Origin of the sequence: Anaerostipes sp., assembly GCF_018381315.1 — a bacterium.
In the GTDB taxonomy this organism is placed as follows: Bacteria; Bacillota; Clostridia; order Lachnospirales; family Lachnospiraceae; genus Anaerostipes.
On sequence record NZ_JAGZSD010000017.1, the window covers coordinates 1 to 57,671 of the forward strand.

Here is a 57,671-nt window from a genome sequence, read left to right on the forward strand (position 1 = left end):
AAGAGATATTACATAAAAGTCAGGGCATATAAAACAGACTCCGCAGGGAAAAAGGTGTTTGGAAAATACAGCAAAATGATGAACTGGAGAGTTTGGTAAAAAGACGCAGGGGCTGTCGTAAAATAGAAATTTTCTGCAGGATATGATTTTGCAGGAACATCCTATTTCCCGGCAGCCCCTATTCTATGCCCTCTGGGCTGGCGTGCTTGCGCACGATAAGGTATACCCACAGGGCACACCGTATATTATATCCTTCGGATAGACGTGCTTCGCACGATAAGGTATAATAATAAAAAGACTCGGAATTTACAGGAAAGGACAAAAGATATGGATGTGCTGTTGAATATTCTTGTAGCCCTTGAAATGCTGACCGTTAATATGAGTGTGGTTAATCTTTGCTGTGTAAGAAAGTATTCTCTGAGAAAAACACTTCTTTATATTGTTGTATTTTCATTGCTTTTGATTTCTGTATCCTATGCAGGTCTTTCCAGGGCAAAGAATTTTGGAAATGGAAATGGGATGTTTACACTGATCGGAATTCTTTATTTGTTTCCGTTAAAATACCTGTACAATGAATCATGGAAAAGAATCATCAGCATTGCCTGTTCATCGTGGATTTATACCATGCTGATTTTTTCTCTTTCAGTCCACACTGCAAAGATTTTTTCAGCGGGTAATTTTATCGGCACAGTTCTGGCTGTCCAGACAATTCTGTATCTTATTACATTGACATTTTTTGTCTCATGGATCAAAAAGAGACTTGTAAGAGTACTGAAGATAATGAAAGATGAGACAAAAAATATTTTTTTGTTTTTCAGTCTGACCTGGTTTTTCACCACAGTCTTATTTAATGTACATTTCACTTATCCCCAGAATAAACTGTTAAAGATCATGTGCCTGCTTGTGCTGGCACTGAATGCCAGTCTGAACTTTATTATTATCTATTACCTGGTGGTAAATTCTAAGGATATCAGTGATTTAAAAGAAATTGCCTACGTGGACGGCTTAACAGGATTAAAGAACCGCCACAGTCTGTTTCAGGATGCGCAGGAATTGATCCGAAGGGGGCAGAGGTTTCATTTGATTTTCATTGACCTGGATTGTTTTAAACAGGTCAATGATCTGTACGGACATCTGGCCGGGGACGAGTATATCTGCGAATTTGCCAGAAGGACAGAGAGACTTCTGAAGAAACAGAGCAGTTTATACCGCATGTCGGGAGATGAATTTATCTGTATTTTCACGGATGAAGATCCAAAAGAATTTATAAAAAAGCTGTCCCAGCTCAGCTACAGTGTATCGGACTGCTATATTCCATTCAAAGGATGCAGTGCGGGCAGTTCCAGCTTTCCTGAAGACGGCAGTTCTCTGGATAAACTGATTTCTCTGGCAGACGCAAAGATGTACCAAAATAAAAAGATTAAGAAGTGATTCAGCTGATTATTTTCCTCAATTATAGTTATTGACAAAGAACTGCGCCCGTATTATAGTATTCCTATAAAGGAACACGAATGGAGGCGCAGAATGGAAAATGTTGAATGTCTGATGAATTTCGGGCTGACCAGACAGGAAGCAAATCTCTATATTCTTCTGGTTCTGGAAGGGGAGCTGAACGGGTATGAAGCAGCAAAGAAAAGCGGAATTTCCAGGTCCAATACCTATAATGCGCTGGCAGGGCTTGTGGAAAAAGGAGCAGCCTATATGTCTGAGGAAGACACAGTGAAGTATCAGGCAGTTCCGGCAGAAGAATTCTGTGTGAACAGACTGCGGGATCTTACCAGAAGCAAAGAAGAGCTGGTGGCAAAGCTTCCGAGGCGTCGGATGAACAAGGGCGCATATCTGACAATCAAAGGGGAAAAGCAGATTCTTGATAAGTTTACGAACATGCTGCTGGATACAAAGGAGCGGGTCTATGTATCTGCAGCCAATGAAAAGCTGAATATGTTCCGGCCATATTTTACGGATCTGGTGAACCGGGGGATCAAGGTCGTGATCATTACGAATGAACCTTTTGAACTTAAAGGAGCGGTCATTTATCTGACAGAGCATAAAAAGGAACAGATCCGGCTTATCACAGATTCTACCTATGTGCTGACCGGAGATTTGATAGACCGTTACAATGCTGCCTGTCTGTACTCCAGCAACCATAATCTGGCAGAGGTGTTCAAAGATGCTCTGGCCAATGAGATAAAACTATTAGAGATCAAGAAAGGGAATCAATAAAATGGCAAAGAAACCGTTTGTAACAAAAGAACAATTAGACGAAATCGTAAAAGAATATCCTACACCGTTTCACCTGTATGACGAAAAGGGAATCAGGGAAACTGCCAGAAACTTAAATAAGGCATTTTCATGGAATAAAGGGTTTAAAGAGTACTTTGCAGTGAAAGCAACTCCAAATCCAACGATTCTAAAGATTTTAAAGGAAGAGGGATGCGGCACGGATTGTTCTTCTCTGACAGAACTTATGATGTCTGACCGCTGTGGTTTTGACGGAAGTGAGATCATGTTCTCTTCTAATGATACACCGGCAGAAGAGTTTGTGCTTGCCAAAAAGCTCGGAGCTACTATCAATCTGGATGACATCACACACATTGAGTTCTTAAAGGAAGCAGCAGGAATTCCGGAGGTTATTTCCTGCCGGTATAATCCCGGCGGTGTCTTTTCTCTGGGAACGGATATTATGGATAATCCGGGGGATGCCAAGTACGGCATGACCAGACCGCAGATGACAGAAGCTTTCTTAAAACTGAAAGAACTGGGTGTCAAAGAGTTCGGGATCCATTCATTTTTAGCAAGCAATACAGTGACCAACGACTATTATCCAACGCTTGCAAAACAGCTGTTTGAGCTGGCAGTGGAACTGCAGAAAGAAACCGGAGTTCATATCGGATTTATCAATCTTTCCGGAGGTGTGGGTGTGCCGTATCTTCCGGATCAGGAGGGAAATGATATTGCGGTGATCGGAGAAGGCGTACACAGAGCCTTTGATGAAGTACTTGTACCTGCCGGCATGGGAGATGTGAAGATCTTTACGGAACTGGGTCGTTATATGCTGGCTCCGAACGGTCATCTTGTGACGAGAGCGATCCATGAAAAGCACACTCACAAGGAGTATATCGGTGTGGACGCCTGTGCAGTCAACCTGATGCGTCCGGCGATGTACGGTGCTTATCATCATATTACAGTTATGGGAAAAGAAAATGAACCATGCGACCATATGTATGATGTAACCGGTTCTCTCTGCGAGAATAACGATAAGTTTGCAATTGACAGAAAGCTTCCGAAGATTGATAAGGGAGATCTGCTGGTGCTTCATGATACGGGTGCCCATGGCTTTGCAATGGGATACAATTATAACGGAAAGCTGAAATCAGCAGAAATCCTGCTGAAGGAAGACGGCAGTACAGAGTTGATCAGACGGGCAGAGACACCGGAAGATTACTTTGCAACTATAGAAGGATTTAACTTTTAATCAAGTAAATGGAAAAGTCAGGAAAGCAGATTCTGTATCCAGCAGAGTCTGCTTTCTTTTTAAAAATTTGACATACGCTGGAATCAAATTTAAAATGAAAAAAAGATATATGAAAATAAATCCAGAATTTCCAGGAGAACATTAGATGAAAAATGACAGATTTTTAATAAAAGTGGCTGAGCTGTATTACCAGGACGGATTGTCACAGGAAAAGATCGCAAAAAAACTGAATACGTCCAGAACTACAGTGTCCAGAACTCTGATTAAGGCAAGAAAGGAGGGATATGTCCGGATCCATATTAATTATCCGGATCAGAGCAACATGAAACTGGAGAAGCAGCTGGAGAAGCAGTATGATCTTAAGGAAGCTGTGGTAGCAGTCCCGGGATTTAACCAGACAGCAGAACAGGCAGTTTCTTTCCAGGCTGCAGACTATATCATCAGAGTGCTTAAGAAAAACATGACATTTGGATTGACCTGGGGAAGAGCCATGTTTCATTTTGTAGATCAGCTGGAGAAAGATTCCAGGATTAAATCCCTGTCTTTTCAGAATGTTAAGGTTGTACCTTTTCTCGGAACACCCAGCGGGGGCAGCAGTGACCACCAGTCTGCAATGACTTATTCCAATATTCTGGCTACGGAAGTAGGCGGTATATTAAGCTGTATCAGCTACAATCTGTCAGCTCCTATGTCTGTGGAAGATGAAAACGTCAAACAAATGATAGAAGGTATCGGAGAAATATCCAGTGTGTTAAAGATCGCAGAGCAGGCGGATGTGGCCGTCTTCGGCATTGGTTCGCTCGGAAAAGATTCATCTATCCTGAAAGCCGGCATCAGAACAGAAGAGGAATACAGAGAACTTGAGAACAGAGGCGGCGTAGGAGAAATTGTAGGGCGCATATATGACGCCAGGGGAGAAACGGTGGATCAGGATATGAAGAAAAAAATGATCGGAATTTCCCTTGAATGTATGAGACAGATCCCGATCAGGGTGGGAATTGCCTATGGCAAAGATAAGACGGAAGCGATCAAAGGGGCCCTGAGAGGCAAGATTATCAATGTACTTATCACGGATGCGGCCACGGCAGAATCTGTTTTAAATTAATATTACTGATAAGGAGGGAAAGACTGTGACACATATTCCTGTGTATGGAAAAGAACATACATTTCTGGATGAAAAGACAGGACTGCTGTTTAGAAATTCCCGGTTCAAAGAGACAGCGTCTATTCACACACATACCTTTTATGAGTTTTTTATCGTTGCAGAGGGCAGCGCCCTTCATCTTGTAAACAATTCCATACAGACGATCACGCAGGGTGATCTTATTTTCATACGGCCTAAGGATACGCACAGCTATGAATTTTATTATTCCGGGGATTTTCGAATCGTGAATATAGGGTTCAGTGAGCAGATATTCCAGAATGTCCGGCTGTTTTTGGACCATTCGGCGATGCTGCAGAGCCTGGCCGATGCAGAGCTGCCGGTATGTGTTCACATGGGAGATGCGGAGAGAAAAGAAATCATCTGCCGTTTTGAAGAAATCGGTGCTCTTATGGAGACAACGGCAGTACAGAAAACAATTTTTTATGCCAAATGCTGCCTTGCAGATATATTCGCAAGACATTTCTTTTCCTATGAAACAGAAGAATACCCGGCTGTCAGCTGTCCTTCCTGGTTTCAGCCAATGCTGGAAGAAATGCAGAAGATTGATAACCTGAGAATAGGTTTTCCTAAAATGATCGAGCTGTCTGCATGTTCTTCCAATCATCTGTGCCGGGTTTTTAAGTCTGTAATGTCTGTCACTCCAACAGAATATATCAACACCAGACGGCTGGAATATTCTGTTTATCTTCTGACCCAGACCTCAAAAGAGATCATAGAGATCAGCATGCTGTGCGGCTTTTCGTCGCTCAGCCACTTTTACCATCTGTTTAAAAAGAAATATCAATGTCCGCCGTCCAGATTCAGAAAAATGAATGGAAGGCCGCCGTCACAGTGATGCATATCTTGGGCCGGCGGTCTTATTTTATTTCTAAGTCAGATATCATGATTCTTATGGCTCCAATCCAAGAACCACAGGCACTGATTTGTAGCCGACTCCCATTCTGTCAATTCCCATGTCGATCAGCTGTAAAAAATGCTCCCTTGTACGGATGCATCCGCTGCCCTTAATCTTACACTTATCACCCACTTCATCCATCATGAGCTTTATCACATCCGGTGCTGCACCGCGCAGTTCAAAGCCTGTGAGGAAACCTGTGCTGGACTTAACAAAATCAACGCCTGCTTCTATACAGCATCGGCATGTCTCTTTGATCTGCTCCTCTGTCAGCGCATCTGTTTCAAAAATAGCTTTCAGTTCTTTTCCGTATTTGTGGGCCATATCTGCACAGGCCTTCAGATCCTCAGTGACCTTGGCATATTCTCCGGACCTGATCCAGCCAAAATTAGCTACCACATCAATCTCCTTCACGCAGTCATACTGGGCTGCAATTTCAATCTGCGCAGTTTTAGACTTTGTGGAACTTGTACCAAAAGGAAAATCTGTCACAGGGCAGAGTCCTGTTTCGCTGCCTTCTACATATGGAGTGCACAGTTCAATATACCCTGGATTAATACAGATGGTTGCACATCCCAATTTAACCCCGTCTTTTGTCAGTTCAATGATCTGATCTTCTGTAAATTCCGGTTTCAGCACAGAATAATCAATGTAAAGCGCCAGTTCTTTTGTTGACATTTCACTAGCTTTTTTAGAAATCTTTTTCATAATCTACCTCCTGAGATAGTCAGAGTTTGTTACTGTAATTGTAATATATCATCATTTCATCCGTGGTTCTTGTTTTAAAACAGCATTTATTTGTAATATATTGATATTTTAAATCAAATCTTATCGCTGAGAGACACCTTCTGTTTTATGGGTAACCTTCTCAAGCAGACCTTCTGTCCATTTTGTCCCTTATTTGATGTCATTTTGTAGTTCTTCCAAAATCATTATCAGCAATAAAACCATAAAAAACAATTGTCCATGTGAAGGATTGCTGAAAAGGATCTGTGGTTATTGACAGACTGTACGGTCAAACGTACAATGTAGAAAACGGTCAATAAAACAGGAACATGGTCAAATGACCATACCCATCAGAGAAGGGAGGATAGAAAGTGGAAAGTGACAGATTTTTGATCAAAGTAGCAGAATTATATTTCAAAGATGGCCTGTCTCAGGAGAAGATAGCAAAAAAATTAAATGTGTCAAGGACAACGATATCCAGAGCGCTGGGAAAAGCAAAACAGGAAGGGATCGTGCGGATTCATATTACATATCCCGAGTCCAGCAATATGCTGATGGAAAAAGAAATTGAAAAAAGATTTGGACTGGAGGAAGCCCTGGTAGCAGTGCCGAGCGGAGGACAGACTTCTGCACAGGCTGTGGCAGGCCAATCTGTGGATTATGTTATCAGGGTGCTCAAGAAAAATATGATTTTGGGAGTGACCTGGGGCAGGGCTATGTATGAATTTGTCCGGTATCTTAAAGTGGATGAACGTCCCCGGGCGCTGTCCTACCGGAATGTAAAAATTGTCCCTTTTCTGGGCACGCCCAGCGAGGTAGACCGGAATTATAAATACCGTATGACCTATTCAAATACGCTGGCTACCGGAATCGGAGATATATTGGGATGTACCAGCTATAATCTGTCAGCCCCTATGTTTGTGAAGGATGAAGAGTCCAAAAATATGATCGAGAGCATTGAAGGAGTCTCAAAAGTTTTAAAAATTGCAGAACAGTCCGATATTGCCCTGTTTGGTATCGGTACACTGGAAACCGATTCTTCTATCATCAAAGCAGGGATGAGATCAAAGGAAGAGTATGAAGAACTCAGAAGACAGGGAGGCGTAGGGGAGATCGTAGGCAGAATCTATGATTCTTTTGGAAATACACTGGATGAAAAGCTAAACAAAAAGACGGTGGGAATTTCACTGGAGCGTATGAAAAAGATACCAATCCGGGCAGGAGTCGCCTACGGGCCTGAGAAAACAGAAGCGATCACAGGTGCTTTGAAGGGAGGAATCATTAATGTGCTGATCACGGATGCTGCAACTGCAGAAAATATTTTAGGGATTTAGGGAGGTGTATGTATGAAAGTCACAATGGCAATTGTCTTTGGAGGGATCGTGGCTGCATGGCTTCTGCAGGGATTCTTTGCATACAGGCAGGCCAGGAATATCCAAAAAATCTATAAGGAGCTGACAGACCGGTATGCCCGCAGTTACTGCATCGGATTCGGGCAGGCAAAAGGGAGGTTTTTTGGAAAAGGATGCATTCTGCTTGTGGTGGCAGACCGGAACATGATCGTAAAAGATTCAGTGAAATTGACCGGAGTATCTGTGCTGAGCAGGATGAGGCCCAATCAGGATCTCATCGGGAGGGATTTGTCCCTGGAAATCAGGAAGGAGGAATTTTTACAGGAGACAGGCCAGAAGAAGAAAAAGTTTAGAAAGAAAAAAGACCAAAGGAAAACAAGTGAGGAAAAAGCAATCATTTTGGCTGCGAAAAATATTTATGATTATATCAATCAGAAAAATCATGTGAGCCAAGCATAATTGAAGGAGGTAATTATGGACGCTGTTAGTTCTTTTTTTGAAGGTTTTATCAAGATGTTTAATGCGGGAGGAGAAAACCTGATGGGTTTGGTCACATCCATCCTGCCTACACTGGCATGCTTGATGACATTTGTGCTGGCAATTGTAAAATTGATCGGCGAGGAGCGCATTGAAAAATTTGCGCTGAAAGGATCTAAGAACATGATCATGAGATATACGGTTCTTCCGATCATCTCTTACTTTGTGTTTACAAATCCTATGAATTTTGCACTGGGAAGATTTTTGCCGGAAAAGTACAAAGGATCATTCTTTGATGCCTGCTGTACAGTGGTACATCCGATGACCGGACTGTTCCCACACGTAAATTCAGGGGAATTATTTATCTGGCTGGGAATTTCAAGCGGCATCCAGAAGCTTGGATTGGGCACCACGGGACTTGCGGTACGGTTTCTGCTGATCGGTATCGTGCTCGCCTTTATCAGGGGTGTACTGACAGAAAAGATCTGGATGATCTATGCGAAGAAAAACGATGTTCCGTTCAGGGACTCCAATGAACTGACAATTTAATGTTGTATAAGGAGGATATGGATATGAGTTATAAAACAGTAAAAGTTGAAAAAGGCAGAAGCGGATGGGGAACCCCTCTGCTGGTGACACCAAAAGAAGGACAGAAGATCGTCAGTGTCACAGGAGGAAAAATCCATCCGGTGGCAGAGAAGATAGCCCAGCTGACCGGGGCGCCGGTGGTGGACGGATTTAAGAATCCGGTGAAGGATGAAGAGACAGCCTGTGCGGTGATTGACTGCGGCGGAACCTGCCGTCTTGGGATTCTTCCTAAAAAGGGAATTCTTACGATTAATATCAATGGAGGGGGACCATCCGGGCCGCTGAAAGGTTTTATCAAAGAGGGTCTGTATGTATCCGGAGTGAAACCAGAGAACGTTTCTTTAAATGAAGATTAGAGGAGGATGAATGATGGAGGATAAGAAAGGCAATGTAGTTTCTAGGATTATTGATACATTCGGACGGGGAGCCGGTAAATTTACTTCCGTGTTCTTCCAGGCCGGAAGAGAGACAATGGATGTTATCACGGGGACAATCCTTCCCTTTATGTTTTTTGTATCAGCTTTAGTTGGAATCATTACAGCCACCGGAGTAGGGAATATGATTGCCAATGGTTTAAAGCCGCTGGCAGGAAGTCTTATAGGGCTGATTATCATCTCTCTGATCTGCGGCGTACCGCTGCTGTCCCCGCTGCTTGGCCCGGGAGCTGTTATCGCACAGGTTATTGGTGTGCTGATCGGCACAGAGATCGGGAAAGGGACCATCCCTCCGCAGTATGCACTTCCGGCATTGTTTGCCATCAATCCGCAGGTAGGCTGTGATTTTATACCGGTTGCCCTGGGGCTTGAGGATGCACAGCCGGAGACGGTGGAATGTACGGTCCCGGCTGTCCTGATGGTACGGTTTGTGACTGCACCGCTGGGTGTACTGATGGGATTCATTCTGATGACCGGAATGTTTTAACGGAGGTAGCTAAGCCGAATGAGTCAGGTAATATATAAGACACAAGTGATCCGCCTTGGATCGGAAGCAATGGATGCGCTGGACCAGAATCTGCTGATCCTGTTTGGACAGGAAGTGCCGGAGATTCTGGAGGACATGGTATTTATACATAACAATAACAAAGTGACTGCGGAACCGGAAAAGGGAGACTGTCTCCTGGTAGATGATCAGGAATTTGAGATTCTTTGTGTCGGAGAGGTGGTGTACCAAAATCTTTCACAGCTGGGGCACTGTACTCTGACATTCGGGGAAAATCCCGATCAGGAGATCCTTCCGGGGAGCATTTACCTGAAAGCTTTGAAAGCGCCGAAGGCCGGCCCGGGAAGCATTATACAAATCGTCAGGCACAGAAGGAAGGAACGGATAGAATGAAGACAAAAGCAGTGAGAATTTACGGAAAAGAGGATCTGAGGCTGGAAGAATTTGAGTTGCCGGAGTTAAAAGAGGATGAGATCCTGATGGAGATCATATCTGACAGTGTGTGTATGTCCACTTATAAGGAAGCACTGCAGGGGGAAGACCACCAGAGAGTAAATAAAGACATTGGTGAGCGCCCGGTGATCGTAGGGCATGAATGTGCAGGGATTGTAAGAAAAGTGGGCAGAAAATGGAAAGATCAGTATAAGGAAAATGAGACCTACACCATTCAGCCGGCCTTGAATATTGAAGGATCTATGGCTTCTGTGGGATATTCTTTTGAATACTGCGGGGGAGACGCAACTTTTATTATCGTGCCGGACATTGTCATGGAAAAGGGCTGCCTGCTCCCGTTTGACAGCGGCAATGGATTTTTCCAGGCATCTCTTGCGGAGCCCATGAGCTGTATTATCGGAGCTTTTCACTCTATGTATCACGGAGAGCGGGGAGTGTACAGCCATGAGATGGGGATTGTAAAAGGCGGCAAAAGTGCACTTTTGGCCTGCTGCGGGCCTATGGGACTGGGAGCTGTCGGATATATGCTGAATTGTGACAGAAGGCCGGGTCTGCTTGTAGTGACAGATATTGATGAGGAACGGCTGCAAAGAGCACAGACGCTGTTCACAGAAGAATATGCAAAAGAGAGGGGTGTAGAGCTTCATTTTGTAAACACTGCAAAAGAAGAAAATGAGGCGGAAACGTTAAGAGCGCTGACCGGGGGGACTGGATTCGATGACGTCTCTGTGTATGCACCAGTCCGTCAGGTGATTGAGACCGCAGATAAAATTCTGGGCTTTGACGGCTGTCTGAACTTTTTTGCAGGGCCGGTAGATCCGGAATTGTCAGCCATGTTTAATTTCTTTAATGTTCACTATAAAATGACCCATATTGTAGGATCCAGCGGCGGAAATACAGAGGATATGATGGAATGCCTCAAAATGTCCGGTGAAGGGATTCTCAATCCGGCAGTGATGGTGACCCATGTGGGGGGAATGAATGCAGTGATTGATACAACGTTAAATCTTCCGAAGATTAACGGAGGCAAAAAGCTGGTCTATGTAGGGATCGACATGGAACTGACAGCGATTGGCGAATTTGAGGAAAAAGGAAAAGAAGACTTGAGATTTCATAGGCTTGCAGAAATCACGAAAAAAAATAATGGATTGTGGTGTGCAGAGGCAGAGAATTATTTGCTGAATAATTTCTGACAAACGGCGAAATTTGTATTCCGTACACCAAATCCATTCTTAAGACCAGAATATAATAAAGCATCTGTGAAGTCAACGAAAAGGAGCAGCTTATGTTAGTAAACAGCAAAGAGATTTTAAAAACAGCAAAAGAAGGACACTATGCAGTGCCTGCCGTAAATGTATTTAATCTGGAAAGCATTAAAGGAGTACTGGAGGCAGCAGAGGAGACAAATCATCCGCTGATGGTCTGTCTGGCAGAGGTACATACTCCTCAACTGGGGATTGAAGAAGCAGCGCATATCATAAAATATTATGCCGGGAAATGTAAGCAGGACATTGTCCTTCACTATGACCATGGCTTTACCCCGGAGATGGTAAAACAAGCCATAGATGCAGGTTTTACTTCTGTTATGATTGACGGCTCCAGTCTTCCGTTTGAAGAGAATGTGGAGAAAACAAAGGAAATTACAGACTATGCCCATGAACGGAATGTAACGGTGGAGGCAGAAATCGGGCATGTGGGCGGAGGAGAATCCTACCTGGACCCGGATGAGGACGACACGATGCTCACCGAAGCAGATGAGGCAGTGGAATTTGCAGAGCTTACAGGAGTGGATTCTCTGGCTGTATCCATAGGGACAGCACATGGAGAATATAAAGGCACTCCGCATCTGAATTTTGAGCGGCTTGAGCAGATAGCAGACAGTGTAGAGGTACCTCTTGTTCTCCACGGAGGTTCAGGATCCGGTGATGAGAATCTGACAAAGGCCGTACAGCTTGGAATCTGCAAAGTAAATATTTTTACAGACTTGACCATTGCAGCCAGGGAAAAGACAAAGGAAGGCTACGGCCAGAGAAGTTATTATGACAGCACAAAACTGGCTGTCCAGGGAATGAAAGAATGCCTGGAACATTATTATGAGGTGTTCCAAACCAAAGGAGAAAAATAGAAAATATGAGATATTATGATTATATGGCCCCTGCAGTCAACTTTATGGGTCCGGGATGTATTGAAGTCCTGGGAGAACGTATAAGGCTGCTCGGCGTAAAGAAACCGCTGCTGGTGACAGATACATTTTTGAATGAAATGGAGGACGGTCCTGTCATGCAGGCGGCGGCATCTCTGAAACATGCAGGGATTGATTATGCAGTCTTTACAGGGGTTGAGCCAAATCCAAAGGTTCAAAACTGTTTAGAGGGGCTTAAGGTGTATATAGAAGAGGGATGCGATTCCATCATCACAGTGGGAGGAGGTTCCTCCCATGACTGCGGAAAAGGAATCGGCATTGCGGCAACTCATGAAAAACCGCTGACAGAATATGCAGGCATTGAGACACTGACCAGTCCGCTGCCTCCGATTATTGCAGTAAACACTACAGCAGGAACTGCCAGCGAGGTGACGAGACATTGTGTTCTGACCAATCTGGATACCCATTTGAAGTTTGTTATCGTAAGCTGGAGGAATGTACCGCTGGTATCAATTAACGATCCGCTTCTTATGCTGGGAGTGCCCAAAGCCCTTACCGCAGCCACAGGAATGGATGCACTGACTCATGCGGTGGAAGCCTATGTATCTGTGGATGCAAATCCGGTCACGGATGCTGCAGCTATTCAGGCGGTCAAACTGGCAGCAGGAAATTTAAGACAGGCTGTGGCAAACGGACAGAATCAGAAGGCAAGAGAAAACATGGCATATGCTTCTCTTTTGGCGGGCATGGCATTCAACAATGCAAACTTAGGTTATGTCCACGCCATGGCCCATCAGCTTGGAGGACAGTATGACATGCCCCATGGTGTTGCCAATGCGATACTGCTTCCTGTGGTGGAAGAGTACAATCTGAATTCTGCACCGGAAAGATTTGCCGATCTGGCAGGTTTTCTGGGAGAAAACACGGACGGCATGTCTGTGATGGAAGCTGCCCAAAAGGCGGTTGATGCCATGAGAAACCTGGCAGCAGATGTGGGGATACCAAAGACTTTAAAAGAGATGGGGGTTCTCAGACAGGATTTTGAACTGATGGCTGAAAATGCGCTTTTGGACGGAAATGCATTCAGTAATCCCAGAAAAGGAACAAAAGAAGATATCATCGGTTTATTTGAAAAAGCTTATGAATAACAATATGGGACTTCATATGTAATATGACACGGCTATGCTCCGGACTCTGACTGAGTCGGGGCATAGCCGTGTCTTTGTCTCATAAATTGGAACAACATCAGAACTTCTTCATATGTGGAAAGCTTTTGGCATAGCTTTCAGTCTTGCGGATGTGCTACAATTTTAATAAACCCCAGTAGAAGGAGAGAGGACATTGTTGACGGAGAGACAGTTGCAATTAGTAAAATACCTTCAGGAATGTGACGGTTATACGACGGCAGGAAAACTGGCAGAGGTGTTTCATGTCAGCAGCAGATCGATCCGCAACGATCTGGATACAGTCCAATATTATTTGAAAGGGCTGCCGGTGGAGATTGAACGCACACCGAGGCTCGGTGTGCGTCTCATTGTCAAAAAGGGATTTGATATCACAAGCCTTTATTCCAGCAATGAGATCAAAGTCTATTCCAGGGAAGAAAGAGTAGTTATCATCACTGTGCTGCTGATGATTTCAGAAAAAGTGACCATCGAGCAGCTGGCCGGAAAGCTGCAGGTCAGCAAAAATACAGTAGTACAGGATTTGAGGCCGGCAGAAGAGTTTTTGAAAAAACACGAAGTGCGTCTTATTAAAAAGTCCTATTATGGGATGTCCCTGAAAGGCGATGAAGAACAGATACGGAATACACTGTTTAATCTGTACATAAAGACCGCCAGTGAGGGGTCTCTCAACATTCTTCCTATTCTGAAAGAGTACGGGGCAGCGGACCCAGATGAAGGGATTGACATGATCCGGAGAGTGGAGGCCGCCATGGGTATCCGGTTTGCAGATGAATCGATCGGGGAACTGGAAAGCATGATTCTTGCATCGTTATGCCGGATTCGGTGTGGGTTTCATGTCCGGGGGTGCAGTCTGGACGATGCAGACGGCATTTACAGAGAAGCAATCCTGTCAGGGCTCCCCGGTCTACAGGTGACAAAAGGCGATCTGGGTTATTTTGTTATGCTGTTCCAGAGCACGAAACGGATGGACGGGGAGAGCCTTGAAAACTGGGATGAGGACGGCAGGGTGATGCAGGCCACAGACCAGCTGATCCGGAAGTTTTGCAGTGATTTAAAGATCAGCAGTGAGATTGACCCGGAGATTCAAAGACAGATTATGATGCATTTAAAGGTGGCGGTGTTCCGGCTGAAAAATAAAATAAAAATCAAGAATCCTCTGCTGGAGGATATCAAGTACTCCCATTCTTTTATGTATGAGCTGACGGAACGGCTGCTCAAAGGGCAGGAGGAGATGCTGGGCGTGGTATTTCCCGACTCTGAGATCGCCTATACGACCATGTATTTTGAAGTACTGTTTCAGGAAAACTTCAGCCTGAATCTGTCACCGGAAATTGTGCTGGTCTGCGGGGGAGGAACGGCGACAGCAGTGCTGTTAAAACAGCGGCTTTCCGAATATTTTCCGGAACTCAGGGTCAGGAAGATATGCAGGGTCAGTGATGTGGAGGAAGAAACCGAAAGAAGCAGGCCGGACTTTATCATAAGCACAGTTCCGCTGAGCCTTAAAAAGCAGCAGGTCATCCAAGTGAATCCCCTTTTAAATTCTCCGGATATTGACCGGGTAAAAAATGTCATCTCCGTCCTCGCATACAACAGGAAGAACCAGTATCTGGTCCACAGAATACACCAGACGATGCAGAGAGGGATCGGAGATCTTTTAAAAGAAGAATACTGCCGGTTTGATGCAGAAACAGATGACTGGAAGGAGGCCATTGCCATGGCCTGTGAGCCGCTGATCAAAAACGGCCTGGTGAAGCCGGAGTATGTGGAAGAGATGATTCATATTGTACAGAATCTGGGGAATTACATGGTTTTTATCCCGGAGATCGCCTTCGTCCACGGAAGAAAAGACAATGTCCGGGAAAACTGCATCAGCCTCATGAAACTGAAACATCCAATTGATTTTGGAAGCAAGGCAAAGGTAGATGTGAAAGTCATCATTGTTCTTGGAAATGTCACCGAGAACGAGAATCTGGCAGATCTGGTCCGGATTCTGGCGTGGGAGAACAACATGGAAAAAATTAAGCATATCAGTTCTTATGGGGAACTTCTGTCCCTGAGATCTGAAGAGGGAGGCAGCAGCCTATGATCTGTGCCGAAATCATGGAGGAAGTCAGTGAGTATACACAGGCTATCAGAAAAAGCTGTGAGATACTGGAGCGTTATGGCATGGTGACCGGAGAATATTACCGGGGGATCATTGACAATATCGGAGAATACGGAGGATATTTTTATCTGGGGGAAGGAGTGTGCATGCCCCACGCAAAACCGGAGACGGGTGTTTTGTCCACGGGGCTGTGCATTATAAAACTAAACACACCGGTGGATTTTGAAGGGAAAAAAGTCCGCATTTTTTTTACGCTGGCGGCCAGGGATGAGGCGGCCCATTTTGTGCTGATGAAGCAGATCGCGGGCATCTGTTCGCAAAAGCAGAGCCTGAAAAAGATGCTGGAATGCAGAAGCAGTGAGGAAATGCTTATGATAATGGAGGAAGAACAATGAAAAGGATCATGACAGTCTGCGGCACCGGTCTCGGGTCCAGCTTTCTGGTGGAGATGAATATACAAAAGATCCTGAGAGAACTCGGGAGGGAGCAGGAGTTTGAGACATGTCATTCCTCGGTATACGAGATGAGTGCCATGGACGCAGACTATTTTATCGTGGCAAACGACTTAAAGGACAGTATTCCGCCTGTGGAACATTTGATTGTACTGAAATCCCTGATTGACGAAGAGGAATTGAGAGAGAAACTGACAACATTCTTGTCTTAAAGATAAAAGAGGGATATATATATGTTAAAAATGCTGAGAGACCTGGTACTGGAACCGTCCATCGTGGTCGGAGGCATCGTCTTTTTAGGTTTGGTGCTGCAGCGAAAAAGTCTGGAGACCACGGTAAAGGGGACTCTTAAATCGGTCATAGGGTTTATGGTTATCCGGATCGGGGGAAATATCATCACAGAAAGTGTGGAACCTTTCGGCAGAATGTTTCAGTACGGATTTCATGTTTCCGGAGTGATCCTGAGCGTGGAAGGCGCTGCAGGGATTGCGGTGGGCAGGTTCGGGATGGAGATTTCCGTCGTTATGCTGCTGGGGATGACGGTCAACCTGATTCTGGCAAGGATCACCAGATTCCGCTATGTGTTCGTGACCGGACACCAGACGCTGTTCATGGCAGGCATGATTGTCGTATGTATGAAAGGAGCAGGAATAAGCGGATGGATCTTTTATGCCATCGGGGCCCTGGCTCTTGGGATTATGATGGTATTTTCTCCTGCAATCCTGCAGAAATATACGAGGCAGATCTGTAAAAATGACTCGGTGGCTTTGGGACATTTCGGCGGAAGCGCTTATTTTCTGTCCGCATGGCTGGGAGGAATATACGGAGAAAATTCCAAATCCACAGAGGAGATGCACATCCCGAAAAAGCTGGCATTTTTGCGGGATTCTTCGGTTACCGTGTCCATTACGATGATTGTTATGTATGTCGTGGCGGCTCTGGCATGCGGCAGCGAATTTGTAGAACAAAATCTGTCAGAAGGTAAAGATTATCTGGTCTATGCCATTGTCCAGGGCCTGACCTTTGCCGTGGGATTTACTGTGGTCATCACTGGTGTGCGCTGGTTTATCAATGAGATCGTGCCTGCGGTGAAAGGAATTGCGGATAACTGGATTCCCAATGCCAAACCGGCCGTAGACAGCCCTGTCGTCTTTCCGTATGCACCCAATGCCCTGATCGTGGGATTCATTTCGTCATTTTTGGGAGGGCTTATTTCCCTGGGGATCATGATTGCATGCAATCTCACCGTGATCCTTCCGGGGGTCGTTCCTCACTTTTTCTGCGGGGCCACGGCAGGCGTCTATGGAAACTCTACAGGAGGAAGAAGGGGAGCGATTCTGGGCGGTTTTCTGAACGGAGTGCTGATTTCTTTTCTGCCGGTGATTTTTCTGCCGCATTTGGGGGAACTGGCAAATGCTTCTGTCACATTTCCGGATGCGGATATGGGGTTTGCGGGAGCATTTCTGGGAGACTGGCTGAACCGGATCGGAAGCTACGGGACTCTGATCATCCTGATCGGCATTGTGATCATCATGATCCTGATCCCCGAAATGATGGATGACATGGAGGAAAACCAGGAGGAATGGTTTACGTTCGACACGGATGAGATCTTAAAAGAATCGAAAATGACAAATAAGAAATAACAGAGAAAAGCGGGGATCTGCGCCGGGCAGATCTCCGCTTTTCCGCATTTCAGGAAATTAATTGGTATGGCGGCAGCTTTCTTATGCCGGTAGACTATACTTATCAGATAACAGAAAAGGAGGAAAGTATTATGTTAATTTCAGCAATCTTAGTTGCGCTGATCGCCATTGGAAGCCAGTGGTGGTTCAGCCACACAATCACCCGTACCTGGCTGTACCCGATCTGGGCGGGCTTCCTTGTAGCAGTGGCTATGGGGGAACCGGTTCTTGGAATGAAGGCCGCAGCCTATATCCAGCTTACATACCTTGGATGGATCACAGCCGGAGGCACTATGCCGGGCAACCTGATGGTGGCCGGAGTGTTCGGAACGGCCCTGACCATCATTTCCGGGGCATCCCCGAATCTGGCGCCGACCTTTGCGGTGCCGTTCAGCCTGCTGGGAATCCTGATCAACCAGGCCTATATGACCATCAACAGTTTTTGGGTACATAAGGCAGATCAGTATTTGGAGAAGGGCAACATCCGCGGATTGAGGCTTATGAATTATCTGCCGTCCGGGATCACTGCCACAGTCCTCTACGGAATTCCGGCATTTGCCCTCGTGTATTTCGGAGGAGATTTTGCAACCAACGCCTTAAAGGCAATACCGGAGCCGATGATCGCAGCATTGAATGTGGTCGGAGCACTGATGCCGGCACTTGGAATCGCAATGCTTTTAAGCTTTCTCGGCAAAAAGAAGATCGTTGCGTTTTTCTTCATCGGTTATTTCCTGACTATCTACGCAAAAATCGACACCATGGCGGTAACTGTATTTGCGGCGGCAGTGGCAGTCCTGATCTATCTTTTCACAGGAAAATCAGAACAGGCTGAAGAGGCGGAACAAATTGAAACAGTTTCCGCAGAGGAAAACGATGTGCAGACCGGCGGCAAGAAACTTTTGAAAAAGGATCTGGTCAAACATTTTCTTCTCGGATATTCCAGCGAGACCTGTTATAACTACGAGCGTCTCCAGGCACTGGGTACTGCCAATGCCATGGTGCCCATCGTGAGAAGACTCTATGAGACAAAGGAACAGCAGGCAAAAGCGTTAAAGAAATATATGGTATTCTTCAACACGGAGCCTTCATGGATCGGAACCGTCATTCACGGTGTTACTGCATCTATGGAAGAACAGTCTGCCAACGGAGCGGACATTGACGCAGAGGATATCAATGCGGTGCGTACAGGATTAATGGGACCGATGGCGGGAATCGGAGATACAGTTTCTCAGGGAATCGCTTATCCGATCTTAGCCGGAATCGCCTGCAGCCTGGCGCTGGCCGGAAATATAGCCGGACCGATCCTGTTTGAGGTGGCATACAAAGTTCTGATGATCGGTATGGGATATGCCATGTATATGATGGGATATAAGCAGGGAAAAAGCGCCATTGTCAGAATTTTAAGCGCAGGAACCTTAAACAGAATTACGGAAGCGTTCAGCATTGTCGGACTGATGGTTGTGGGGAATATGGCTGCTACCAGAGTCAATATCAAGACTCCGATCGCATTTAAAGTCGGAGAGGTTGGAATCAACCTTCAGAATATCTTAAACTCTCTGCTTCCCGGAATGCTGCCTCTGATCGCAACGCTGCTTGTGTGGAAACTCCTGAGCAAGAAAGTGAAGCCGACCTACATTATCGTGATTATTTTTGTGGTAGGTGTTATCACATCCCTGATCGGCCTGCTGGCCGTGGCATCATAGCAGACGGAGGAATGAGATATGGTTGGAGTTTTATTGATCAGTCACGGACTGCTCTGCCAGGGACTTATGGACAGCGTCTCCATGGTGGCAGGAACCATCGGGCAGTCAGAATGTATTTCTCTGAAGCCGGGGCAGGATCCCGGAGAGTTCAAGGAAAAAGTGAGACAGGCAGTGGAAGAACTGGACACCGGCATGGGCGTCCTTGTGCTGACCGACCTTTTAGGCGGGACCCCTTTTAACAGCATCGCCATGCTGTGCCGGGACTATCCGGCGGCAGTTATCACCGGTGCCAACATGGCAATGGGGATCGCCGCAGCACTTCAGAGGGAGGAGGACACAACTCTCTCAGAACTTGCAGAGATCTGTGAACAGGCGGGACATGACGGCATAAAGAGGCTGGACATTCAGGAGAAAGGAACGGCATAAAAATGAAAGCAGTGAGACTAAATAAAATCGGAGATTTCAGAATGGAAGAAGTGCCCCTTCCAAAGATAAAGGGGGAAGAACTCCTTGTGAAGGTGGAAGCCTGCGGAATCTGCGGCTCCGACCTTCCCAGGGTATTTGAACTGGGAGCCCACGTACACCCTATCACTATAGGACATGAGTTCGCGGGAACGATCGTAAAAGCAGCAAAGGAAGAGGACCAGGAACTGGTAGGGAAGACGGCAGCCGTCTTCCCGCTGATCCCATGCGGAGAGTGCGAATTTTGTAAAACCGGGCACTACGCCCAGTGTACAGATTATAACTATCTGGGGTCCAGATGTGACGGCGGGTTTGCAGAGTACTGCGTGATCCCTTCCCGCTGGAATCTGGTATTTTCTGAAAATCAGGAAGTGACAAAGGAAGAACTGAGTCTGGTGGAACCGGCCACAGTGGCACAGCATGCGGTGAGAAGAGCAGAAATCAGGGCAGGACAGACCATTGCCATCTTCGGGGCAGGACCCATCGGCATCATGGCAGCACGCTGGGCAGAACTTTTCGGCGCCGGGAAAGTGGTATTGTTTGATATAAACGAAGAGAAAATTGAATTTGCCAGAGAGCGGGGGCTGACGATCCTGAACTCTATGGAAGAAGATCCAAAAGATGCACTCGTAAGAGTGACGGGCACGGATCATGTGGATGCGGTCATCGAGGGAACCGGGACTTCTGCGGCTCTTAACCAGGCAGTAGAAATTGTAAGAACTTTTGGCAAGATCGCCATGCTCGGAAATCCCCACAGGGATACTTCTTTAAAGCTTGCAAATCATAGCAGCATCCTGAGAAAAGAAGTCGACATAAAAGGCGTATGGAATTCTTATTACGCACAGATGCCGCTTAATGAGTGGCAGTATACGGCAGAGATGATCGATGCGCGCAGGCTCAAGGTAAATGACCTGATTACTCATACGTCCGGTTTGGAGCATTTAAGCGAGCTGTTTGAGCAGATTTATCATAAAGAAATCACGATCTGCAAGGCAATTTACAGCTCTAAGGCCTGAGAGAAAGGAGACGATTTTGTGAAAGAGAAATTTGCTGTCTCCCTGATGTGCATGGACTTTCTGAACGTCGGGGAACAGATAAACATATTAAATGACTGGGTGGGAATGTACCATGTGGACATCATGGATGGCCACTACTGTAAAAATATTACCCTGTCGCCGGACCTGGTAAAAAGTTTTAAGAAGGTTGCCAAAGTCCCGCTGGACGTACACCTGATGACAACCAACCCGGAGGACTGGATCGGCCCTGTGGCAGAGGCGGGTGCGGATATTATATCGCTGCACGCTGAGACCATCAACGGACAGGCATTCCGCCTGTACAACAAGATTGAGGAAATGGGTTTAAAGACGGGGCTTGTTTTAAACCCGGCGACTCCTCTTTCAGAGGCGGCACATTATCTGAACCGGATCGACCTGCTGACTATTATGACCGTGGATGTAGGCTTTGCGGGACAGCCGTTTATTGAAGAAATGCTCGGCAAAATCCGGGAGGCAAAGCAGCTCAGGGAAGAAAAGGGATATCATTATCAGATACAGATTGATGGTTCCTGTAAGTCTTCTACATTTAAAAAATTGGCCGAGGCAGGGGCAGACATTTTGATTCTTGGAAGCTCAGGGCTGTTCGGACTGGACAAAGACTTAAAGAAAGCCTGTATGAAAATGACAGAAAATTATAAAGCGGCGCTGGGATAACAGGGAGGATACAGTGGAATATAAAGATTTTAAAGAATTGATTCTGGGAGAACTGGACCAGTCACTGGCGGCAGTGGACGGGCAGGAGGTCCGGGCGCTGACAGAGATGGTGCTTAACGCGGAAAAGATATTTGTCACAGGCGTCGGGAGAGTATTTATGATGATGGAGGCTTTTGCCAAGAGGCTGAATCATCTGGGAATCGATGCATTTTGTGTAGGAGATGTGAATGAGCCCGCGATCACGGAGAAAGATGTACTGATCGCCGGCTCCGGCTCAGGGGAGAGCCTGATTCCTCTGGGACTTGCAAAAAAGGCAAAGCAGTTTGGTGCGTCAGTGATCCATATCGGTTCCAATGCGGAAAGCTCCATGGCATCTTATGAGGATCTGTTCGTGAGAATTCCCTGCCGGACGAAGCTTGGCCTGCCGGACGAGATCGGCTCCGCACAGATTATGAGCAGCCTGTTTGAGCAGAGTCTTCTTCTGCTTTTGGATGCGGCGGCACTGATGATCATGCAGGAAAAAGAAATTGATGACGTGGATTCTCTGTGGGAGAAGCACGCAAACCTGGAATAGGAGGAAACAAAGATGGAACAATTATTGCTTGCGAGGGTAGACGACCGGCTGATTCATGGACAGGTGATGACCGCATGGATGAAGCTTCTGCCTGCAAAAGAAATATTGATCGCAGATGACAAAGTAGCAAAAGACCCGTTCATGACACAGGTACTGACTATGGCGGCTCCTGCAGGTGTAAAGGTGAAAGTCTGTTCTGTAGAAGAGGCTGCAAAAACGCTGAAAGACGGTCTGAAAGTCCCGTCCATCATGCTGGCAAAAACACCGCTTACCTATGAAAAAATTGTAGATCTGGGAGCTCATATCCCTGAAATCAACATCGGAGGCATGGGAATCAGCGGCGAAAGGAAGACTTTGTATAAAAATATCGCAGCCGACCCGCAGGAGCGGGATGCCATCAGAAAGTTTCTGGATCAGGGAATCCAGGTGAAGATTCAGGTAATACCTGCCGATAAGGTTGTGGATGTTGCCGGGCTTTTATAGAATGGGGGACACAGTGATGAAAGCAATGAGACTTCATGATATAGGGCAGTTTACACTGGACGAAGTGGAAGTTCCAAAGCCGCAGGGACGGGAGATCCTTGTGAAAGTGGAAGCCTGCGGCATATGCGGCTCCGACATTCCGAGAGTCTATGAGCTGGGGACAAAGGTTTATCCGGTAACCTTAGGACACGAATATGTAGGCACAGTAGTGAGTGTGGGAAGTGATGAGGATCAGGAACTTATAGGCAAAACCGGAGCGGTCTACCCTGTGGTTCCGTGTATGGAATGCCCCAGCTGCCGGATCGGCCAGTACGCCCAGTGTGAGAACTACAAAAATCTGGGTTCCAGAACAGACGGCGGATTTGCCGAGTACTGTCTGCTCCCTTCAAGAAAACACCTTGTATTTCCTGAAAATACAAAGGTCTCTGCTGAACAGCTGGCTCTTGTGGAACCTGCCTGTGTGGCCCTCCATGCGATCCGCAAAGGGGAGATAAAAGGCGGAGATACGGCAGTGATTTTCGGTGCAGGGCCCATCGGCATCCTGACGGCCCGCTGGTGCGGACTGTTCGGCATCCAGGCTGTATTGGTGGAGATCAGCACGGAAAAAACAGAGTTTGCCAGGGAAAAAGGGCTGAAAGTCATAAGTCCTGCGGACGGAGAGATCCCGGAACAGATCCGGGCAATAACCGGAGGACGCATGGCGGATGCGGTCATCGAGGGGACCGGAAGTTCTCCGGCCTGGAATCAGGCGGTGGAATGTTTAAAACCTTTTGGAATGCTGGTGCTCCTTGGAAATCCTCATCAGGACACGGTGCTGAAACTTGACAGCCACAGCCAGATATTAAGGAAAGAATTACGGCTTACCGGCGTTTGGAATAATTACTATAATGACCTTCCGTTCAACGAATGGCAGTACACCGCGGACAGGATCGCCGATGAAAGTCTGAAAGTAGATGACCTGATCACCCACCGTGCCGGCCTTGACCACCTGAAGGAATTGTTTGACCAGATATATAACAGAGAAATAACCATATGCAAGGCTGTCTGCCGGCCTTAAAAAGAAAAGTCTGTATCACTTCTGTAGCTGGAGGATGGTACAGACTTTTTGAGTGCATAGAGAAATTATTTGCCTGTGGCAAATCGCATTTGGCGCGCAAAGTGAACAAGCCTCTCAAAGAGTGAGGGGTTGGGGAGATGAGGAGGCTCGCCCACTTTGTTTTTGCATAGGAAATTTTACTGTCTCCAAAGTCAGATGATTCATAAAAATAGAAAAACGAAACATACTGATGAAAAGTAAAAAACAAACAATGGAGATAAACTCATGAATTTGTACGACATTATGGGACCGGTCATGGTAGGCCCGTCCAGTTCCCACACGGCAGGGGCTGTCAGGATCGGCCTGATTTCCCGGAAACTTTTAGGGGAGAAGGTCCGAAAGGCCGAGATTTTATTTCACGGTTCCTTTTTTGCAACCGGAACCGGACACGGTACAGACCGTGCAGTTATCGCAGGACTTTTAGGAATGGCACAGGACGATCTGAGGATTCCGGACAGCTTTGAGCTTGCCCGGAAACAGGGAATGAAATGGACGTTTGGGAGAGCGTATTTGAAGGATGTTCATCCAAACAGTGTAAAGCTGTGCCTTACAGGGGAAAACGGAAGAAAACTTGAAATCGTGGCGAGCTCTCCCGGCGGCGGAAGAGTGGAAATCTGTCAGATGGATGGCCTTTCCACGTCTTTTTCGGGGGATATGCCTGTACTGATTGTCCACAACGAGGACAACCCCGGACATGTGGCCGCAGCTGCATCTCTGCTTGCAGGCGCAGGAATCAATATTGCGTCTATGAGACTTTCCAGAGACCGGAAAAACGGCAGTGCGGTCATGGTATTGGAATGTGACCAGAAGATACCGGAAAAAACGGTGAGACAGATTGAAAATATGAAAGGAATCCAAAAAGCCGCCTGCCTGGCGGGCATGGATTGAGGTGAAGGAAAATGGGTTTTGGATCAATGGCGGATATGGAAAAGGCGGCGTCAGATGCGGGGATTCCTCTCTGGAAAGCGGTCATGGAGGAAGACATGAAAGAGCGCAGTGTATCAAAGCAGGAGACAATGGAAAAGATGGGGGAGCGTTATCATGCTATGAAGCAGGCAGATGCGGACTATGGGGAAAATTTAAAATCTTTCAGCGGCTTATCCGGCGGTGACGGTGAAAAAATGCATTGTTTTGTCCGGGGAGGAGAAGCCGTTTCCGGCGGCTTTATGGGGATGGTTGTCACAAGAGCATTGAAAATGGGAGAATCCAACGCCTGTATGAAACGGATCGTGGCTGCACCCACGGCAGGAGCCTGCGGCGTGGTGCCGGCAGTCTTTCTGACCTATGAACAATTCCATCAGATACCGGAAAGAACGATGATTGAGGGGCTTTTTATGGCCGCAGGAACCGGTCAGGTCATCGCCCGCAGAGCCAGTATTTCCGGTGCACAGGGCGGCTGTCAGGCGGAGGTGGGAACTGCGTCTGCTATGTGTGCGGCGGCTCTGACTTCCATTCGGGGAGGAAGCACTGAACAGATTCTTTCAGCAGGAGCATTTGCCATGAAAAGCCTGTTGGGACTGGTCTGCGATCCTCTGGGAGGACTGGTGGAAATACCGTGTATCAGAAGAAATGTGGCAGGGGCCGTCAATGCAGTGGCCTGTTCTGATATGGCAATGGCCGGTATATACACAAGAGTGCCTTTTGATGAGGTGATTGATGCTATGGGAGAGATTGGGGAAATGATGCCGGGAGGTCTTAAAGAGACAAGCCAGTCAGGTCTTGCAGCCACGGAAACCGGAAAAAGGGTGGCGCTGGATCTGGCCCAGAGAAATCAGACTCCCCAGTGCTGATGAAATCCGGTGCCCTTGACGCAGGAATTGGATTCGTACTATTATAAAAGAAAGTACTTTGAGGAAGAAATGCGAGGAGGCCTTCTATGGAACGCATCTATATTGTAGAGGATGAGCCGCGGCTGAGAGAGGAACTGAGCGGCGTGCTGGAGAAAAACGGGTATGAATGCATTTCCTGTGATCAGTTTGAACATGTTGCAGAAGATATCTTAAAAGCCGCCCCTGACTTGGTGCTTCTGGATCTCAGCCTGCCGGTCTATGACGGGTTTTATATCTGCAGAAATATCAGAGCTTCTTCAGATATTCCTGTTATTGTGGTGACCAGCTCAAACAGTGATATGGATGAACTGATGAGCCTGAATCTGGGGGCAGATGACTATATTACAAAACCTTATAATATTCATATTCTTCTGGCACATATCTCGGCGGTTCTGATGCGTACCCACGGACATAAAAGCGGCCTTGTGCTGACCCACAAAGGACTTGTTCTTGATGTTGCAAAGAGCAGGGCAGCTTTTCAGGGAAAGAGTACAGAACTTACAAAAAATGAGCTTGGGATTCTGAAATTTCTGATGGATCATCAGGGCTGTATTGTATCCAGAGAGGAACTGATCTGTGAGCTGTGGGAGATGGATGAATTTGTAGAAGACAGTACACTTACGGTCAATATAAACCGGCTCAGAAAGAAGCTCTCTGATATAGGGCTATCGGATTATCTGATAACAAAACGGGGGCAGGGGTACATGATATGAGGTTTGCACGTTACTGCAAAGACAAATGGATTTCTATTTTTATATTTTTGGCGGTGTTTTTGACGGGAGGATTTCTTCTCCTGCTGATTGACACACCGCCTGCGGTTGCCTGTGTTGTGGAGGGATTCTACGCTGCAGGCTTTTTTCTTATTCTCGTACAGGATTATCTGGCAAGGAGAGAATTTTACGGACATCTCTCAGAAATATCCCGGGACCTGGATGAAATCTCTTATTTATCAGAATTCCTTGAGGAACCTTCTTTTCTGGAAGGGCAGATCTTGTACCGGATACTGCAGAGAGATGAAAAATTTATGAATGACCGGATTGCGCAGGGACAGAGGGAACTGCAGGAGTACAGGGAGTATGTGGAGATGTGGGTCCATGAGATTAAGACTCCTATAGCGGTTTCCAGGCTTATGATGGAAAAACACAGGGATGAACTCACCAGAAGCCTTTCAGAGGAAATGGATAAAATGGAGCAGTTTGTGGAGCAGATGCTTTATTACAGTAAAAGCAGCAGTCTCCAGGAGGATTATATGATCCGCAGGGTTCCGTTAAAACCGCTGGTTATGGGAGCTGTCAAGGCGCATTCCAAGTCGATGGTGGCCCAAAAGGCAGTTCCGCGTTTTGGAGATCTGAATTATACAGTGCTTACAGATCCTAAGTGGATGAGTTTTATTTTAGGGCAGATCATAACAAATGGTGTTAAATATCATTCCAAAGAACGAAAACCGGAACTTGTCTTTTCAGCTTTCAGAGAAGAAAATACAGTGGTTCTTTCTGTTGCCGATAACGGCATAGGCATTCCGCCGGAAGATGTGCCGAGGATATTCCGCAAAGGATTTACCGGGAGCAACGGAAGACAGTACCGAAAGTCTACTGGAATGGGCCTGTACCTCTGTGAGAAACTCTGCAGAAAACTGGGGATTGAGTTATCTGTTTCCTCAGAGGCCGGTAAAGGAACGGTTTTTTCCCTTCGGATGCCGCTGGCATCAGAGAATGAGAATGATGGTATCTGAATATTTCAAAAATGTAATGTTTATGTTATCTAATGACATGGCAGCGGATTGATTCCCATGATACACTCATTTCATCAAATGAAGGAGGGATACAAAATGAACCCTGTTTTAAAAGTAGAAAATTTACAAAAATACTATAAGACAAAAGGTGCTGTGACAAAGGCAGTGGACAATATAAGCTTTGAGGTGGAGGACGGAGAATATATCGGCATTATGGGTGCGTCCGGCAGCGGAAAGACGACACTTTTAAACTGTATATCAACCATCGATCATGCAACAGCCGGAAAGATTATTATCAGCGGACAGGATGTGACTGCACTGAATGAAGATCAGCTGGCGCATTTCCGCCGGGAGGAGCTGGGATTTATCTTTCAGAATTTTAATCTTCTGGATACTTTAAACGGAGGGGATAATATTGCCCTTGCCCTTGCAATTAATAAAACCAATCCAAGAAAGATTTCTCAGATGGTAAAAGAGGCGGCAAAAGATCTGGAGATCTCCGATATTCTGCATAAATATCCTTATGAGATGTCCGGCGGACAGCAGCAGCGGATTGCCTGCGCCCGGGCTATCGCGGCACGGCCGTCGCTGATTCTTGCCGATGAGCCTACCGGGGCACTGGATTCCAAATCAGCGGGAATGCTGCTGAAAAGTTTTAATGTTATGAATGAAAAAAGAAATGCCACCATTTTAATGGTGACACATGATGCTTATACGGCAAGCCACTGCAGGAGAATCCTGTTTATCAAAGACGGCCGCATTTTTAATGAGCTGATGAGGGGAGGCAAAAGCCGCAGGATGTTTTTTGATGAAATCATGCAGGTCATATCTTTTTTAGGAGGTGACAGAAACCATGGATTTTAGAAAACGAAAAAAGGCAGTTTCGTCAGGGCTTTTCCATCAGCTGGCGGCCAGAAATGTAAGAAAAAGTGCGAAAGATTATTTTATTTATTTTTTTACGCTGATGCTTTCTGTCTGCCTGTTTTATAGTTTTAATTCGATCAGCACCCAGTTTGCCTCTCTGGGACTGGAAGATCCCCTGAATTACCTTGCATTTTCTTCCAGTGTATTAACGGCATTCTCTGTACTGGTCTGTGTCATCATGGGAGCATTGGTGGTATATGCCAACCGATTTCTTTTGCGGCGCCGGAAAAAAGAGATGGGTATTTATGCGGTGCTCGGTATGGAAAGAAAAGATCTGAACAGGCTTTTGATGAGAGAAACATTTCGGATCGGTATTTTTTCACTGATTGCAGGGCTGTTTCTAGGTGTTTTTGCTGCCCAGATCCTGTCGCTGATCACAGCTAAAATTATCGGAATCAGCCTGGCATCCTATCATTTTATGATTTCAGTCAAAGCAATTTTGCTGAGTATTGTATTTTTTGGGATCCTGTTTTTCTTTGTTCACCGCTTCAATGTGAGGGAATTAAAGAAGATGAGTCTTCTGGATATGCTCAATGCTGACAGAAAAAACGAAACATCTTCAGAAGGGAACAGACTGTTTACGGTACTTCTGGCTGTTTTATCTGTTTTGTTTCTGCTGGGCGGATATGGTTTCCTTACTGTTATGGCAGAACGGGATGCTTTTAAAGCACTGGCACTGGGCACTCTGCTTTTGATTGCAGGAACAGTATTCTTTTTTTCTGCATTCCTTAAAATTGCAGTCCGGTTCATGAAAAAGAGAAAGAGATTTTCTTACCGGAAGCTTCATATGTTTACGGCAGGTCAGTTTTCTTCACAGTTAAGGACCGGAAGCATCTCCATTGCAATGACTTCGATCCTGCTTTACCTTTCCATGGTTTTAATTATCATCGGTCCCGGAATCGGAAAGTTTTTAACCAATGGAATCGAGAATGCAGACCCATATGATGCAACTGTATCATATGCTCCAAATGCAGATCATGCAAAGAATGCATTAAATCCAATGGAAGGACTGGTAAAAGCCGGATTCAGCGTAAAGAGTTTTTCCAATGAATACGGGTCTTTTTGGATCTATGATGCACCGGATTCTGCAGCAGGATTATTTTCAGAAGAGCAGAAGATACCTGCCGTAATAGGAATAGAAGACTATAACCGTATTCTGAAGCTGCAGAATATAGCGCCGGTCCGTCTGGGAGCAGGGGAATATGCAGTGAATTATGCGTTTCCTGCGTCAAAAAACAGCACAGATCCTAAACCGGTGAAGATCGGAAGGACTGTGCTGACTATGGCAGAGAAAGGGATTTGGCATCATGCATTGGAAAACAAAAATGCATTGATTGATGGAGGAACACTCATTGTTCCTCAGCAGCTTGTAAAAAATCTTACTCCGCAAAGGTGGTGTCTGAACCTTAACCTGTCAGAGAAGGCAAAGAACAGCGGAACTGACCTGCGTGAAAAATGGATCAGCGCTTCAGCGGATTCTTATGCCATCTGGACGAGACAGGAGGTCATGATGTCGTTGGCCTCCGATAACCTGCTGATGACCTATTTGGGAATCTACCTGGGCATTACATTTTTGATCACAGCCGGAGCAGCCCTGGCACTTCAGCAGCTGTCACGGGCTTCTGAAAATGCGAAACGGTACGGCCTTCTGAAAAAGCTTGGTGTATCCAGAAAAGACAGGAACCGTTTACTGCAAAAAGAACTGAAAATATACTTTGGCTTTCCTCTTTTTATAGCAGTATTGAACTCGGCAGCCGCCGTAACTGCAATATTCAGGAATTTCCATGGGCTGGCACCGGAAGTGATTATCTCTGTATCCGGCATCAGCACCCTGCTGGTTTTTACCGTTTATGCAGTATATTATTTTACCACCTATTTTGGTAACAAACGGATTCTTAAATTATAATAAATTAATAGCGGTTCTGGCTGCTGCACATCTTAATCTTTTCTTCTACAACAGCAGCCATTGCCTCTTTTGCTTCTTTTGTATAGATTCTCGGATCATTGGCCTCAGGATTTTCAATTAAAGTCTTTCTCAGTTCCTGAGAATACGGAATTTTTAACTCAGTTGCAATATTGACCTTACAGATTCCAAGCTCAATAGCACGTCTTACAGCGTCGCCAGGGACACCGGATGCACCGTGGAGCACAAGCGGAACAGATACTTCTGCACGGATCTCCGCCAGACGGTCAAAGTCAAGCTTTGGTTCTTCCTTATATAAACCGTGGGCAGTACCGATGGCAACAGCAAGGGAATCAATGCCTGTGCGCGCCACATAGTCGGCAGCCTGTGCAGGATTGGTGTACATGGAATCCTTTTCATCCACTACAAGATCATCCTCGCGTCCGCCGAGACGTCCGAGTTCTCCCTCTACAGTTACATCGTGGAGATGGGCGTAAGCTACGACTTTTTTAACTTTTTCTATATTTTCTTCATATGGAAGCTTGGAAGCATCAATCATGACAGATCTTGTGCCAAGGTCGATGGATTCTTTGATTCCTTCAAATTCTTCATGGTGGTCCAGGTGGAGAGCTACCGGAATGTCATATTTATTTGCAGCAGCCTCAACGATTGCCTGAAGATAATCGCGGTTTGCGTAGGAAAATGTTCCGGGTGTTCCGGCCAGTATAATCGGGGAGCGGAGTTTTGCTGACGTTTCCGCAACGACCTGGATTGTCTCTAAGTTGTGAATATTAAATGCCGGTACGGCATATCGTTTTTCCTGTGCGTCTCTTAACATATGTCTGGTTGATACCATCTTGCTCATAATCATCCTCCTAAAGCTTTTCTGCTTTTTGTCTTAGTTTAACCATCTTCATTATAAAAAAACAAGCTGTGAAAATCTTTTCAGGTTATGAAAATGTCCGGTTTTATTGTATAATAAAAACACCAAAGCTGTCAGGAGGGACAAGTTATGATAATTGAGATCAACAGCAAGATTGCAGAAAATCTTTCAAAGACTGAATTGGGTGTTGTAAATTATATTAATGATAATGAGGACAGGCTTTCAGAACTGTCCATCGTAGATATTGCGTTTGAAACATTTTCATCTCCGGCCACAGTATCCAGGGCCATCCGCAAATGCGGCATCAACGGATTCAATGAGCTTCGGTATAAATTGACGACAAAGGCTGAGAGCACGGAAGTCAAGGACTTGAATGAGATTATGAATAAATCTCTGATTGAGGCTACAACGGTGATTGAGCATATGTCCATACCGAATGTATTGAGTATTCTTCATACGATAAGAGATGCAAAAAGAGTTCTCATATTTTCCAGAGGCCCCACACATCTGGTGGCACAGGAACTGAGCATGAAGCTGCAGGTGCTGGATTATTTTGTGGTGGATGTGGAGGATCCTCAGATTATGAGGATCATGTCCAAAAATCTGCAGGAAGATGAGGTTGTAATTATTTTGTCTCTGAATGGGGAGACAAAAGAGCTGATCGATTCGGCAAGAAATGCAAAGCTTCGGGGATGCAAGGTCATTACGCTGTGCTGCAGCAGTTCCAGTGAACTTTTTGAATATTCAGATTATACGTGGCTTGGATATAAGCATTCCCACATTGCAATCAGAAACTATGAAGTAACTTCCAGGCTTCCTCTTTACATTATGTGCAGAATCCTGGTGGATTTTTTGGTAGAGAATTAACCCTTCAATAAAATGAGAAGAACACGTAAGACGCCGGATAACTTACAGGCAAAAGGGATACCGTAAACAGTATCTCCTTTGTTCAGTAAGGAATCCGGCGTTTTATTTAACATGGAATATAAAGAGCAGGAGTTCTTCACATAACATATAGTAACTGTGCAGATCATTCTTATGTCAGCGGCTCCTTTCACGGGCAAAACTGCATTTTCAGGATATGAAAAGATTTTCATGGAATACTTGTCTATAATAAGTTTTGTAAAAAAGAAATTGTATTCCATGGAGGAGCAGTATGATTTATACGTTAACTACAAATCCTGCCATCGATATGAATATTTCTACAAAAGGGATGGAACGTGCGAAAGTGAACCGTACATTTGATACGGTTTACACACCAAATGGAAAAGGTGTCAATGTAACGCTGACATTGAAACATTATGGGGTGGATTCCACGGTCACCGGATTTTTTGGAGGATTTTCGGGAAAATATATTGTAGAGGAGCTGGAAAAAAGACAGGTTTGTGTAAAACCAGTCTGGGTTGATGACACAACAAGAATCAATATATTTTTAAATGATGGAGAGGGAGAATTTAAATTTGTCAACAGCGGATCATTTGTCGGCAGAGATCAGCAGGACGAGATGCTGAATTTATTTGAAACAGCAGAAGATTTAAGCTGTCTTGTGATCAGCGGAAGTCTGCCGCCGGGAATTGAGCCAAGTTATTATGAAAGTATTTTGTCCATCTGCCAAAAGAGGGGAATCGATGTGGTGCTTGACATCAGTTCGCCGAAACTGAAGGACTTATTAAAATACAGGCCTCTGCTGATCAAACCTAATGATGAAGAGATCGAAGAGATTTTCGGAATCAAGATCAGAAATGAAGAAGATATTCTCCATGTACTGTCCTTTTTAAAGGAACAGGGGGCCAGGAATGTACTGCTGACTCTTGGAAGCAAGGGGGCATATTTCAGCAACGGAGAAGATGTCTATTACTCATCTTCCCAGCCGGTTAAGTTATTAAGCTCAGCGTGTGCGGGAGATGCCGCACTGGCAAGCTTTTTAAGCCTTTGGCTCGGTCATCCGGAAAATGTCGAGGATGCATTAAAGCGTTCGGCTGCCACAGGGGCAAACGTGGCGGAGAGCAACGCACTCGGTGATTTTGCCAAAGTAGATACTTACTTTCACAATATCAAAATAAGAAAGGTGGAGAAATGATATGAAAAAACTATTAGGTGTTACAGGCTGCCCAACCGGAATCGCCCATACTTACATGGCGGAGGAAGCTTTAAAAGAAGCAGCGGAAAAACTGGGAGCTGAAATGAAGGTTGAGACCAACGGAGCTGTTGGTGTCGAGAATGAATTGACTGCTGAAGATATTGCTGAATGTGACGGAATTATTGTAGCTTGTGATAAAAATGTAGATATGGACCGTTTTAACGGAAAACCTGTCATTGAAGTTCCGGTATCGGACGGGATCAGCAAGGCAGAAGAACTGGTGCAGAAGATGCTGGACGGAAACGTAGCTGTAAGAGGCGGAGAAGTAAAAGCAGCCGGCACAGAGAGCAAGGCAGAGGAAGGAAAGGATTCCATCGGACATCAGATTTATAAACATTTGATGAATGGTGTGTCTCATATGCTTCCGTTCGTTGTAGCCGGAGGTGTCTTAACAGCTATTTCTTTCTTATGGGGAATTTATTCCTTCGATCCGAACTCTGACCAGTATAATGTAATTGCCGCTACGATTAAGACAGTCGGCGGTACATCCATGGGAATGATGGTTCCGGTTCTTGCGGCATTTATCGCCCAGTCCATCGGTGACCGTCCGGGTATGATCGCAGGTTTTGTAGGCGGTATGATTGCCAACAATACAGGATCAGGATTCATCGGAGCCATTATCGCAGGTTTCTTTGCAGGATACTTATGTAAATTTGTTGTCAATGCTTTAAAAGGACTGCCAAGACAGTTTGAAGGGTTAAAATCAATCTTTTTTATTCCGATCATCACAGTGGCAGTTGTAGGTATTTTGATGCAGGTAACGGCAGGACCGGTTTCAGGCATCAACAAGGGAATGATGGATTTCCTGGCAGGACTTCAGAACTCCAGCCCGATTATTCTTGGACTTGCAGTAGGATGTATGTCTGCATTTGACATGGGAGGCCCGGTCAACAAAGCTGCATATGTAACAGGAACAACACTTTTAGCACAGGGTAACTTTTACTTTATGGCAGGTGTATCTGCAGCATGTATCACACCTCCGCTTATTATCGCACTCGCAGCAACTTTTGCACCAAAGAAATTTACAAAGGCTGACCGTGCAGCAGGGCTGGTAAACTATGTACTGGGATGCACACATATCACAGAAGGTGCGATTCCGTTTGCGGCAAAAGATCCGGTAAGAGTACTGCCGATCCTGATGGCAGGTTCTTCAATCTCAGCTATTCTTTCATATGTAATGAAAGTCCAGGTGCCTGCACCTCACGGCGGATTTTTGATTCTTCCGTTAGTACATCCGGCTGTAACATGGGTATTATGTATCTTGGCAGGATCTGTTGTAGGAGCGGTACTTTATGTTCTCACTGCAAAGGATGTAGAACAGAAATAATAGTATAAGAAAGGTTGGTAACTTTTATGGAAATTATGGAATTATTTGATGAATCAACAATAAAGCTTGACTTACAGGGTGAGACAAAAGACCAGATTATTGAAGAAATGGTAACACTTTTGGATGAAGGCGGAGTACTCGCTGACAAAGAAGAGTATAAAAAAGCCATCTATGCAAGAGAAGAGCAGTCCTCCACGGGACTTGGATTTGATATTGCAATTCCGCATGCAAAGACTGCGGCAGTGAAAACTGCAAGAGTAGCCTTTGGAAAGTCAGACAAAGGATTTGATTTTGGGGCTGAAGACGGTACAAAAGCTCACCTGATTTTCATGATTGCGGCAACCGACACAGACAGCAACTTGCATCTGCAGGCGCTGGCAACACTTTCAAGAAATCTGATCAAAGCAGATTTCAGAGCAAAACTTCTGGCAGCCAATACTGCAGGGGAAGTTATGGATGTTTTGAAAAATTTATAGTGGCAGATATCTGCATAAAGAAAAGCGGCGGAATTTACTTCTGCCGCTTTTAAAATACTTTTATCGGTTTACACTTAATTTATAAGACTTGGTCTGATAAGTATTGTTTTTTGCGTTAGGATCTTTTACTGTAGTTATTTGCATGTTTTTTTTTATAATGATCCGTTCAGCCCTTTGAGTGTCTTTAATTAAATGAAAATAATCAGCAATTCCCAGGGCATCCTTTTCAGCAATTTTTTGGATTTTTTCATCAGAAGAAAAATATAATTTAAATTCATCGATGTTGTCCATATATCCGTGTTCAATAATAACAGCTAAAATACTTTCATTAATTCCTCCTTTTACGACTGCATAATAGTCACTTAATCTGCCATTGCTGTAAGTTTCTCCGGCCTCAGAAAATCGGCGCAGCAAACCCCTGTTTTTTAATCCAAGCTCACGGATGCGGTTTAATATGTTTGCACCTAACTGCTCTTCCTTTTGTGCCAAATTTTTTTTATCATTTCCGCTGGCAGTCAAAACATAGGCACCGTCTTCCGTATCAACAATGCTGCCTTTGGCATTATGATGAATGCTTATCAATACGTCTGCCTGATCTTTTTTTGCTTTTTTCACACGTTTCTTCAAAGATATATTCTTGTCTGTCTCACGTGTCATATAAACAGCAACTCCCTGATATTTTTCCAGCGCTCTCTTTAAATATAAAGAAAGTTTCAGATTTAAGGTTTTTTCATAGGTTACTGTCTGATCTGCTGTAATCTGGGCACCTGTATCCTCGCCGCCGTGTCCGGGATCGATTTCTATTATCATTCTCTCATCCTTATCCTTGTCCGGGGGTGTCATCACTGTTTCTTTGAGGGCTGTCCTCTTGCCTGTATCACGGGACAGATTAATTTTTCCTGTATAAAACACACATAGGAGGATACAAACAGCCAAAATAAATGTTTTCAATTTTTTCATAAGCAGTCTCTATGATTCATCTGTCAGAAATTCATTGTATGTTCTGATTTCCTTTGTTGAGCCGCTGAAAGATGCTCCGCGATAAAAACAATCAGCCAGATAATCAGCCTGTCCCTTTGGATTGTCACTCTTATCATCTGCTTTATATTTAAATATAAGAATGTAATCATAGGTCCCGTTAGATGCAATAATCATATATTGCCCTATTGATTTATCGCTGTTTAAATAGCCGCCGTAAATTTTTCTGCAGAATGCACCTGATTTTTTAATGCCCTCCTTCGGAAACTTAAAATAAAAATGAGAAAACTCATCTTCATAATCAGCCGCCAGATTTTTAACTTCCTGTTTCGCAGATCCGGCCGTTGCCTTTTGAGAAAATACGGTATATTCAGTTACCCCGTCATCAGCAGAAAAAACATATTTTCCATTTTTATCACTGCTTACGTGATTGAAGAAATTTTGCGGGTATACGAAACTATATCCCCCGCTGTTGCTGCAGGTTATCTTTTTATATACGTCAATATTTAAACACTTGCTGTAATCGTTGATGCTGCCGGCATCTACGGCAATGCCGCCAGTAGTGTTATCTTTACTCTCACTTGCTGTCGTTGACTTCAGTGTATTTTTTTCTGCTGCCGCAGTCTTTTCTTCCTCTGTAGCTGTTGTTTTTGCTGTTATATTATCAGCGGCCGGTGTACTTGGTGTCTGTTCTTTATTCGCAGACACGTAACAAACAACATTTAAAACAATGGATAAAGCGACTGCTATGCTTAAACCAAGAATGATTTTTTTTTCTTTTTGCCTCATATCTATTCCCATCTCTTTCTCAAATGTATCATTACACAGCTATTTTCCAGGTTCCATCTGCATACACCATATAAAAATCTTCATCAATGGAGAAGGTATCCTTTGCAGATTGTCCCCAAAAATCATTTGTATAAGTATATTCGCAGCTTGCATTAAATGAAATATACGGATCCTTAAAGCTCCTTGACGGGCTTTCAATAATATCGCCGGTTTTGGGCTGTGTCACGATGTCTGCTTTGGAGTTCTTGGTTCCTCCGGAAACAGTATAATAAGCAATGAAGCTTTCTGCATCTTCTCTTGAGTAAAAATAATCCTGGATTTCATCAGCAGAAACACTCTGTTTCCCAAGATAGCCGGCCCAGTCTTTTAAAAACTTTACCATAGTGTTTTTTGCTGCCTGAACCTGCGTATCGCTGTATTTAAGAGAGAGTCCATTTAAAGAATCCGTGTTTAACTCATAAGTATCTTTTGATAAGAATCCATTCTTGTCCTCATAGGTTACAGTATGATTTCCTTCTAATACTTCAATAGAATAATATTTTTGATCTTCCTCTTCTTTCAGGTAAATATCTTTGATCTTAGTTCCGTCTATAGAAACCGGACACTGTTTTATATATGGAATTTCTATCTGGACAGTATCAACCTTTAAGCCGGCCAATTCCCACTGGTCAAAGAAAAAATATCTTTTTTTATTTAATTTTTGAAAGCTGCAGTAGTAATCAGACCCAAAATAAACCTGTTTTTCTACGGAATCTGTATCATTACTGCTGTTGATTTCTCCCAGTTCACCGGTTACATCTTCCATCACTTTTTCATAAGATGCTTTTGTAATAAACTCTGTTCCCGTGATATTGGTCATATCATAAATTTTATCCCACTGCCGATTGTTGTAATACCTGCGATATTGCTCTGCTGTTTTTTCGGCGGTACTGAACTTGCTTCCTTGTATGTAAAAAAATCCAGTACTGATACATAAAACAAGAATAAGAATACCGATGATGGTTTTACCTTTTTTTGAGAATCCTTCCCCTGTCTTTTTTGTTTTTGCCTGTTTTACTTTTGTTTCTTTCCCTATATGTAATGAAGAGCCGCACTCTTCACAAAAATTTCCGTCGGGTACATCTTTTCCGCAATTTGGACAAATCATAATTTCATCATCTCCTCTATAATCCCATAAACATATTTCTTCCGTAGCTGTTTACCATATTGGCAAGAGATGTTTTAAGAACGATATATAAAACAAGACTCACAACAATAAATGCTATCGCAAGAATATACATAGTTTTTTCTCTGTCTGTGCCGTTCACTTCATCAACCGCTTTTCCCATTAAAAAAGAAGAAGCAACTCTCCCGCTGATGAAAACAAGGATTCCTAATCCCGGATTTAAAAGCAGACAGATGGTACACAGTACTAAAAATATAACATTAATTGGGGCGGCCGCTGCTGGAACAGTCATAAAGCCGGCATAGGATGCGCTGCTTTTGCATATCAATTTTTCTAATGACCACAGCACAAGGGTTGTCACTGCGTTTATTCCTATGACAAACAAAAGCGAATAGATAAATATTTTGGGATAAGAGATCATCTGACGTCCAAAATATGATGATCCTATGGTGGATGATACAAATATCATCAGGCAGATTCCGGTAATCATACCTTCACCCAGCCATGTTGCTGCACTCTCCTTCAGCGAAAACGATGCAGTTATCTGTTTCGCACCGGAGGCAGGTTTTGATAATACTTTTTTTATTCCGTTTGAAATTTTATTTTTATCAATATCTTTAAAGAAACTCGATTCATCTTCTTTGATCTGACAACTGCAAACCTCCCCTTCTTCTAACTTTTTTCCGCAAAACTTACAGTATTTCATAATTTATTTCCTCCCTTTTCCTTATGAACTGTATTATTATACCAAAAATTGACTATAATTTCAATTAGGTAAGGCCCTATCTCTCACTTTATGGAGAAATTGTCCGCATTGTACGCCAAATGCCATTAAAAAAAGGCTTCACACAAAATTGTCTTTGCATGAAACCTTTTTTAGTGTGATCCTTTGGTGGTACCTTCTGTTTAGCCGTCATCCTTATCTGGCAGACACTACGTCCATGTTCCGCATGATTGGAGTGAGGCATTCTAAGAGCCGAACGGAAATCATGCAGAACATGTTACACTAAGATAACTTCCGTTAATTCGCTCAATGTTTTATAAGCCGCAGACGGCAGATCCTTATCGGTTATAAAATAGTCAATATCCTTCCAGTTCGCATACTGCACCAAAGAGCAGATGTGGGCTTTGGAACTGTCAGAGATCACTACAATGATCTTGGACTGCGGGATGATGGCCTGTTTGATCTGAGCATCTGTAAACTCAGACACTGCCGGGCCATTGTGCTGTTCAAAGCCGCTGGTTCCAAGAAATGAGATATCCACCTTTATCGTGTTGATAAAATTGGTGGTCTGAAAGCCTTCTGTGGACATATTGTTTGGATTCAGCTGGCCGCCGGTTAAGATAGTCACGTTGTTTCCATTATTCAAATGGTAGGTCGTGTTGATGGAATTGGTGACAATCGTATATCCTGATTTTTGGCTTAAAAGCTGTGCCATACACTGCATGGTGCTTCCGGCATCCAGATAGATGACGCCCTGTTCCGGAATCAGCTCCAGGCCTTTTTCACATAGGGCATATTTTATGGAACTGTTTTCACTGACCCGTGTCTCAATAGGGATCGGACGGAAGCTTGAAACCAGAGTGGCACCGCCGTGGCTGCGCTCGATAGCTCCGATCTCCTGAAGATGAGTCAGATCTCTTCGGATGGTTTCTTTTGTTACCTCAAATTTATCTGCCAGATCGCCGATCTTTGCACTTCCTGTGCTGTTTATATATTCAACGATTTCCTTCTGCCGTTCTTTTGCAAGCAGTTTTCCCATGATCGTTCCTCCTTCATATTGATAAATATATCATAACAGAAATTATCAGTGAATTCAAATGTGAACACACACAAACAAAAATAAAACAACAAAAGTAAACATTTTTTGTGGAGAAGCATTGACATACAGAGTAAAAAATCATATAATTCACATATAAACAAAAATAAACGGACATAAAACCAAGAAAAGCAAGTATTAAGAGGTAGATCATGAAAAATTGGAAGGAATATGTATTTGATGTCAATGGTTTTCAAGTAAATACAATCTATAATGAGGAAACCATAGAAAAAATTTTCTTGCCTTTGCTTAAAAATCTGACCGAAATGCAGAAGAAAAAGAACCGGAGACTGATTGTTTTTCTGGCAGCTCCTCCTGCGGTGGGCAAGACAACACTGTCAAAGTTCCTGGAGTATCTGGCTGTACAGAACGAAGAACTGACAGAGATACAGGCGATTGGTTTAGATGGTTTCCATTATCATTCAGATTACATTAATACTCACAATGCAGTGGTGATGGGAAAAGAAGTTCCGATGAAGAATGTCAAAGGATGTCCGGAAACCTACGATACGGAAAAACTCGGGACAAAATTCCAAAAGATAAAAGATGAAGATATTTTATGGCCTGTATATGACAGAACGATCCACGATGTGGTGGAAGACGTGGAAAAGATTACAAAGGACATTATTTTGATCGAAGGGAACTGGCTGCTCTTAGATGAAGAGCCATGGAAATCCATGAAGGATACAGCAGATTATACAATTCTGATCCGCTCGGAGGAAGAGACGTTAAAAGAACGGCTGATCGGAAGAAAGATGAAGGGCGGCCTTACGAGAGAAGAGGCAGAGGATTGGTACATAAACAGTGACAGCGTAAACGTCAGAAGAGTTCTGCAGACATCGATGGACGGGGACTATATATTAAAAGTCGAAGCAGATAATGATTATATTGTATTATAGGAGGATCAGAGATGAAATCAACAGCAGCAGTTTTGGCAGCCAAAAATCAGGTTTATGTGAAGGAAGTGGAGCTTCCGGAGATCGGGGAAGAGGAACTTTTGGTGAAGGTGGTATCCAACAGTATTTGTCTTTCAACATATAAAGCGGCTTTAAGGGGAGGGGAACATAAAAGAGTACCCGACGATTTAAGCCCGGAACATCCGACGATCACCGGCCATGAATTCGGCGGATATATTGTAGAAGTCGGAGAAAAATTAAAGGACCGTTTTAAGCCGGGAGAAAAATTTGTTCTCCAGCCTGCCATGGGGCTTCCAAGCGGATATTCTGCAGGATACAGCTATGAGTATTACGGAGGAAATGCTACATACTGCATTATACCTAAAGTTTCCATTGATGTTGGATGTGTACTTCCGTATGAAGGAGATTATTTTGCAAATGCGTCTCTGGCTGAGCCTATGTCATGCATCATTGGGGCATTTCATGCTACCTACCACACAACACCGTATGTCTACGAGCACAAAATGGGCCTGAAGGACGGAGGAAGCGTAGCTCTCTTAGGATGTGCAGGGCCAATGGGCATCGGAGCTATTGATTACGCGCTGAACGGGCCATATCATTCAAAACGTATCGTAGTTACAGATATTAATGAAGAAAGGCTTCAGAGGGCAAAATCCCTGATTACACCAGAAGATGCTGCTTCAAAAGGCGTTGAACTGATTTATGTAAATACAGCAGGGAAAGAAAATGCGGTAGAAGAACTCAAAGAATTAAACGGCGGGAAAGGATTTGATGAGGTCTTTGTATTTGCACCGGTGGAATCACTGATCGAGATGGGAGATGATCTTCTCGGAAATGACGGCTGCCTGAACTTTTTTGCAGGGCCGACCGACAACAACTTTAAAGCAAAATATAACTTCTATAATGTGCACTATGAGGGGACACATATCTGCGGAACATCAGGAGGTGCGCCGGCTGATATGATCGAATCTCTGGAACTGTCTGCAGCCGGAAAGATCAATCCATCCTATATGGTTACCCACATTGGAGGCATCAACGCTGCACCGGATACAATTCTGAATCTTCCGAAGATTCCAGGCGGCAAAAAGCTGATTTATCCTCATATTGAGATGGAACTGACCGCGATAGAAGATTTTGCAAAGCTTGGGGAAGATAATGAGATGTTTGCACAGCTGGCAAAGATCTGCGGAGCAAACAATAATGTCTGGTGCAGAGAGGCAGAAGAATATCTGCTGAATACACTGGCACCGGAAGAATAAATATTTCATATGATTGCAGTTTCCCGGCAGATATGGTAAGATGCCGGGGAAAGAAAAAATGAATCTCTCTCTGAGACCATGATTCGGAAGGCGATTTTTGGCGATAAGGTTTTCTTCACTGTCGGAAGGAGGCCTTTCCAGAGTCGACTGGAGATAGTGAAGAAAACCTGATACAAAATGATGGTGTGCCCGGATAAAACCCGATCGCTGGGGGAAAATAAAACGGAAGACTGCCGGAAGTTTACATATGCTTTTTAGGATATGTAAATTTTTGGCGGTCTTTTTTTATTTCATATGACAGTGCGTCCAATGAAATAAAAAAGCACTCCGCATTGTTTTTGTTTTACAGAAAGGAATTTTAGTATGTATGTGATCATTGACCATTATGATTCTTATGTCTATAATCTGGCCCGGGAACTGGAGGTTTTGGGCGGAAAGACAGAACTGATCAGAAGTGACAAAGCAGATCCCGGATATTTGGAGTATTTGAGAAAACAGGGAAGTCTTGAAGGGCTTATTTTGTCACCGGGACCGAAACGTCCGGAGGACTGTGAAGACTCTGTTCAGCTGGTTCTCCGGTTTGCCGGGCGTATCCCGATTCTTGGGGTCTGCCTGGGACATCAGATGATCTGCCGGGCCTTCGGCGGCTGGATTGTGAAGGGGGCAAGGCCCATGCATGGCAAAGTGACAAAGGTCATACACACCCGGCAGGGGCTGTTTCAGGGACTTCCCAAAGAGTTTCTGGTGACAAGATATCATTCCCTGATAGCTGAGAGGGAAAGCCTGCCGGATGTACTTCGTCTGGATGCAGTCTCCTTCGAGCGGGAGGTCATGGCAGTCAGCCATAAAACACAGCCCGTCTTTGGAGTACAGTTTCATCCGGAAGCCGTGCTTACGGAATACGGCAGTGAGCTGCTGCAGAATTATATGAACATATGTGAGAGATGGAGGAAACATGGAGACAAAAATCAAAAGAGTACCATTTTATAAAGATCCTGCAGAGATTTTTCATTCTTACCGGGAGGAAGCGTATGCAGTGTTTCTGGATTCCTCTCTGGAAAATGATCAGGGAAGATACTCGGTCATCGGACTGAATCCCTATTTGATTTTAAAACAGGAGAACGGGAAGGTGAGTGTCAATGGCACAGCGGTCAGCCGTCCATTGGAGGACGTTCTGGGGGAGTGTCTGGAGGCCCGCAGGGAAGAGAATCCGACGCAGCTTCCTCTTGTGTCCGGTGCTGTCGGATATTTTTCTTATGATTACGGCAGACAGTTTGAACATATTTTATCCCGCCACAAAAAAGAGCATGAGGTGCCGGAAGCGGTATTTGTTTTTTATGATAATCTGATTATTGCGGATCAGAAAAAAGAACAGCTTTATATGACCGCGGGGGAAGAATGCAAAAGTGCAGAGGATGCATTCCGGGAGATGGAGCAGACGATCAGGGAAAGCATCTGTCCCGGAAAGCCGAGGAGACAGGGAAAAACTGCACACTTTATTCCGGATTTTCAAAAGGAAGAGTATAAAAAAGCAGTGGAGCAGATGATTTCATACATCGAAGAGGGAGATATTTATATTGCCAATATGACACAGCAGCTGAAAATTCCGGGCAAAGGCAGGTGCTATGATGTGTTTCAATATCTGCGTTTCCATAACCCGTCGCCTTTCGGAGCGTATATGAACTATGGTGATTTTCAGGTGATCTGTGCATCCCCGGAACGGTTTCTGAAGGTTACGGACGGAACTGCTGTCACCAGGCCGATCAAAGGGACAAGAAAACGGGGACAGACCAGTGAGGAGGATGATTTGTACAGGCAGGAACTGCTGGAATCAGAAAAGGACCGAAGTGAACTGCTGATGATCGTGGATCTGGAACGGAATGATCTGAACTGTGTCTGTACTCCCGGAACTGTCCGGGTACCGGAGCATTGTGCTGCGGAGCAGTATGCCACGGTCTTTCATTTGGTCAGCACAGTGACAGGAGAACTCAGGGAAGGAACGAAGTTTCAGGAACTGCTGAGAGCCATGTTTCCCGGAGGATCGGTCACCGGAGCACCAAAAATCCATGCCATGGAAATCATTGACCGGCTGGAGCGGAGCCAAAGAGGGATTTATACAGGTTCCATCGGGTATATTTCACTGAACGGAGACTGCGATTTTAACATTGTGATCCGGACGGCTGTCTATAAAGACGGGGTCTACCGGTTAGGTGCAGGCGGAGGCATCACATGGGAGTCTGACCCGGAATTTGAATATGAGGAAACTATGCAGAAAGCTAAGGCAGTGCTGGAAGCAATCGCGGGAGCAGAAGGGGGACAGGATCTATGACGGTTCAGGCGGATGAAGGGTATTATTTTGGAATGGGTGCATTTGAGACAGTTGCACTGGAACAGGGACAGCCGGTTCTATTTGAGCAGCATATGAACAGGCTTGAAAGGACTATGCAGTTTCTTGGAATCCCGTTTCGAAGAGACAGGGCAGAAAGAGAGACGGAACATTACTTAAAAGAGAGAAATACAGAATTTACAGGACACGATGCGCTGAAAATCGCAGTGTCAGAGAAAAATCTTACGATGTCTGTCCGCAGGAATCCATATGCAGACAGATACGGAGATGCAGGATTTGGCATCATGTACAGTGAAGTCATAAGAAATGAGACATCACCGCTTACTTATCACAAAACATTAAACTATGCAGAAAATCTGATGGAGAGAAGGAAGGCACAGGAGCGTGGATTTGACGAAGCAGTATTTCTTAACGGAAGAGGGGAGATTGCCGAGGGAACGGTATCCAATGTCTTTTTTGTGAAGGGGAATAAACTGTACACCCCGCCGGTTTCCTGCGGAATGCTTCCCGGAGTGATGAGAGAGTATGTATGCAGAACTTTTAAAGCGGCAGAAACCGTCATTCGGCCGGAGGATGTGGGTGCTTTTGATGAAATGTTTCTGACAAATTCACTGATGGGAATCATGCCTGTACAAAATCTGGGTGACCATTGGTTTTCGTCTGAAGCGGCGGCAAAACAGCTGCAAAAAACCTGCTGTCCCGGACATTTTTCAACATTGCCGTAAGAGCGGGAACTGCTTCTTAATATAATTTGAATCGGGATTCTGTACATTGCTTGTAAAATATAAATGTGTCTGCTAAAATTAGAATAAACTGAGTTATTGTGAACAGAGTAGAAAAAAGATGTGCGGCAGCGGTATGGGAGGCAGGAAAGATGAAAAAGAATAAGCGCATAGCAGCGACTTTGCTCCTGCTGTTCCTGCTGGGCCTTGTGCTTGCAGCGGCAGCTAAGAAATATTATGCAGAAGGACGGGAGAGGAGTTTTCGGAGACTGACTGAGTATACGCAGGAGGCAGCAGCGGATATACAGAAGACGTCGGAAAATGACCGGGCATACCTTCAGCGGGCGGCGAAGATTACTGCCCAGTATCAGATGACAGATTCAAAAGAACTGAGGAACATACTTTCCGAACTTGGAACTGTGGGAACAATTTCCCGTGTGGAGCTTCTGGTGCCGGGGGACCGGCTTTTAACTAAGGACGGTACAGTGGATGTATCGGGAGAATTGTCTTTTCGGGATATTTCTAAAAAGGGTGTTCATATTTCCAGACGAAGCAAAGATTTGACAAATCCGGATAAGATGATTCTAAGATATTATATGCCGGTAAAGAAAAATGGAAAGACAGCGGCAGTACTCTGTGGAGTCACGGACCTTTCCAAATGGCCGGAGACGCTTACCGTAAAGGGATATGGAAGCGATATGCAGCTTTTTGTGATAGAAGGCCGTACCGGAGACTTACTTATGGATACCTGGCGCACCAGCCTTGGCAACATGAACCGTTTCAGCGGCTATTCACTGAAAAAGGGATACAGCCAGGAGCAGACAAGTTCAGATTTTGCCTCAGGGAAGCCGGGAACTATTGTATTTCATTCACAAAATATAACGGGATATTATTATGCCCGCTATGTGCCTGTTGGCACACAGGACTGGATGGTCATGCTCACAGTTCCTGAGAGGGTTGCTTATGCACAGGCAGACAGGATGCTGTATTCTTTCTATATATTTGCGGCACTTCTGCTGGTGATCTTTCTTTTTTATCTTTTTTGGATTCTGTGGGAAATCAAAACAGAGAAAGCGGAAAGCCAGCGGCAGATTCGGAATGTACAGCTGATTCTGGAGATTGAAAAAGCTCTTTTTGATGCCCATATACAGCCGGAGCATTTTGCTGCGGCACTGCAGAAGACAGCGGAGCTTTTGAAGGCTGAATCGGTATTTCTATGGCTGACGGATACAGAAGTATTAGGTAAACAGTATCTGCGGTCAGGCAGTCAAGGCTTGGAATCGGAGCAAAACCCTGAATTCGAAGAGATTCTTGAAGACATTGTATCAGTTTGTCAGGATGGGCATGGAATTGTCAGCTGTCATATGGAGTCTTTCTGCAGACAGTTTGGTTTTGAGAGAGACAAATACGACAGGTTTAATATCTTAAGCCTGACGCTGATTCCGGTAAAAGGGCTGGAAGGAAATCTGGCAGTAATTCTTGGTGCCTTCAATCCTGAGAACAGCTGGGACACCACGGAGCCTCTGGAACAGGTAGCCCTGAGTTTTTCCATGGCGGTCAATCACTATGAGGCGCACCGGGCACTCATAAGGATGGGACAGATAGACAGTCTCACAGGCCTTATGAACCGGAACAGTTTTCATGCTGATGTAGAGACGATGAAAAAAGGAAATTTCAAGTCACTTGCCTGTGTTTATATGGATGCCAATGGACTGCATGAGATCAATAATTATTTGGGGCATCAGGCAGGAGATGAGATGCTCATGGCTGCCGCCGATGCCCTTCGGGATAGTTTTACCGGGAACAGTATTTACCGGATCGGCGGAGATGAGTTTGTAGTATTCTGCAGGGATCAGGATAAAGAGGAAGTTGAACAGAGAGCCGGTATGGTCCGCAAATTACTCACTGATCCAAGCGGCGGAATCTCTGTGGGGATAGAATGGAGAGACAAAGATTTTGATATAGAGGATATGGTGATTGCGGCAGAGACTGCCATGAAGGAAGATAAGCAGAATTATTACCGGGAAAACGGAAACGAACGCCAGGTCCGCTGCCTGGACCAGCGTATGGAACGGATTATCCTGGAGAAAAGGGATGCGGATACGTTCCTCAGTGTCCTGGCGCCTGAGTTTAAAGGCGTTTATTTTGTGAATCTGGGCAGCAACAAGATCCGTCATCTTTATATCCCTTCTTATTTTGAAGAGTACTTAAGAGAAGCACATGACAAATTTAATGATGCTTTGCTGATTTATGCCAGACGCATTGTAAAAGATGAATATTACGGTTTGTTTGAGCAGTTCTGTGATTATCATTATCTGGAGGAACAGCTGGGTAAAGGTATTACACCGGAGTTTGTCTATCAGAGGACAGATAATGAATGGCTGAGACTCAGAGTGCTGAAATTCAAGAATTATACAGAACAGCATAGAGAGACACTTTGGATTTTTTCAAGTATTGGAGAGCCAAGGGAATCCTCAGTGCAGGAAAGCTATATTTAAAAGCCGGAAAAATAAGAATGCCTGCGGGATTAAAAATTCTGTGCAGGCATTTTTTTCATAGGGCACCCTTTGGGTGGTTTGTTCGATCATCGTACCATGATAAGTGTAACACTAAAATCGTCAATCACGAATTTAGTTGGTGAAACAAGAATTTAACAATACATTTTACAAGCCACCCCATAGAAAATGATTGACTTTGAGTTAGCTCCAGATGTTATGATGAAAGAAATCAAATCATAAAGAAATACTAAAGTCGGAAGGGAATGGTATATGATATGCGGTATCGGGAGCTTGGAAATACGGGCATGAAGGTCAGTGAGATCGGACTTGGCTGTGAAGGGTTTGTGGGAAAAAATGAACAGGAGACACAGGATCTTTTAAATATGGCACAGAAACACGGGGTAAATTATTTAGATCTTTATACACCGGATCCGGATTTGAGAGACAGAATCGGAAAGGCTTTAAACGGCAGGAGGGATAAGTTTTTTCTTCAGGGACATCTCTGTACCATATGGCAAGACGGACAGTATAAACGCACCCGGCAGATAAGCGAGGTCCGGGAAGGTTTTGAGGATATGCTTCACAGGCTGGACACATCGTGTATTGAAGTAGGGATGATCCATTATGTGGATTCTTTAAAGGATTGGAAAGAGATCTATGAGGGGCCTGTGATGGAATATGCCAGGGAACTGAAAGCATCAGGGAAAATCCGCTATATCGGCATGAGCAGCCATAACCCGGAGGCAGCTGCGGAAGCGGTGAAGAGCAAAGAGATTCAGGTGCTCATGTTTAGTGTCAATCCATGTTATGATCTGCAGCCGGCAGGAGAGGACTGCGGAGAACTGTGGGATGACAAAAATTATGAAGGAGATCTTGTGAATATGGATCCGTCAAGGGAGGCGCTCTATGAGCTTTGCAGCCAGATGGGCACAGGGATAACGGTCATGAAGGCTTTCGGCGGAGGGGATCTGCTGAGTGAAGAATTATCTCCGGCTGGAAAAGCACTGACGCCAAGCCAGTGTATCCATTATGCTCTTACCAGGCCGGCAGTGTCCTCTGTCCTGGCAGGTGCCCATTCCCCGGGGGAAATGAAAGCCAGCCTTTACTATGAAGAGGCGGGGGAGGCTGAAAAGGACTATGCCCGTGCGCTGGCTTCTTTTCCGAATATAAGCTGGCAGGGCCACTGTATGTACTGCGGCCACTGTGCTCCATGTCCTAAAGGAATTGATGTGGCATCTGTCACCAAATTTCTAAATCTTGCAAAGGCCAGAAAAGAAGTGCCGGAGACTGTCAGAGAACATTATGCCCTGCTGGAACACAAAGCATCGGAGTGTGTGGGATGCGGTATATGTGAAACCCGGTGTCCGTTCGGAGTTCCGATTGCAGACAATATGAAAAACGCAGCTGAAGTTTTCCAGGATTAATACATCATGCAGGAGGAAGTAACTTGTACTTACTATTTTTTATCGTTCCAATTTTGATTTTTATACCCGCAGGTATTTATCTGTATTTTTTCTTCCGCCGGATCTTCCGGCTGTTCCTTCATAGAGACACCCGTACAGTAAAAGTTCTGAGTGCAGCTGCGGCTGCGGCCTGTATTTACTATGCATGGCCCGCCTACGGGTGGGGCGGGGTGGCCGTCCTGCATCTGATTGGAGTATCTCTGATTATAGATTTAGTAAACGCTGCGGTGAAGAAATTTTTTGGAAGCCGCAGGAAGTGGGAGGCAGTTTATAAAAGCGGTATTTTGGTATTTGTTATCACTGCACTGATTTTTTCATATGGATATTACAATATGCAGCAGATCAAGAAGACGGAATATCAGATAACATCTTCAAAAGTGAAAGCAGGCAGCGGATTTAAAATTGCTCTCATGTCCGATATTCATCTGGGAGTTACGATGAATGCAGAAGAATTAAAAAAATGGTGCGGAAAAATCCAGGACCAGAATCCGGACATTGTTCTGTTGGCCGGAGACATTTTTGATGAGAATACAAAACGGGAAGAGATGGAACAGGCAGCAGAGGCTGTGGGAAATATAAAAAGCACCTATGGAGTGTTTTATGTTTACGGAAACCATGATTCCAATCAATATGTAGAAAGGCCGGAATATCGTTCTGAGGATCTGAGACAGGCATTGAAAACGGCGGGTATCCATGTGCTGGAGGATGAAGCCGTTCCTGCAGGAACTGGGATTTGTGTGATAGGAAGAAAAGATGCCGGTGACCAGTCCAGAAAAAGCCTGAAAGAGATCATGAAGAATGTGCCGGATCATAAATTCTGTCTGCTGATGGACCATCAGCCCGGAGATCTGGAAGAAAATAACAGGGAAGGTATCGATCTGCAGGTATCAGGACATACCCATGCGGGGCAGATCTGGCCTACCGGCCAGCTGATGGAGCTTCTGGGAGTCAATGATATCAACTATGGATACCGGAAAACCGGAGAACTTCAGACCATCGTCACATCAGGAATGGCCGGATGGGGGTATCCGATCCGGACGGGCGGACACTGCGAGTATGTCATGATAGAGGTAACTGCACCATAACCCTGGCTGGCAGATGTTAATGTACTTTTTGATTCTGTGTTTTTTGAGTGTATTCGGTTCCCCACTCAACCATACAGTCCAGTATAGGCTTCAGGCTCATTCCGGTTTCTGTCAGGGAGTATTCTACCTTTGGAGGTACCTGGGGGTATACTTTCCGGTTCACCAGTCCGTCGGCCTCCATTGCCCGCAGATGGCTGGTCAGAACTTTCTGTGTGATGCCTGATACGGAACGCATCAGTTCACAAAACCGTTTGGTGCCGGTGAGCAGATCCCGGATGATCAGGACCTTCCATTTGTCGCCGATCAGCTGCAGCGTCATTTCCACAGGGCATTCAGGTATTTTTCTTTCCTTTGGCATGATCTGTATTCCTCCTTGGTATATAATGGCTTTATGGCCAGTTCAGCGGTGTGTATTTGAGCTGGCTGAAACAAACGTAATTATATTCTATATCTTTTCTGATTTTAACACAATAAGAAACCTGAAGGCGGCATAGTATCTTTTGGATACTGTGCCACTTTTTTGTGCGTAATTTACGCTGAGAGCCGCAGAGAGTACTATTAATCTGTATGAACTGGTAAAAGAGCATTTGAACATGAAAAAGGCGGTGGACTTAATGATTTGCAGAAACGATATAAGAGAAAAAGAGACAGAAAATGCAGTCTCAAAGCTGAGACAGGCAATGAATGAAGCCGATGCTGTTATGATTGGCGCAGGTGCCGGACTTTCATTATCAGCCGGATTCATGTATTCAGGTGATCGGTTTCAGAAATATTTTCCCGACTTTATTGAAAAGTATGGGTTTAGAGATGCCTATTCCGGAGGATTTCATTCATTTAAAAGTCTGGAAGAAAATTGGGCATATTGGAGCCGGTATATTTATATCAGCCGCTATACTGATGCACCGAAGCCTGTGTACACGGACTTGCTTGGCCTTGTCAAGGGCAGGGATTATTTTGTGCTGACAACCAATGTAGATCATCAGTTTCAGAAGGCTGGATTCGATAAGAACAGACTGTTCTGCACACAGGGAGATTATGGACGCTGGCAGTGCTCACAGCCATGCCATGATAAGACCTATGACAACGAAAAAATAGTAAAACAGATGACAGAAGCGCAGGGATTTAAGACTGCAGAAAATGGGAACTTGATTCCTCCGGAACACCCGAAGATGAGGATCCCGTCAGATTTGGTTCCCGAGTGTCCAGTCTGCGGCAGGCCGATGAGCATGAATCTCCGTGCCGATGATACTTTTGTTGAGGACGGGGAATGGCATCGGGCAGCACATAATTATGATGAATTTATTAAGAGACACCAGAATCTGAAAATACTTTTCTTAGAACTGGGCGCCGGAATGAATACGCCAACGATTATAAAATTTAATTTCTGGAGAATGACACATCAGTGGAAGGATGCGGTATATGCGTGTATTAACCTAAATGATGTATATGTACCACAGGAGATTGAGAAAAAATCAATCTGCATCAGGGATGATATCGGTGCAGTTTTGAAACAGTTACAGCATTATTTTTTATATTTATGAAAATATAGAGTTTCAAATGAAATTAAGAAGTTATTATATCCGGGAATCGTTTCCTCTTTGCTGCTGCCGGCAATACTCCTGTCTGAATATATAAATTCATTTGAATGCACGTTAATTACGAACGAAATAAAAAATAAATTATTTCGAAGAAAACTATTGACAAACAGAGAAGAAAAAGCTATAGTAAAATTACAAATGAAACATAAATATAGTTTCAAACGAAACAAAGCGAATGAGTCGATTGTATGGAGGTTATATTCATGGAGAACACAAAACATTTCGGAACCCTGACGGACAGAATGAAGCATTTTCGAGAAGAGGTTCTCGAAGAAAAACCATACATTGATGCAGAACGAGCAGTATTGGCGACAGAAGCTTACAAGGAGAATCAGAATCAGCCAAGAGTGATGGTCAGAGCATTAATGCTTCAGAAAATCCTGGAAAACATGACGATTTATATTGAAGATAAGTCACTTCTCGCAGGAAATCAGGCTACTAAGAACAGCAATGCACCGATTTTTCCGGAGTACACTTTAGAATTTGTTTTAAATGAGTTGGATCTCTTTGAGAAAAGAGACGGAGATGTTTTCTATATTACAGAAGATACCAAAAAAGCATTAAGAGAAATTGCTCCGTTTTGGGAAAATAACAATTTAAGAGCAAGAGGCGAAGCCCTCCTTCCGGAAGAAGCAGATGTGTTTATGGAAACAGGCGTCTTTGGAATGGAAGGCAAGTTAAATGCCGGAGATGCTCATCTTGCAGTCAATTATGAGAAAGTATTAAAGCATGGTTTAAAAGGCTACAGAGACAGAGTGGCTAAGCTTAGATCGGAGTTAGACTTCACTGTTCCTGAGAGCATTGACAAGAATATGTTCTACAAGGCAGTCCTCATCGTGATTGATGCTGTTATAGCTTTTGCAGACAGATACAGCCGTCTTGCAGCAGAACTTGCAGAGAAGGAAAGTAATCCGGACAGAAAATTGGAACTTGAGGAAATGAGCAGAATCTGTGCAAAGGTTCCATATGAACCGGCTGCATCTTTTAGAGAAGCAGTTCAGTCTGTATGGTTTATTCAGCTTATTTTACAGATTGAATCAAATGGTCATTCTTTAAGCTATGGAAGATTTGATCAGTACATGTATCCATATTATATGAAAGATTTGGAGAGTGGGAAGATCAAGAAAGAGGAGGCACTTGAACTTCTTACCTGTCTCTGGATTAAGACACTTACCGTGAACAAGGTCAGATCCCAGGCACATACACTTAGTTCTGCAGGATCTCCGATGTACCAGAACGTTACAATCGGCGGACAGACAGCAGATAAGAAGGATGCAGTAAATGAACTGAGTTTTCTCGTATTAAAATCAGTAGCACAGACCAGGCTCACACAGCCAAACCTAACAGTGCGTTATCATAAAAATATTAATAAGGCATTTTTTGATGAGTGTATTGAGGTTATGAAGCTTGGATTTGGAATGCCTGCACTGAATAATGATGAAATCATTATCCCATCCTTCATTGCGTGGGGAGTGAAGGAAGAAGACGCTTATAATTACAGCGCCATCGGCTGTGTTGAGACGGCAGTTCCCGGAAAATGGGGATACAGATGTACCGGAATGAGTTATATTAATTTCCCAAGAGTTTTACTCTGTGCTATGAATGACGGTGTAGATCTTACAAGCGGAAAGAGATTTACAAAGGGATATGGCAAATTTGAGACAATGGAAACCTATGAACAGCTTCTTGCAGCGTGGGATAAGACGGTCAGAGAGATGACCAGATACAGCGTTATTGTTGAAAATGCGATTGATAAAGCAAGTGAGCGTGATGTGCCGGATGTTCTTTGCTCTGCTCTTACAGATGACTGCATCGGAAGAGGAAAAACAATTAAAGAAGGCGGGGCAGTATATGACTTCATCTCAGGACTTCAGGTTGGAATTGCAAACATGGCAGATTCACTGGCAGCTATTAAAAAGCTGGTTTATGAAGAGAAAAAGATTACGAGAAAGCAGCTCTGGGATGCTATCCTTGATGATTTTACTTCCGAAGAGAATCAAAAAATACAGGAAATGCTTATAAAAGAAGCTCCAAAGTATGGAAACGATAATGATTACGTTGACCATCTCGTAGTAGAAGCCTATGATTCTTATTTGGATGAGATTAAGAAGTATCCAAGCACCAGATATAACAGGGGGCCAATCGGCGGCATTCGGTATGGCGGAACTTCATCCATCAGTGCAAATGTAGGCCAGGGCATGGGAACAAAGGCGACACCAGATGGAAGAAATGCCTTTGAACCGCTGGCAGAGGGGTGCTCACCTGCTCATAACTGTGATAAAAATGGTCCGACAGCAGTATTTAAAACCGTATCAAAGCTCCCGACAGATAAAATTACGGGAGGGGTTCTTCTGAATCAGAAAATGACACCGCAGATGCTCTCTACAGAGGAGAACAAGCAGAAGCTTGAAATGCTGATCAGTACCTTTTTCAACCGCCTGCATGGATATCATGTCCAGTATAATATTGTTTCAAGAGAGACTTTGCTGGATGCACAGGCAAATCCGGAAAATCATAAGGATTTAATTGTGCGGGTAGCAGGTTACAGTGCTTTCTTTAATGTACTTTCCAGAAAGACACAGGATGACATTATCGAGAGAACTGAGCAGACACTGTAATTTATATATAAAAACGAATATTTTGAAAGAAAGGCAGCAGTTATGAAGTTAATTATTGATGATGCAAATGTAGAGATGATCAAGAAGATTTATGAGTTTTATCCAGTTGACGGAGTGACAACAAATCCTTCCATTCTCGCAAAGAGCGGAAAGCAGCCGTTTGATGTATTAAAGGAAATAAGAGAGATTATAGGAGCAGATGCAGAACTCCATGTTCAGGCAGTTGCAGATTCGGCAGAAGGAATGATGGAGGATGCCAAGAAGATTACAGAGGTTCTTGGACAAAACACTTATGTAAAGATTCCATCTGTACCGGAAGGATTCAAGGCAATGAAAGCGCTGAAGGCACAGGGATACAACATTACAGCAACAGCAGTCTATACACCAATGCAGGCATATCTTGCAGGTAAATGCGGAGCTGACTATGCGGCCCCTTACATTAACAGAATTGACAATATGGGTTATGACGGTGTTGCAGTGGCAAAGAAGATTCATTCTATTTTTAAAAACAATGGTCTGCATACAGAGGTTCTGGCCGCAAGCTTTAAGAATTCACAGCAGGTACTTGATCTGTGCGAGTATGGAATCGGAGCATCAACAGTAGCCGCAGATGTGATTGAGATGTTTGTAAAGAATGCTGCTATCGGAGCTGCTGTCAATGATTTTACAAAAGATTTTGAAACTCTTGTAGGGACTGGAAAAACAATGAAAGACTGTTAGCAGATATAAAGATCAGAGGGTGCCATACAGAAGCCGGAGACTGGGATTTAGAGATGCAAAGGAGGATAAAAATGGATCAGGAACAGAGACTCGATTATCTGATCGGCGAGTTAGCCAAAGACTCCGGTATGTATGAAAGACTCAAAGCCGGAGAAGCGGACAAAAGAAGACTTCTCCGTTCCCTGATGAACGTCAGGATGCCCGGAGAACTGCCGCCTCGTTTGCTGAAGGTTCAGGATGAATATCTGCAGGAAGAGACGGCACAAAAAGGGATTGTTTCCGTTGAAGAGATACTGACCGTAAAAGAAGAGTTCGGGTCCCGGATCAGACATGCTGATAAGATTTCTGTATGGCAGGGCGATATCACTAGAATTTCTGCGGATGCTGTTGTGAATGCGGCTAATTCTCAGATGCTTGGGTGTTTTGTGCCGTGCCATGGATGCGTGGACAATGCCATTCATTCAGCGGCAGGAATGCAGCTTAGGGAAGAATGTTTCCGGATAATGCAGAAACAGGGACATGAGGAACCACAGGGCAAGGCAAAGACCACACAGGGATATAACCTTCCATGCCGGTATGTACTCCACACAGTAGGCCCGGTCATCTGCGGTATTCTCAGAGAAGAAGACTGTATGGCACTGAGAAGCTGTTATCAGTCCTGTATGGAAGCGGCGGAGGAAAAGCAGTTGGCCAGTATTGTTTTCTGCTGTATTTCTACAGGGGAGTTCCATTTTCCAAACGAGAGGGCAGCAAAAATTGCCATGGATACGGTGCTTACTTTTCTGGACAGAGAAAGCAGCATAAAGCGGGTTATATTTAATGTATTTAAGGAGAAAGACAGAGATATTTACAGAAAGCTTGTGACATGTTCCTCATGATTTCCGTTTGGCTCTTAGAACAATTCTTTCAAAAACAAAAGACTGATTCCGGATTTTTATTCTGGAATCAGTCTTTTCTTTTGCAAGATTTACGGCTCTACATCATTGTACAACTTCGGGCAGGTTCCTCATGATTGTGCGATTAGAATCCTAAGCGCACTTGTCCGCTTTGTTCCGGTTGAGGCTTCTGTCCGGTGCATTTTGCTGTCAGGCTGCTGCATACAGCCAGAGATGAGCGGAGAATATACCGGCAGTCATCCTCAGGGGCGGAGGAAGAAAGAAGATATCTTTCGTGCAGTGTCTCCATCCAGGGGTCAAAGCGGCGGATATCCATCACCGGTTTTGCCGGCCTGAGAATCTGTTCCGGGCGCATGGTTTTGCGAAAAACAGAATGGAGACGCCGTTCATACAGCACATGCTGCGGAAAGGAGAATTTAAATTCTTTGTTATGGGGACGGGTGAAGGAATCAGCTATATAATGCATCATTTCTCCGGCATGGAACCAGCCTTGGAGGGTGTCACGAAATTCGGAGGAATACGTCCGGCTCATAAGATTCCTTCGTGCCTGATAAGTGTGGCCGTCCAGATCTGCAGCGCTGGCTCCTTTCAGATAAGACAGCAGATTAAGATCAGGAAATACATTTCCTAACGTAAATGCAAGTGATTTCGGGAAATTCAGCTTCATGCGGCGGGCAAGTAATCTTGACAAAGAATAATGATCTTTTGTTTCCATAATGCTACCTCTTTTGGAAATACAGCAGTTTCTTTACTCTAATAGTATCTGCAAAATGTGTCTAAAAAGTGATGAAAATATTAGAAAACAATGATTAAGTTATTCTCCATTATCTCCAGTCGGCTCTGGAAAGGCCTCCTTCCGACAATGAAGAATAACTATTGCAGGATGGCACCTTCTGTTTAGCCGTTATCCTTATCCGGCAGACATTATGTCCATGTTCTACATGATTGGAGTGAGGCATTCTAAGAGCCGAACGGAAATCATGTGGAACATGCCATATCCTCCGGGTGGACGCGCTTTGTGCGATAAGGTATACCCACAGGGCATCCCGTATTTTATACCCTCCGGGTGGACGCACTCCGTGCGATAAGGTATAATACACTGGAATATTTAGAAAGGATTGTGCAGCTATGAACCAAAGTACAAAAGGTGTGATTTTTACTATGGCCGGAGGGATTTTCTGGGGGATCTCCGGTATCATTGGGAAATATTTATTTGATCAGAAGGAACTGACGGCTGTGTGGCTGGTAACGCTGAGGCTGCTGTCAGCAGGCTTTTTGATGCTTTTATTTGCAGCAGTTCAGAAAAAGGGAAGGATCTTTCGTGTGTGGAAGAAGAAAAAGACGGCAGTAAGTCAGCTGGTTTTTTGCCTCTTTGGAATGACAGCCTGCCAGATGTCTTATTTTCTTGCCATTCAGTATTCAAATCCCGGAACTGCCACTGTACTGCAGTATATTGCCCCTGCAATTATTATGCTGTTTTGTCTGGCAGTGGAGAAACGCCGGCCCAAGCGTCTGGAGGTTATTGTGCTGTTCTGTGTGATAGCCGGGGTTTTCCTTTTGGCAACCCATGGAGATCCGGGAAGTCTGACTATGACAGGCAGAGCACTGTTCTGGGGGCTTTTTGCCGCTGCGGCATTGGCTGTCTATAACATTCAGCCGGAAAAGCTGCTGGAAGAGTTCGGCTCCCTGGAGACTGTGGGATGGGGCATGTTTGTAGGAGGAGTTCTTATGGTTCCCGCCGTTGGATTCTGGAATGTGCCGGGGATCTGGGACGGAAGAACCGTGCTTATGACACTGTGTGTCATTATCTTCGGAACCGTTATTCCTTTCGGCTGCTACCTGGAAGGAGTCCGTCTGCTGGGGCCGGTCAGGGCCAGCATGTTTGCATGCGTGGAACCATTGGTGGCGGCTGTCATG

At 44.7% G+C, this 57,671-nt stretch carries 57 protein-coding genes (1 of these 57 running past the window's edge); 48 read left to right on the forward strand and 9 right to left on the reverse strand.

Features of this window, described 5'->3' with window-relative positions:
- Positions 1-327 precede the first annotated feature (327 nt).
- The 5 genes from KH180_RS12415 to KH180_RS12435 all read left to right on the forward strand — a co-directional run bounded on the left by KH180_RS12415 (position 328) and on the right by KH180_RS12435 (position 5,475).
- Entirely contained in the window at positions 328-1,431 is a 1,104-nt protein-coding gene (locus tag KH180_RS12415) for a GGDEF domain-containing protein (protein ID WP_290760816.1), read from the forward strand.
- A 93-nt stretch (positions 1,432-1,524) separates the two neighbouring features.
- Positions 1,525-2,223: a TrmB family transcriptional regulator gene (locus KH180_RS12420; protein ID WP_290760817.1), complete on the forward strand. Its 699-nt coding sequence runs from the start codon at positions 1,525-1,527 to the stop codon at positions 2,221-2,223.
- 1 nt (position 2,224) lies between these two features.
- Positions 2,225-3,475 (forward strand): diaminopimelate decarboxylase, encoded by a 1,251-nt coding sequence (locus KH180_RS12425; protein ID WP_290760818.1) that lies wholly within the window; start codon positions 2,225-2,227, stop codon positions 3,473-3,475.
- A gap of 145 nt (positions 3,476-3,620) precedes the next feature.
- Complete coding sequence (locus KH180_RS12430; RefSeq protein WP_290760819.1) at positions 3,621-4,580, forward strand: sugar-binding transcriptional regulator; 960 nt, start codon at positions 3,621-3,623, stop codon at positions 4,578-4,580.
- A gap of 25 nt (positions 4,581-4,605) precedes the next feature.
- Entirely contained in the window at positions 4,606-5,475 is an 870-nt protein-coding gene (locus tag KH180_RS12435; protein WP_290760821.1) for an AraC family transcriptional regulator, read from the forward strand.
- Positions 5,476-5,529: 54 nt separating this feature from the next.
- Here the strand turns inward: KH180_RS12435 and deoC are convergent, their stop codons facing one another.
- On the reverse strand, positions 5,530-6,243 hold the full coding sequence (gene deoC, locus KH180_RS12440; protein ID WP_290760822.1) for a deoxyribose-phosphate aldolase: 714 nt from the start codon (positions 6,241-6,243) through the stop codon (positions 5,530-5,532).
- A gap of 389 nt (positions 6,244-6,632) precedes the next feature.
- On the opposite strand from deoC, the gene KH180_RS12445 reads away from it, so the two are divergent.
- The 26 genes from KH180_RS12445 to KH180_RS12570 all read left to right on the forward strand — a co-directional run bounded on the left by KH180_RS12445 (position 6,633) and on the right by KH180_RS12570 (position 30,056).
- A complete protein-coding gene (locus KH180_RS12445; RefSeq protein WP_290760824.1) occupies positions 6,633-7,595 on the forward strand; it encodes a sugar-binding transcriptional regulator in 963 nt (320 codons plus the stop codon).
- Positions 7,596-7,607: 12 nt separating this feature from the next.
- Positions 7,608-8,072: a transcriptional regulator GutM gene (locus KH180_RS12450; RefSeq protein WP_290760826.1), complete on the forward strand. Its 465-nt coding sequence runs from the start codon at positions 7,608-7,610 to the stop codon at positions 8,070-8,072.
- Positions 8,073-8,087: 15 nt separating this feature from the next.
- On the forward strand, positions 8,088-8,639 hold the full coding sequence (gene srlA / locus KH180_RS12455) for a PTS glucitol/sorbitol transporter subunit IIC (protein ID WP_290760828.1): 552 nt from the start codon (positions 8,088-8,090) through the stop codon (positions 8,637-8,639).
- 23 nt (positions 8,640-8,662) lie between these two features.
- Positions 8,663-9,034, forward strand: a complete 372-nt coding sequence (locus KH180_RS12460; RefSeq protein WP_290760829.1) for a hypothetical protein — start codon at positions 8,663-8,665, stop codon at positions 9,032-9,034.
- Positions 9,035-9,044: 10 nt separating this feature from the next.
- Positions 9,045-9,599: a PTS sorbitol transporter subunit IIB gene (locus KH180_RS12465; protein WP_290760831.1), complete on the forward strand. Its 555-nt coding sequence runs from the start codon at positions 9,045-9,047 to the stop codon at positions 9,597-9,599.
- An 18-nt stretch (positions 9,600-9,617) separates the two neighbouring features.
- Positions 9,618-10,010 (forward strand): PTS glucitol/sorbitol transporter subunit IIA, encoded by a 393-nt coding sequence (locus KH180_RS12470; RefSeq protein ID WP_290760833.1) that lies wholly within the window; start codon positions 9,618-9,620, stop codon positions 10,008-10,010.
- A complete protein-coding gene (locus KH180_RS12475) occupies positions 10,007-11,263 on the forward strand; it encodes a zinc-binding dehydrogenase (protein ID WP_290760835.1) in 1,257 nt (418 codons plus the stop codon). Before KH180_RS12470 ends, KH180_RS12475 begins: the two co-directional genes overlap by 4 nt.
- 92 nt (positions 11,264-11,355) lie before the next feature.
- Complete coding sequence (locus tag KH180_RS12480; protein WP_290760836.1) at positions 11,356-12,195, forward strand: class II fructose-bisphosphate aldolase; 840 nt, start codon at positions 11,356-11,358, stop codon at positions 12,193-12,195.
- A 5-nt stretch (positions 12,196-12,200) separates the two neighbouring features.
- A complete protein-coding gene (locus KH180_RS12485) occupies positions 12,201-13,361 on the forward strand; it encodes an iron-containing alcohol dehydrogenase (RefSeq protein ID WP_290760837.1) in 1,161 nt (386 codons plus the stop codon).
- 211 nt (positions 13,362-13,572) lie between these two features.
- Entirely contained in the window at positions 13,573-15,486 is a 1,914-nt protein-coding gene (locus tag KH180_RS12490; RefSeq protein ID WP_290760839.1) for a BglG family transcription antiterminator, read from the forward strand.
- A complete protein-coding gene (locus tag KH180_RS12495) occupies positions 15,483-15,899 on the forward strand; it encodes a PTS sugar transporter subunit IIA (protein WP_290760841.1) in 417 nt (138 codons plus the stop codon). Before KH180_RS12490 ends, KH180_RS12495 begins: the two co-directional genes overlap by 4 nt.
- Positions 15,896-16,168, forward strand: coding sequence for a PTS sugar transporter subunit IIB (locus KH180_RS12500; RefSeq protein ID WP_290760844.1), 273 nt, complete (start codon positions 15,896-15,898; stop codon positions 16,166-16,168). Before KH180_RS12495 ends, KH180_RS12500 begins: the two co-directional genes overlap by 4 nt.
- Positions 16,169-16,189: 21 nt before the next feature.
- Positions 16,190-17,599: a PTS ascorbate transporter subunit IIC gene (locus KH180_RS12505; RefSeq protein ID WP_290760846.1), complete on the forward strand. Its 1,410-nt coding sequence runs from the start codon at positions 16,190-16,192 to the stop codon at positions 17,597-17,599.
- A 131-nt stretch (positions 17,600-17,730) separates the two neighbouring features.
- Entirely contained in the window at positions 17,731-19,341 is a 1,611-nt protein-coding gene (locus tag KH180_RS12510; RefSeq protein WP_290760848.1) for a PTS system mannose/fructose/sorbose family transporter subunit IID, read from the forward strand.
- An 18-nt stretch (positions 19,342-19,359) separates the two neighbouring features.
- Positions 19,360-19,767 carry a PTS sugar transporter subunit IIA gene (locus KH180_RS12515; RefSeq protein WP_290760850.1) on the forward strand — a complete coding sequence of 136 codons (408 nt, stop codon included), beginning with the start codon at positions 19,360-19,362 and terminating at the stop codon, positions 19,765-19,767.
- 2 nt (positions 19,768-19,769) lie between these two features.
- Positions 19,770-20,819, forward strand: coding sequence for a galactitol-1-phosphate 5-dehydrogenase (locus tag KH180_RS12520; RefSeq protein WP_290760852.1), 1,050 nt, complete (start codon positions 19,770-19,772; stop codon positions 20,817-20,819).
- An 18-nt stretch (positions 20,820-20,837) separates the two neighbouring features.
- Positions 20,838-21,512, forward strand: a complete 675-nt coding sequence (alsE, locus tag KH180_RS12525; protein ID WP_290760854.1) for a D-allulose 6-phosphate 3-epimerase — start codon at positions 20,838-20,840, stop codon at positions 21,510-21,512.
- A 13-nt stretch (positions 21,513-21,525) separates the two neighbouring features.
- A complete protein-coding gene (gene hxlB / locus KH180_RS12530; RefSeq protein ID WP_290760856.1) occupies positions 21,526-22,086 on the forward strand; it encodes a 6-phospho-3-hexuloisomerase in 561 nt (186 codons plus the stop codon).
- 12 nt (positions 22,087-22,098) lie between these two features.
- Complete coding sequence (locus tag KH180_RS12535) at positions 22,099-22,569, forward strand: PTS sugar transporter subunit IIB (RefSeq protein WP_290760858.1); 471 nt, start codon at positions 22,099-22,101, stop codon at positions 22,567-22,569.
- 16 nt (positions 22,570-22,585) lie between these two features.
- Positions 22,586-23,626 (forward strand): galactitol-1-phosphate 5-dehydrogenase, encoded by a 1,041-nt coding sequence (locus KH180_RS12540; protein ID WP_290760860.1) that lies wholly within the window; start codon positions 22,586-22,588, stop codon positions 23,624-23,626.
- 264 nt (positions 23,627-23,890) lie between these two features.
- Complete coding sequence (gene sdaAB / locus KH180_RS12545) at positions 23,891-24,553, forward strand: L-serine ammonia-lyase, iron-sulfur-dependent subunit beta (RefSeq protein WP_290760862.1); 663 nt, start codon at positions 23,891-23,893, stop codon at positions 24,551-24,553.
- Between the two features lie 11 nt (positions 24,554-24,564).
- A complete protein-coding gene (sdaAA, locus tag KH180_RS12550) occupies positions 24,565-25,455 on the forward strand; it encodes an L-serine ammonia-lyase, iron-sulfur-dependent, subunit alpha (protein ID WP_290760864.1) in 891 nt (296 codons plus the stop codon).
- Between the two features lie 86 nt (positions 25,456-25,541).
- Positions 25,542-26,207, forward strand: a complete 666-nt coding sequence (locus tag KH180_RS12555) for a response regulator transcription factor (RefSeq protein WP_290760866.1) — start codon at positions 25,542-25,544, stop codon at positions 26,205-26,207.
- Positions 26,204-27,226, forward strand: a complete 1,023-nt coding sequence (locus tag KH180_RS12560) for a sensor histidine kinase (protein ID WP_290760868.1) — start codon at positions 26,204-26,206, stop codon at positions 27,224-27,226. The genes KH180_RS12555 and KH180_RS12560 overlap by 4 nt, the downstream gene beginning before the upstream one ends.
- Positions 27,227-27,322: 96 nt before the next feature.
- Positions 27,323-28,090, forward strand: coding sequence for an ABC transporter ATP-binding protein (locus KH180_RS12565; protein ID WP_290760870.1), 768 nt, complete (start codon positions 27,323-27,325; stop codon positions 28,088-28,090).
- Positions 28,080-30,056 carry an ABC transporter permease gene (locus KH180_RS12570; RefSeq protein WP_290760872.1) on the forward strand — a complete coding sequence of 659 codons (1,977 nt, stop codon included), beginning with the start codon at positions 28,080-28,082 and terminating at the stop codon, positions 30,054-30,056. Before KH180_RS12565 ends, KH180_RS12570 begins: the two co-directional genes overlap by 11 nt.
- Positions 30,057-30,060: 4 nt before the next feature.
- Here KH180_RS12570 and KH180_RS12575 read toward each other — a convergent pair whose 3' ends face one another.
- Entirely contained in the window at positions 30,061-30,918 is an 858-nt protein-coding gene (locus KH180_RS12575) for a tagatose bisphosphate family class II aldolase (RefSeq protein WP_290760876.1), read from the reverse strand.
- Between the two features lie 147 nt (positions 30,919-31,065).
- On the opposite strand from KH180_RS12575, the gene KH180_RS12580 reads away from it, so the two are divergent.
- The 4 genes from KH180_RS12580 (at position 31,066) to KH180_RS12595 (ending at position 34,879) form a co-directional block, all read left to right on the forward strand.
- Complete coding sequence (locus KH180_RS12580; RefSeq protein WP_290760878.1) at positions 31,066-31,803, forward strand: MurR/RpiR family transcriptional regulator; 738 nt, start codon at positions 31,066-31,068, stop codon at positions 31,801-31,803.
- A gap of 289 nt (positions 31,804-32,092) precedes the next feature.
- Complete coding sequence (locus KH180_RS12585; RefSeq protein ID WP_290760879.1) at positions 32,093-33,016, forward strand: 1-phosphofructokinase family hexose kinase; 924 nt, start codon at positions 32,093-32,095, stop codon at positions 33,014-33,016.
- Between the two features lies 1 nt (position 33,017).
- Complete coding sequence (locus KH180_RS12590; protein ID WP_290760880.1) at positions 33,018-34,403, forward strand: PTS fructose transporter subunit IIC; 1,386 nt, start codon at positions 33,018-33,020, stop codon at positions 34,401-34,403.
- Between the two features lie 26 nt (positions 34,404-34,429).
- Positions 34,430-34,879: a PTS sugar transporter subunit IIA gene (locus KH180_RS12595; RefSeq protein WP_290760881.1), complete on the forward strand. Its 450-nt coding sequence runs from the start codon at positions 34,430-34,432 to the stop codon at positions 34,877-34,879.
- Between the two features lie 60 nt (positions 34,880-34,939).
- Here the strand turns inward: KH180_RS12595 and KH180_RS12600 are convergent, their stop codons facing one another.
- From KH180_RS12600 to KH180_RS12620, 5 genes are all read right to left on the reverse strand, one after another.
- Complete coding sequence (locus tag KH180_RS12600) at positions 34,940-35,839, reverse strand: N-acetylmuramoyl-L-alanine amidase family protein (protein ID WP_290760882.1); 900 nt, start codon at positions 35,837-35,839, stop codon at positions 34,940-34,942.
- A 9-nt stretch (positions 35,840-35,848) separates the two neighbouring features.
- Positions 35,849-36,646: a hypothetical protein gene (locus KH180_RS12605; protein ID WP_290760883.1), complete on the reverse strand. Its 798-nt coding sequence runs from the start codon at positions 36,644-36,646 to the stop codon at positions 35,849-35,851.
- Positions 36,647-36,677: 31 nt separating this feature from the next.
- Entirely contained in the window at positions 36,678-37,793 is a 1,116-nt protein-coding gene (locus tag KH180_RS12610) for a zinc ribbon domain-containing protein (protein ID WP_290760884.1), read from the reverse strand.
- 16 nt (positions 37,794-37,809) lie between these two features.
- A complete protein-coding gene (locus KH180_RS12615; RefSeq protein WP_290760885.1) occupies positions 37,810-38,517 on the reverse strand; it encodes a hypothetical protein in 708 nt (235 codons plus the stop codon).
- A 295-nt stretch (positions 38,518-38,812) separates the two neighbouring features.
- Positions 38,813-39,574 (reverse strand): DeoR/GlpR family DNA-binding transcription regulator, encoded by a 762-nt coding sequence (locus tag KH180_RS12620; RefSeq protein WP_290760886.1) that lies wholly within the window; start codon positions 39,572-39,574, stop codon positions 38,813-38,815.
- A 209-nt stretch (positions 39,575-39,783) separates the two neighbouring features.
- Here KH180_RS12620 and KH180_RS12625 point away from each other — a divergent pair, with 209 nt between their 5' ends.
- The 8 genes from KH180_RS12625 (at position 39,784) to KH180_RS12660 (ending at position 49,922) form a co-directional block, all read left to right on the forward strand.
- Complete coding sequence (locus KH180_RS12625; RefSeq protein WP_290760887.1) at positions 39,784-40,530, forward strand: nucleoside/nucleotide kinase family protein; 747 nt, start codon at positions 39,784-39,786, stop codon at positions 40,528-40,530.
- 11 nt (positions 40,531-40,541) lie between these two features.
- Positions 40,542-41,807 carry a zinc-binding dehydrogenase gene (locus tag KH180_RS12630; RefSeq protein ID WP_290760888.1) on the forward strand — a complete coding sequence of 422 codons (1,266 nt, stop codon included), beginning with the start codon at positions 40,542-40,544 and terminating at the stop codon, positions 41,805-41,807.
- A 363-nt stretch (positions 41,808-42,170) separates the two neighbouring features.
- The gene (locus tag KH180_RS12635) at positions 42,171-42,797 is read left to right on the forward strand and encodes an anthranilate synthase component II (RefSeq protein WP_290760889.1); all 627 of its coding nucleotides are present in this window, start codon (positions 42,171-42,173) and stop codon (positions 42,795-42,797) included.
- Positions 42,763-44,136 carry an aminodeoxychorismate synthase component I gene (gene pabB, locus KH180_RS12640; RefSeq protein ID WP_290760890.1) on the forward strand — a complete coding sequence of 458 codons (1,374 nt, stop codon included), beginning with the start codon at positions 42,763-42,765 and terminating at the stop codon, positions 44,134-44,136. The genes KH180_RS12635 and pabB overlap by 35 nt, the downstream gene beginning before the upstream one ends.
- Positions 44,133-44,879 carry an aminotransferase class IV gene (locus KH180_RS12645; protein ID WP_290760891.1) on the forward strand — a complete coding sequence of 249 codons (747 nt, stop codon included), beginning with the start codon at positions 44,133-44,135 and terminating at the stop codon, positions 44,877-44,879. The genes pabB and KH180_RS12645 overlap by 4 nt, the downstream gene beginning before the upstream one ends.
- Positions 44,880-45,028: 149 nt before the next feature.
- Positions 45,029-47,374 carry a GGDEF domain-containing protein gene (locus KH180_RS12650; RefSeq protein WP_290760892.1) on the forward strand — a complete coding sequence of 782 codons (2,346 nt, stop codon included), beginning with the start codon at positions 45,029-45,031 and terminating at the stop codon, positions 47,372-47,374.
- A gap of 263 nt (positions 47,375-47,637) precedes the next feature.
- Positions 47,638-48,798, forward strand: coding sequence for an aldo/keto reductase (locus tag KH180_RS12655; protein ID WP_330624552.1), 1,161 nt, complete (start codon positions 47,638-47,640; stop codon positions 48,796-48,798).
- Between the two features lie 23 nt (positions 48,799-48,821).
- Complete coding sequence (locus tag KH180_RS12660) at positions 48,822-49,922, forward strand: metallophosphoesterase (protein WP_290760893.1); 1,101 nt, start codon at positions 48,822-48,824, stop codon at positions 49,920-49,922.
- Between the two features lie 16 nt (positions 49,923-49,938).
- On the opposite strand, the gene KH180_RS12665 is transcribed toward KH180_RS12660, so the two are convergent.
- On the reverse strand, positions 49,939-50,280 hold the full coding sequence (locus KH180_RS12665) for a winged helix-turn-helix transcriptional regulator (RefSeq protein ID WP_290760894.1): 342 nt from the start codon (positions 50,278-50,280) through the stop codon (positions 49,939-49,941).
- A 256-nt stretch (positions 50,281-50,536) separates the two neighbouring features.
- Here KH180_RS12665 and KH180_RS12670 point away from each other — a divergent pair, with 256 nt between their 5' ends.
- The 4 genes from KH180_RS12670 (at position 50,537) to KH180_RS12685 (ending at position 55,736) form a co-directional block, all read left to right on the forward strand.
- Positions 50,537-51,463: an SIR2 family NAD-dependent protein deacylase gene (locus KH180_RS12670; RefSeq protein WP_290760895.1), complete on the forward strand. Its 927-nt coding sequence runs from the start codon at positions 50,537-50,539 to the stop codon at positions 51,461-51,463.
- 260 nt (positions 51,464-51,723) lie between these two features.
- Entirely contained in the window at positions 51,724-54,138 is a 2,415-nt protein-coding gene (locus tag KH180_RS12675; RefSeq protein WP_290760896.1) for a glycyl radical protein, read from the forward strand.
- Between the two features lie 42 nt (positions 54,139-54,180).
- Positions 54,181-54,858: a fructose-6-phosphate aldolase gene (locus tag KH180_RS12680; protein ID WP_290760898.1), complete on the forward strand. Its 678-nt coding sequence runs from the start codon at positions 54,181-54,183 to the stop codon at positions 54,856-54,858.
- Positions 54,859-54,929: 71 nt separating this feature from the next.
- Entirely contained in the window at positions 54,930-55,736 is an 807-nt protein-coding gene (locus KH180_RS12685) for a protein-ADP-ribose hydrolase (protein ID WP_290760900.1), read from the forward strand.
- A 142-nt stretch (positions 55,737-55,878) separates the two neighbouring features.
- Here KH180_RS12685 and KH180_RS12690 read toward each other — a convergent pair whose 3' ends face one another.
- The gene (locus tag KH180_RS12690) at positions 55,879-56,469 is read right to left on the reverse strand and encodes a zinc dependent phospholipase C family protein (RefSeq protein ID WP_290760902.1); all 591 of its coding nucleotides are present in this window, start codon (positions 56,467-56,469) and stop codon (positions 55,879-55,881) included.
- A 413-nt stretch (positions 56,470-56,882) separates the two neighbouring features.
- Here KH180_RS12690 and KH180_RS12695 point away from each other — a divergent pair, with 413 nt between their 5' ends.
- Positions 56,883-57,671 carry the 5' portion of a DMT family transporter gene (locus KH180_RS12695; RefSeq protein WP_290760904.1) on the forward strand. The gene runs 102 nt beyond the window's last position, so 789 of the gene's 891 nt are visible here — the first part of the coding sequence; its start codon is at positions 56,883-56,885; its stop codon lies off the right edge, out of view.

What these genes read in the sequence shown, in the direction of transcription:
- KH180_RS12415 (WP_290760816.1), top strand. Translation starts at nt 328, where the DNA reads ATGGATGTGCTGTTGAATATTCTTGTAGCCCTTGAAATGCTGACCGTT.
- KH180_RS12420 (WP_290760817.1), top strand. Translation starts at nt 1,525, where the DNA reads ATGGAAAATGTTGAATGTCTGATGAATTTCGGGCTGACCAGACAGGAA.
- KH180_RS12425 (WP_290760818.1), top strand. Translation starts at nt 2,225, where the DNA reads ATGGCAAAGAAACCGTTTGTAACAAAAGAACAATTAGACGAAATCGTA.
- KH180_RS12430 (WP_290760819.1), top strand. Translation starts at nt 3,621, where the DNA reads ATGAAAAATGACAGATTTTTAATAAAAGTGGCTGAGCTGTATTACCAG.
- deoC (WP_290760822.1), bottom strand. Translation starts at nt 6,243, where the DNA reads ATGAAAAAGATTTCTAAAAAAGCTAGTGAAATGTCAACAAAAGAACTG.
- KH180_RS12450 (WP_290760826.1), top strand. Translation starts at nt 7,608, where the DNA reads ATGAAAGTCACAATGGCAATTGTCTTTGGAGGGATCGTGGCTGCATGG.
- srlA (WP_290760828.1), top strand. Translation starts at nt 8,088, where the DNA reads ATGGACGCTGTTAGTTCTTTTTTTGAAGGTTTTATCAAGATGTTTAAT.
- KH180_RS12460 (WP_290760829.1), top strand. Translation starts at nt 8,663, where the DNA reads ATGAGTTATAAAACAGTAAAAGTTGAAAAAGGCAGAAGCGGATGGGGA.
- KH180_RS12465 (WP_290760831.1), top strand. Translation starts at nt 9,045, where the DNA reads ATGATGGAGGATAAGAAAGGCAATGTAGTTTCTAGGATTATTGATACA.
- KH180_RS12470 (WP_290760833.1), top strand. Translation starts at nt 9,618, where the DNA reads ATGAGTCAGGTAATATATAAGACACAAGTGATCCGCCTTGGATCGGAA.
- KH180_RS12475 (WP_290760835.1), top strand. Translation starts at nt 10,007, where the DNA reads ATGAAGACAAAAGCAGTGAGAATTTACGGAAAAGAGGATCTGAGGCTG.
- KH180_RS12480 (WP_290760836.1), top strand. Translation starts at nt 11,356, where the DNA reads ATGTTAGTAAACAGCAAAGAGATTTTAAAAACAGCAAAAGAAGGACAC.
- KH180_RS12485 (WP_290760837.1), top strand. Translation starts at nt 12,201, where the DNA reads ATGAGATATTATGATTATATGGCCCCTGCAGTCAACTTTATGGGTCCG.
- KH180_RS12495 (WP_290760841.1), top strand. Translation starts at nt 15,483, where the DNA reads ATGATCTGTGCCGAAATCATGGAGGAAGTCAGTGAGTATACACAGGCT.
- KH180_RS12500 (WP_290760844.1), top strand. Translation starts at nt 15,896, where the DNA reads ATGAAAAGGATCATGACAGTCTGCGGCACCGGTCTCGGGTCCAGCTTT.
- KH180_RS12505 (WP_290760846.1), top strand. Translation starts at nt 16,190, where the DNA reads ATGTTAAAAATGCTGAGAGACCTGGTACTGGAACCGTCCATCGTGGTC.
- KH180_RS12510 (WP_290760848.1), top strand. Translation starts at nt 17,731, where the DNA reads ATGTTAATTTCAGCAATCTTAGTTGCGCTGATCGCCATTGGAAGCCAG.
- KH180_RS12515 (WP_290760850.1), top strand. Translation starts at nt 19,360, where the DNA reads ATGGTTGGAGTTTTATTGATCAGTCACGGACTGCTCTGCCAGGGACTT.
- KH180_RS12520 (WP_290760852.1), top strand. Translation starts at nt 19,770, where the DNA reads ATGAAAGCAGTGAGACTAAATAAAATCGGAGATTTCAGAATGGAAGAA.
- KH180_RS12535 (WP_290760858.1), top strand. Translation starts at nt 22,099, where the DNA reads ATGGAACAATTATTGCTTGCGAGGGTAGACGACCGGCTGATTCATGGA.
- KH180_RS12540 (WP_290760860.1), top strand. Translation starts at nt 22,586, where the DNA reads ATGAAAGCAATGAGACTTCATGATATAGGGCAGTTTACACTGGACGAA.
- sdaAB (WP_290760862.1), top strand. Translation starts at nt 23,891, where the DNA reads ATGAATTTGTACGACATTATGGGACCGGTCATGGTAGGCCCGTCCAGT.
- sdaAA (WP_290760864.1), top strand. Translation starts at nt 24,565, where the DNA reads ATGGGTTTTGGATCAATGGCGGATATGGAAAAGGCGGCGTCAGATGCG.
- KH180_RS12555 (WP_290760866.1), top strand. Translation starts at nt 25,542, where the DNA reads ATGGAACGCATCTATATTGTAGAGGATGAGCCGCGGCTGAGAGAGGAA.
- KH180_RS12560 (WP_290760868.1), top strand. Translation starts at nt 26,204, where the DNA reads ATGAGGTTTGCACGTTACTGCAAAGACAAATGGATTTCTATTTTTATA.
- KH180_RS12565 (WP_290760870.1), top strand. Translation starts at nt 27,323, where the DNA reads ATGAACCCTGTTTTAAAAGTAGAAAATTTACAAAAATACTATAAGACA.
- KH180_RS12570 (WP_290760872.1), top strand. Translation starts at nt 28,080, where the DNA reads ATGGATTTTAGAAAACGAAAAAAGGCAGTTTCGTCAGGGCTTTTCCAT.
- KH180_RS12575 (WP_290760876.1), bottom strand. Translation starts at nt 30,918, where the DNA reads ATGAGCAAGATGGTATCAACCAGACATATGTTAAGAGACGCACAGGAA.
- KH180_RS12580 (WP_290760878.1), top strand. Translation starts at nt 31,066, where the DNA reads ATGATAATTGAGATCAACAGCAAGATTGCAGAAAATCTTTCAAAGACT.
- KH180_RS12585 (WP_290760879.1), top strand. Translation starts at nt 32,093, where the DNA reads ATGATTTATACGTTAACTACAAATCCTGCCATCGATATGAATATTTCT.
- KH180_RS12590 (WP_290760880.1), top strand. Translation starts at nt 33,018, where the DNA reads ATGAAAAAACTATTAGGTGTTACAGGCTGCCCAACCGGAATCGCCCAT.
- KH180_RS12595 (WP_290760881.1), top strand. Translation starts at nt 34,430, where the DNA reads ATGGAAATTATGGAATTATTTGATGAATCAACAATAAAGCTTGACTTA.
- KH180_RS12600 (WP_290760882.1), bottom strand. Translation starts at nt 35,839, where the DNA reads ATGAAAAAATTGAAAACATTTATTTTGGCTGTTTGTATCCTCCTATGT.
- KH180_RS12605 (WP_290760883.1), bottom strand. Translation starts at nt 36,646, where the DNA reads ATGAGGCAAAAAGAAAAAAAAATCATTCTTGGTTTAAGCATAGCAGTC.
- KH180_RS12610 (WP_290760884.1), bottom strand. Translation starts at nt 37,793, where the DNA reads ATGATTTGTCCAAATTGCGGAAAAGATGTACCCGACGGAAATTTTTGT.
- KH180_RS12615 (WP_290760885.1), bottom strand. Translation starts at nt 38,517, where the DNA reads ATGAAATACTGTAAGTTTTGCGGAAAAAAGTTAGAAGAAGGGGAGGTT.
- KH180_RS12620 (WP_290760886.1), bottom strand. Translation starts at nt 39,574, where the DNA reads ATGGGAAAACTGCTTGCAAAAGAACGGCAGAAGGAAATCGTTGAATAT.
- KH180_RS12625 (WP_290760887.1), top strand. Translation starts at nt 39,784, where the DNA reads ATGAAAAATTGGAAGGAATATGTATTTGATGTCAATGGTTTTCAAGTA.
- KH180_RS12630 (WP_290760888.1), top strand. Translation starts at nt 40,542, where the DNA reads ATGAAATCAACAGCAGCAGTTTTGGCAGCCAAAAATCAGGTTTATGTG.
- KH180_RS12635 (WP_290760889.1), top strand. Translation starts at nt 42,171, where the DNA reads ATGTATGTGATCATTGACCATTATGATTCTTATGTCTATAATCTGGCC.
- pabB (WP_290760890.1), top strand. Translation starts at nt 42,763, where the DNA reads ATGGAGACAAAAATCAAAAGAGTACCATTTTATAAAGATCCTGCAGAG.
- KH180_RS12645 (WP_290760891.1), top strand. Translation starts at nt 44,133, where the DNA reads ATGACGGTTCAGGCGGATGAAGGGTATTATTTTGGAATGGGTGCATTT.
- KH180_RS12650 (WP_290760892.1), top strand. Translation starts at nt 45,029, where the DNA reads ATGAAAAAGAATAAGCGCATAGCAGCGACTTTGCTCCTGCTGTTCCTG.
- KH180_RS12655 (WP_330624552.1), top strand. Translation starts at nt 47,638, where the DNA reads ATGGTATATGATATGCGGTATCGGGAGCTTGGAAATACGGGCATGAAG.
- KH180_RS12665 (WP_290760894.1), bottom strand. Translation starts at nt 50,280, where the DNA reads ATGCCAAAGGAAAGAAAAATACCTGAATGCCCTGTGGAAATGACGCTG.
- KH180_RS12670 (WP_290760895.1), top strand. Translation starts at nt 50,537, where the DNA reads ATGATTTGCAGAAACGATATAAGAGAAAAAGAGACAGAAAATGCAGTC.
- KH180_RS12675 (WP_290760896.1), top strand. Translation starts at nt 51,724, where the DNA reads ATGGAGAACACAAAACATTTCGGAACCCTGACGGACAGAATGAAGCAT.
- KH180_RS12680 (WP_290760898.1), top strand. Translation starts at nt 54,181, where the DNA reads ATGAAGTTAATTATTGATGATGCAAATGTAGAGATGATCAAGAAGATT.
- KH180_RS12685 (WP_290760900.1), top strand. Translation starts at nt 54,930, where the DNA reads ATGGATCAGGAACAGAGACTCGATTATCTGATCGGCGAGTTAGCCAAA.
- KH180_RS12690 (WP_290760902.1), bottom strand. Translation starts at nt 56,469, where the DNA reads ATGGAAACAAAAGATCATTATTCTTTGTCAAGATTACTTGCCCGCCGC.